The following is a 56,541-nucleotide window of genomic DNA, read 5'->3' on the forward strand; positions in this document are numbered from 1 at the left end:
CCGCGCGGCGATCAGCTGCCCGCCCGTCTGGCTGATCCCGGAAGCCAGGGCTCCGAGCACGAAGATGGCGAGGGAGGCCTGGAGAAGTGCCTTCTTGCTGAAGAGGTCGGCGAGCTTGCCCCAGAGCGGGGTTGTCGCCGTCGTGGTGAGGAGGGTCGCGGTGACGACCCAGGTGTACTGGGTCTGCGTCCCGTTGACGGCTCCGATGATCTTCGGCAGCCCGCTGGAGACCACCGTGCTGCTGAGGGTCGAGACGAAGAGGGCAAGGAGCAGGCCGCTGAGCGGCTTCAGTAGCTGCCGACGGGAGGTGGGGGGCGTCTCTATGAGGGTCGACTCGTTCACTGTGCTCCTCGACGGGTTTCAGGTCACGGGTTCGCTATACGTGATGTATAGCGAGATCATTTCACCATACACGGCGTATAGTGAAGTCATGCAGCGCTCAGTAGAAGAGACTGGGCGGATGGAGCCGACACCCCGCAGGAACCTGCGCGAAGAGCAGAAGGTCCTCACGCATCGCCGACTGCTCGACGCGGCCGTCACGGTGTTCGCCGAGAAGTCCTTTCTCGACGCGCGTATGGAGGACATCGCCCAGGCCGCGGGGGTGACACGGGCCACGGTCTACGCCCACTTCCCTGGCAAGGCCGAGATTGTGGACGCGCTCGTGGACCGGGTGTATGGCCTGATGGGAGAGGCGTATGCCGACCTTGCCGCACTTCCGCGGTGGACCCGCGTCAGCATCCGGACCTGGCTCGACGGCGCCGAAGTTCGCTGGCGTGAGATGGCACCCATCCGCCGCGTCACCAATGCGGCAGCCCCGGGGGCCTTCCGAAGCCTCAGCGAGGGCCGCGAGCAGTACCTCAAGGCGCATGAGTACTACGTCGGCCTCCTGGTCGGGCATTCCGAGCGCTGGCGGGGTACCGACCCTGCGGAGGCCCGTCAGCGGGCGCTGATGGCGGTGCTCCAGACCGAGTCGTTCTTCTCCATCTGGATTGCCGCCGGTTGGCCGCTGGAGACCACCGACCCCCTGCACCTGCTGGCCGATACCCTCTGTCATCTCCTCGCACCCGCGTTGCAGGACGACGGTTCACCTGAAGCCGGGTGACACCGGAGGCGTGCGCAGCTCTGCGGGATGACGGCGGGCTCGGTGCGGCGAGAGGGGTGCGCAAAAGTCAGGATGGACTCTGGTCTTCGCGCACCCCTGCGTCAGCAGCCGGGGGCCATCAGCGTGCGGACTGTGCGTTCCCGATCAGCGGGCGGTCCAGCATGTCCGCCTTGCGGCCGAGGAGTTGCAGGTTGCGGGCCCCGAAGTCGACCAGGAGCGGCTGCCCGGAGATGTACCGCGCCGCATGCGAGTTGAGGAACACGAGGGGGTCCGCCATCTCCTCCGGTGTGGCCAGGCCCTTGTGCAGGCCGGCGTTCGCCTCAAGCTGGTCGCGTCCGCCGCGCATCACGGCGAAGTCCGACGTCAGACCGGTCTCGGTGTTCGTGGGGAGCAGGGCGTTCACCCGGATGCCACGGCTGGCGAGTTCGGTGGCGCTGTGCGCCGTGAACAGGTTGAGCACCCGCTTCGAGAGTGCGTAGGCGGCCGGGCCGGGCTGGTCCTGGAGACCGAGTCCTTCGATCGTCGCGACGATGGCGTCCCACCCGTCGGCCTGGATCAGCCCTTCGAGTTCCTCCTGGTAGCGCTCCCAGTTGATACCGCCCAGGGAGGACACATAGGCGATGGCGCCGCCGTCACCCATCCGGGCCTCCAGGTACGTCTTCGAGATGTACTTGTAGGAGCCGTAGTTGATGAGCACGGTCGTGTTGTAGTCGTGCTGCATACCAGAGACCCCGGCCACCCCGAAGAACGCGTCGATGTGCTCGGGGAGCGACGCGAAAGCCCGGTCGATGTCCTCCCGCACTCCCAGATTCGCCTGGATCGCGGAGGCGAGACCCGACAGCTCGGTCGGCGCGTAGTCGATGACGTGGACCTCCGCGCCCAACTCGACGAGCCGCTGTGCCGTTGCCCTGCCAATACCAGAGGCGGCGCCGGTCACGACCGCGGTCTTGCCCGTGTACTGCAGGTAGTCGTTCATGTGCCCAGTTCCTCTCATCCGCGCCGGTGCCGGGCGCAGTGCTGTGTGTGGGGGGGATTGCGTCAGGAGAGCGGGAGCGAGAGCGCGGACCCGATGGTCTTGGTCTCGGTGAAGATCTCGAAGCCTTCGCGGCCGCCCTCGCGGCCCATGCCGCTGGCCTTGTATCCGCCGAACGGGGCGTCCCCGCCGGAGTACGAGCCACCGTTGACCATGAGGCTGCCGGCTCGGATGGCGCGCGCGATGCGCAGAGCGCGCTCCGTCGAGCCCGACGCGACATATCCGGCGAGTCCATACCGGCTGGCATTGGCCAGCTGAATCGCCTCTTCGTCGGTGTCGAACGGTGTCACGGTGAGCACCGGCCCGAAGATCTCCTCCTGCGCGATGGTGGAGTCGTTGTCGACGTCGACGAAGAGTGTCGGCTCCACCCAGAAGCCCGGGCGGTCGGGGACGCCGCCGCCGACGGCGAGCCTCGCGCCCTCTTCCTGACCGGTGCGGATGTACTCGGCGACGCGGTCACGCTGCCGGGCCGAGATGAGCGGGCCGGCCAGCATGCCCTGCTCCTGCGGGTCTCCCCAGGGCACCTGCTTGAACGCCTGCGTAAGACCGGCGACGACCTGGTCGTAGACCTTGCGGTGCACGAGCAGCCGGGTCGGCAGCGCACAGCCCTGGCCCGAGTGGGCGAGCGCGCCGAGCGCCTGCGGGATGGCCTGCGTGAGGTCCGCGTCGTCGAGGATGATCGACGCGCTCTTGCCACCGAGCTCCAGCATGGTGCGCTTGAAGGTCGGCGCGGCGCACTCGAGGATGCGCTGCCCCGTGACCGTGGAGCCCGTGAACGACACCATGTCGACGCGGGGGTCGGTCACAAGGAGTTCGGCCACGTCACGGCCACTGGTCGTCACCATGTTGACCACGCCGGCCGGGATGTCGGTGCGCTCTGCGATGAGCCGACCGATGCGGGTGGCGTTCCACGGTGTCTCGGGCGCCGGCTTCGCGACGACGGTGTTGCCGGTGGCGAGTGCGCCGGCGAGCTTGACGAGCATCAACCCGAAGGGGAAGTTCCAGGGGGTGATGGCGCCGACGACGCCGATGGGTTCCTTGACCACCCACCGCTCGGTGGGCTCGTTGGTGGCTCGGTTGACGGCGTCGTCGAGTCGGCGCACCCACTCGAACCGGTCGATGTGGTCGATGTGCCATTGGAACTTCTTCAGGGGATCCTCCAGCTGAGGACCATGGGTGAGCATGCGCGGGGCACCGACCTCCGCGATGAGTTCCTCGCGCAGCTCGTCCTTCTCCTCGACCAGGGCGTCGAGGAGCTGGGTCATGGCACGCTTGCGGAACTGGTGGTCGACCGCCCAGTCCGTCTCCTCGAAAGCACGCCGGGCCGCGGCGATCGCGTCGAGCATGTCCGCCCGGCCTGCGTCGGCAACCTTGCCCAGAACGGTGCCGTCCGCCGGGTTGACCACCTCGAACGTTCCGCCGTCCGCGGCGTGGCGGAGCTTTCCGTCGATCAGGAGGCGCTCCTCGGGCCGGAATGCGGCCGACGGCGGACCTGATGGAGTGGTGGACATCGTCTGTCTCCTCTGCGGGTGGGGGGATGAAATCGCTAAGGTGCGCCACGGGGCGGCTTGGGAGGCCGGACGCCTTGGAGAAGTGCATGGGCAAGGCGCCGACGTCGAGCCCGGCGTATGTGCTCCGGTCAGCCACAGAGCGTCCCGCGGCAGCGGTGTTCGTACGGCTGGAGGTCAGGACTCCACTGCGGGGGCGGTGGTACGCACGGTCTCGTCCCACCGAGCGCCCGTCGCGATCGCCTGCCGCCACTGCCGAATCGCCTTGGGAGGCATACCGACCGCGAGAGCGCCGCCGACCCGGTCACCGGTGCGGTACGCGACGACGAACCGACGCTCGGCCATATCGCCGTCCACGACGGCGACTTCGTCGTGGCCGCGCAGGTAGCCGTACGCCTGGATCTTCATGTCGTACTGGTCGGACCAGAAGTACGGCACCGGCGCGAACGGCTTGCCCGCCTCGGGATGGAGCAGGTTGCGAGCGGCCGCCATGCCCTGTTCGGCGGCGTTGGTGCGGTGCTCGATTCGCATCGAGGTGCCGAAGAGCGGGTTGTACCAACGGGCGACGTCACCGGCGGCGTACACGTTCGGCGCGGCCTGGCAGTACTCGTCGCAGACCACACCGTCGCCGACGGTGAGGCCGCTGCCGTCGAGCCACTCGGTGTTGGGCAGCGAGCCGACGGCGACCAGCACCTCGTCTGCCTCGACCAGTTCGCCGTCGGCGAGGCGGACGCCGTTCTCGGTCACCTCGGCCACGCTCACACCGCACCGCAGTTCCACGCCCCGTTCGAGGTGGGCCCGCGTCAGCATCTGGCCGACCTCCGTGCCGACAGCGTGGGCCAGCGGTACGGGGGCGGGTTCGAGCAGGGTGACGTGGACTCCGAGCTGCCAGGCCACGGCGGCGGCCTCCGCGCCGAGGAAACCGGCTCCCACCACGACCAGGCGCCGCCCCGGCGTGAGCCGCTCCCGCAGCATCAGGACGTCGCCGAGGGTGCGCAGGACGTGCGCGCTCTTGCCCGGCAGCCGGCGCGGCCGGACCCCGGTGGCCACGATCAGCCCGTCGTAGGGCAGAGCGGTCCCGTCGGCCAACTTGACGGTGCGGTCGGTGAGTTCGAGGCCGGTGGCGGCCACGCCGAGACGCAGGTCGAGGTCGAGCCCGGCCAGGTCTTCGGCATTGCGCAGGGCGAGTCGCTCGGACTCCCACTCCCCGGCCAGGACCTGCTTGGACAGCGGCGGGCGATCGTACGGCGCCAGCGGTTCGTCGCCGACGAGAGTGAGGGTGCCGTCGTAGCCCTCCCGGCGGAGGGTCTCGGCCGCCGCGAGTCCGGCGGCCGAGGCTCCGACAACGACGATGCGCCTCACTGCTCGACCAGCCGGATGGCGGCGGCCGGGCAGACCGCGATGGCTTCCTTGACGTTGTCGAGTTGGTCGTCGCCGACCTGCTCCTCCAGGAGGATCGCGATGCCGTCGTCGTCCTGGTCGAAGACCTCCATCGCGGCGAGCACGCACTGCCCCGAGGCGACGCACTTGTCGGCTTCCAGCTCCACCTTCATGGGATTCCCCTTTACTTCACACGTGGTTCTTGGTCGATTGCGGGACGGAAGACCCGTCACCAGGAGACGGGCAGCTCGTGGACGCCGTAAATGAACGCGTCGTGCTTGAACTTCACGTCGTTCAGCGCGCAGGCGAGCTTCAGCGTTGGGATGCGCTTGTAGAGGGTGCTGTAGACGACCTGGAGCTCCATGCGGGCCAGCGGCTGGCCGAGGCACTGGTGGACGCCGAAGCCGAAGGCGACGTGCCGGCGGGCGTCGCGGGTGATGTCGAGGCGGTCGGGGTCCTCGAAGACCTCGGGGTCGCGGTTGCCGATCTCGTTGACCATGATGACGCCCTCGCCGGCTTTGATGACCTGCCCGGCGATCTCGATGTCCTCGGTGACTGCGCGGCGCCGGCCGAGGTGGGTGATGTGCAGGTAGCGCAGGAGTTCCTCGACCGCGGAGGCGACGAGTTTCGGGTCGTCCGTCTCCCGCAGCAGCTTGAGCTGGTCGGGGTGCTGGAGCAGGGCGAGAGTGCCGAGCGCGATCATGTTCGCGGTGGTCTCGTGGCCCGCGATCAGCAGGAGCAGGGCCATCTCCGTGGCCTGCGCATCCGTCAGCTCTCCCTCGGTGACCCGTCCGGCGATGCTGGAGAGCAGGTCGTCCTGCGGCTCGGCGAGCCGCTTGGCGATCTGGGCGGCCAGGTACCCCGCGATCTCCCGGGTCGCCGCACCCCGCTCCTCGGGGGTCGCGGTCGTGCGGACCATCGTCTTGGTGTTCTCCTGGAACATCGCGTGGTCGTCGTAGGGGACGCCGAGCAGCTCGCAGATGACCAGCGACGGGATCGGCAGGGCGAACGCCTCCACGAGGTCGACCGGCTGGGGGCCGGCCAGCATGTCGTCGATCAGACCGTCCACGATCCGCTGCACGGCGGGCCTGAGGGCCTCCACCTTCTTGATGGCGAAGGGCGCCGTCACCATCCGGCGCAGCCGGGCGTGTTCGGGGTCGTCCATCATGATGAAGCTGAGCTTGCCCTCACCTGCTTCAGCGGTGGCTTTGGTGGGATAGCCGGGCTGGTCGGTGTCGGCGCTGACCCGGTGATCGCCCAGGACCGCCCGCTGTTCGGCGTAGCGGGTCACGAGCCACGGCTCACTGCCGTCCCACAGACGCACCTTCTTCAGCGGCCCCTGTTCCTGAAGCTCTTTGAGGCCGGGCGGAGGGTCGAAGGGGCATCGGGAGTCACGAGACATGGGGAACTCTGGAGCAGCGTCGGCGCCGTCGTGTGCGGGACTGATCAGGGGGGCGGCCATGGTTCTCCTTGGTTAGTGGGGGGCGGAGCGCTGGGTGGGCCGAAGGAGGAGCTCACGCGCCTGTCCCTCCATCTCGGATGGCCGGCGAGGAGCGTCCCTTCGGTGAACTTCACGATTCCGTGCGGCGATCTCTGCCGCGAGGGAGAGCGCTCCCCAGTCAGTGGTGTAGCCAGCTACACCATTGATGCCAACGGGTGTTGCGGCACCACTGAGCCACAGAGCGCCGGTGGCCGGAACTTCAACCACGGAGTCCGACCTTGGGAACTTCCTCCCCGCAAAGGAGCGCCCTGGCGGTCGGGTCCGGAACAGCCGCATCTCCGCATGAGGGCCGATCGCACGCCACCGCCGTCGCGATGGGGAACACCACGGCCAGGCCGCGGTGTTACAGAGAGGGCTCATTGCGCGTGCTCCTCGCTCGACGACCAGGAACGTTTCGCCGAGGTGATCCCGGACACAGTCGTCGGCATGAACATCGGAGAGCTGCGGGTCTCTCGCGTGGCGGGGCCCGGGACAAGCCCGACGTCTTCGACGACCCTTTCGGCCGGATCAGGGCCGAGGCGGCACAGTGCGGGGGCGGGCGTTCCTCCGCAGTGTCGAGACGCCGCTGCACCTGACACTGCGCGGCATCGTCGATGCGTGGTGCAATTCCGGTCGTGGCGCAGCACTTCCTCCCAGTAGACCTCCTGTCCGCCACCGCCCCGCGTGACTTACGAGGGGCTCTCGTACTCCTCGGTCACGCGATTCGCGACCGTCGGGTCGTCGATGGGGGCATGTCTGATCTCGCAACCGGCCTTTGGGTAGCGCGGTTCGGGTGGTTTAGTCGGATTCGTCCATGTGGTGATGCAGCAGTACGCGGTCCCAGGGTGTAGCGGACTACACCATCGGTTCGGGAGGCCGGTCCCTCGCGGCGACGAGCGGGCGACGGAATCGTGGTCCCCAGAGATCGCAACAGACCCGCACCTCTCAGTGCACCCTCCGTCTCCTTCTCCCGAAGGGCATTCCCGTGAAGTCGCCGCTTGCCGCCGTCCGATCGATCGTCGCCAACCTGCTGCTCTGGTCGTTCTTCGTTGTCGGCATAGCCGCGAGTTCCGCGTCCGGTGTCGTGCTCGACGGCACAGCGAAGAACGTGGCCACCTACGCCGGTATCGCCGTATCGCTCGTGGCGGGCTCGCGCATCGCGAAGAAGCCGAAGATCAAGGCGTTCTTGTCCACGCCACCGGTGCTGTGGTTCCTGTTCCTGTTCAACGGTGGTGTGGCCGCGGTGTGCTACTTCACGCTGGACGGAGCGAACCGGATCATGGCCGTCGCCGGGATTAGCTTGGTCTCACTGGGCGCGGCGGGCGGCCTCGTTGCCAACCGCCGGAAGCGGGCCGGCGCCGCGGCCCGACACGAGATGTGACCACAGGTCGATGACTTGCTCTCCCGTCCGTATCGTCCCGTCTCTCCCTCCAGCATCACGCCGGGACCCAGTTATGAGCCCGCACCTGAAAGGCAGGGCCCTTCCATGACCGTCAACCGATTCGTGCGTCGTACCACCGCCGTCGCCACGGCCGTAGCCGCATGCATACTCACCGCAGGACTCGCCACCGGCTGCGACGGAGTGGACGGCTCGAAAGCAGACAGTTCGCTGGACTGCCTCCAGAACACCGACACGATCACCGACAGCCTCAGGGATATCCATGAGGCCGGCTTGGGAGCGGCGAAGAATCCCGCACGGACCGAGGAGTCCATCGACACCATCAAGAGGAATCTCGACAAGATCGACAAGCTCAACGACGGAACGGACGACGTCAAGATCGACAAGGCGGTCGGCGACCTCAAGGATGCGATCGCGGACTACAACAAGGCCGTCCTGAACGGTGACACCAATCCTGACTCCGGCCAGATCGATGCCGCGGCCGACGCACTGAAGAACATTTGCACGCCGTAGCGAAACAGTTCACATCACGTGCCGCCCTCGCGTCTGTTGCCCCGCCTCGCACCTGTCCCCTCGTCCAGCGCAGCCGTCCCCCCAACGGGCCCGTACGGCCACCCCTCTGCGGCTCGAGGCTCACTGGTACGCGCGAGCCGTTGTTGAAGGAGTTCACGCCGCCATGAAACCGGCACGTAGGCATTCAGCCATCCCCCGCACGATCATGTCTCTTCCCCCAGCCCGTAGTCTTGCCGCCATGGGCAGAACGATCCGGCAGGCAGCCCGGGCCACCCTCCATCTGGTCATCGCCGCGGCTATGGCCTTCGGCCTGTATCTGTTCATCACGGTGCTGCTGATCACGGCTGTCCTCACGATCGTGGTGGTGGGTGCGTGGCAGCTGCCTGAGACGGTGCTGTTGCTCCGCCGGACAGCAGGAGCCAAACGCGGTCAAACGGCAGCCTGGACCGGACGGCAGATCCCTGAGGCCTACCAGCCGATCACCGGTACCCTGCGCGAGCGGCTGCGTATCTCCGTCCGTGACCCGGGCACCCTCATCGACGTGCGCTGGATGGCAGCCTCCTACCTCTACGGCGCATTGCTGTTTCCGGCGCTGTTGCTTTGGCCGCCGGGCCTGGTCGTCGACGGTGTGTGGTGCGGGCTGCTGCGCCGCGATCCGGTCGTCCTACCGCTCATCGTGCGCATCGCTGACTTGGAGGCCCGCTGGTCGGAGGCTCTGCTCAAGCCCTCGCCGCAGGCGCTGCTGGCCGCCCGCGTCGAGGCGCTGGCCGCCACCCGGGCCGACGCGATCGCCGCGCACGGCGCCGAACTGCGCCGCATCGAACGGGACCTGCACGACGGCGCACAGGCACGGCTGGTGGCGCTGTCCATGCGGATCGGGCTGGCGCAACGGGCGTACGACCGTGACCCTGATGCCGCGCGCAAGCTGCTGGCCGACGCCCAGGATCAGGCCCAGGAGGCGCTGACCGAGCTGCGGCAGGTCGTGCGCGGCATCCATCCGCCGATCCTGACCGATCGAGGGCTTGTCGGCGCCGTACGGGCGCTGGCGTCAGGCAGCGGCCTGGAGGTGACCGTGGGGGTGGATGGTCTGGAGGACGACGGGGTGCGGGCTCCGGCCGCGGTGGAAGCGGCGGCGTACTTCACCGTTGCTGAAGCGCTCACCAACGCCGCCAAGCACAGCGGTTCGAAGCGTGCGACCGTGCAACTGGAGCGCCTCCCCAGAGGGCTGCGGGCTGTCGTCCGCGACGAGGGTCTGGGCGGCGCCGACGAGACGGGCGGCTCCGGGCTGCTCGGTATCCGGCGACGCGTCGCCGCGCTGGACGGTGAGGTGACCATGACCAGTCCCATGGGGGGACCGACGACGATTGCTGTGGAGCTGCCGTGCGTGTGGTGATCGCTGAGGACAACGCCCTGCTCAGGGAAGGGATCGTACTGCTGCTGACCTCGTCCGGGCACGAGGTAGTGGCAGTGGCCGGCAGCGGCCCGGAGGTCCTGCCCACGCTGCTCCGGCACCGTCCGGACGTGGCCGTGCTGGATGTTCGGATGCCGCCGGCCTTCCGCGACGAGGGCTTGCGGGCCGCCCTGGAGGCCCGCAAGGAGATCCCCGGGCTGCCGGTCCTGGTGCTGTCCCAGTACGTCGAGCAGTCGTACGCCGCCGAGCTGCTGGTCGGCGGGGCCAGCGGCGTCGGCTACCTGCTCAAGGACCGGGTGGGCCGGGTCGACGAGTTCCTGGACGCGCTGGAGCGGGTCGCCTCCGGCGGTACCGCGCTGGATCCCGAGGTCGTGACCGAGCTGCTCACGCGCCGCCGGGACTCACCACTTGACTCCCTCACTCCGCGCGAGCGCGAGGTGCTGAAAATGATGGCAGAGGGGCATGACAACGCCACCATCGGCAAGACGCTCGTCATCACTGAGCGGTCGGTCAGCAAGCACATCGGCAACGTCTTCGTGAAGCTGCGGCTGCCACCGAGTGACAGCGGGCACCGTAGGGTTCTCGCCGTGCTGGCGTACCTCAACCACCCTTGGACGGCTGGCTGTTGACTGATCGCCGGAGGGGATCCGGCGTGCCGTCCGCCCCCCGATTCACCATGCGCGTTGGGGTGGACGGCCGCGGCGTGCCCTGGGGACAGGGGCTGCGATCCACCGGGCGGCCACGCCTGAGTAGGCGTCGTCTCTCTCCGGTGGCCCGTACGTGTAGACGCATGCTGCTCCGGAAGCCAGAGGCGTGGGGTCTGGTGATGCCGCTTCGTCTGAGATTGCGCAAGCCGGCGTCCTTCACCGCCGAGCCAGAGGCGACCAGCGACGGAGTAACTGTGGTCTGAGCCGTCGCAGCCGACCGGGGTGCCGGTCTGTCCGGTGATGGGATCTTCGGTCTGACAGTGCAGGAGTGACCGAGGCGGCGTACGAAGCTTTCACACCATGGCGGCCTGGGCCTGGTCGTGCTGGCTCCGGGGAACGCCGACCACGGCAGCCGGGGTGTCATGGGCGACGAAGACGCCAACGAGCACGGTCCGGAGGTCGTGGGCGATTTCGTCATCAAAGGGCCCTACCTTCCAGTTCGGTCACTCCCGAGAGGTGCGGGTGTCGATGGAACGCTGCTGTGGGGCGCGGGGTCGGCGCAGTGCAGACGAGGCCATGAGCCGCAGGGGTATCGGCGTTGTCCGTGGCGGGGAAGCTGGTGCTGGGGCGGGCGAGGAGGAGGATCCCGCGGGCCGCTAGCGCTGTGCCGGTGAGGGCCAGGGCAGTGCCGGGGAGGCCGCCGTGGATGCGCTCGCCGAGGAGGGTAAGCCCGATGGCCGATGCTGCCAGAGGGTTGGCGATCGTGAGGGTGGCAAGGGGGGCGCCGAGGCCTCCGGTGTAGGCGGTCTGGGACAGCAGCAGTCCGATCACGGCCAGGGCGACGGCCGGGGCCGCCACCAGCGCGGTCTGCCAGGTCAGCAGGCTGTCGGCGTGAAGGACCGTCTGGGTGAGGGCGGAGCCGGTGCCGGAGACGACCCCGGAGGCCGCCGCCAGGGCCAGGGTGTGCCCGGTACTCGTGCGGATCGACAGGGCGAGCGGGACGACGAGGGAGGCGGTGACCGCGACGGCCAGGGCGGCCGGGGTTGTGAGGACGCCGCTGGAATCGTCGCCGCTCGTGGTGAGCGGGAGCAGGGCCGCGAAACCGGCGAGGGTGAGGGCGATGCCGTGCCATTCGCCGCGGCCGACCCGGCGTCCGGCGCCGCGGGCGGCGAGCGGGACGGCGGCCACGACGGTCAGCGCGCCGAGGCACTGGACCAGGGTGAGCGGGCCGTACTTGAGGGCGGCGACGTGCAGCGCGGCGCCCGTGGCATTGGCTGCGTTCGACGCCCACCAGGCAGAGTTGGTCAACAGGCGTCGCAGCCCAAGCCCGTTGGCGGAAGCGACGCGGTGCTGCGTTGCCGCCGCCACGGCGTAGGCCGCGATGGAGACGAGCGCCAGTACCACGGCGACCGTGATGTTCATCGCGGGGCTCCAGTCGAAGGACGTTGAGGCCGGTGAAGTCCGGCCTGCTCAGCGGGGTTTGAGAGGGGTCCCGCTGTGCTGTCCACAATTCCGTGGACCGTCGGCCGGAACGAGGGAGCACCCTCCCGATGTGGGGGTGTAGCGGGCTACACCCCGGGCCTCGGCCAAGGCCACGGGCCCGGCGGCGGAGCCTGGGGGAAGGCTCCTGCCACCGGGCCCGGGACCGCGCCGCCCCCGTCCCCACAGGGGCGGCGCGTCGGGGCCGTCGCCGCTTCGGCGGCCCCGGTCGGGAGGCGGCCGCCCCAAGGTAGGCGGCCGCGTCGTCATCGCTAGGAGCGGATGGGGACGGGCTCTGCGAGCGGCCGGTCGTCCGGGTCCGGGTCCGGACCCGTCGGTGCGGGAATCTTGCGGCTCAGCTTCTCGCCCTCGACGTCGATGTCGGGCAGCAGCCGGTTGAGCCAGCGGGGGAGGTACCAGGCCTTGTCACCGAGGAGGGACAGGACCGCGGGAACGATCGCCATACGGACGACGAAGGCGTCGAACAGGACCGCTATGGCCAGCCCGAACCCGATCATCTTGATCAACGACTCGCTGGCCCCGATGAAGCCGGAGAAGACGGCCATCATGATCAGTGCGGCGGCTACGACCACCCGAGCGCTGTGCCGGAAACCGGACACCACCGCCTGCTTGGCCGCGTCACCGTGGACGTACGACTCGCGCACCCGGGAGACCAGGAACACCTCGTAGTCCATGGCGAGACCGAAGACGATGCCCACCAGGAAGATCGGCATCATGCTCATGATCGGGCCGGTGGACTCCACGCCCAGCAGGTCGGCGCCGTGCCCCTGCTGGAAGACCAGCACCACCGACCCCAGCGCAGCCAGCACGGACAGCAGGAACCCGAACGCGGCCTTGACCGGCACCAGCAGGGAGCGGAACACCAGCAGAAGGAGCACGATGGCGAGTCCGACCACGACCGCCAGATACGGCACCAGAGCGGCCTGCACCTTCTCGGCGACGTCGATGTCCAGCGCGGTCTTGCCGGTGACCTCGAAGGAGGCGCCGGCCTTCGACTCGATGCCCGGACGTTCGCCGCGGATGGCGGTGACGAGATCCTTGGTCTTCTCGTCCGTCGGTGCGGTGGACGGGGTGACGGAGAACACCGCGGTGTCACCGGCGGAGTTGAAGCGGGCCGGCGAGACGGACACCACCCCGTCCGTGGCCTTGATGTCCTTCGCGACCGTCGCCACGGCAGCCTTCGGGGCCGCAGAACCCTTGCCGTCCACGACGACCGTCAAGGGGCCGTTGAAGCCGGGACCGAAGCCCTTGGCGAGCGCGTCGTAGGCACGGCGCTCAGTGGTGGACGTGGGCTTGGCCTCATCGCCGGGCATGCCGAGCTGGAGGTCCATGACGGGCATGGCGACTGCACCCAGCCCCACGACGCCGAGCAACAGGACCGGCAGCGGGCGGCGTACGACGATGCGAGCCCAGCGGGAGCCACCGTTGTCGTCCTTGCGCTGCTTCCTGCGGTAGCGCCGGGAGTTGCGGCGGGCGCCGCGCGAGAGGACAGCGTTCGGCCAGAAGCCGAGGACGGCCGGGACCAGCGTCAGGCACACCAGCACCGAGACCAGGACCGCTGCAGCTGCTGCCAGCCCCATCTTGGTGAGCATCGGAATGCCTACGACGGACAGTCCGGCGAGCGCGATGACGACGGTCAGGCCGGCGAAGACGACCGCCGAACCGGCCGTACCGGCGGCTAGACCGGCCGCCTGCGCAGGCGCATGTCCCTTGCCCCGCTCCTCCCGGTACCGGGAGACGACGAACAGGGCGTAGTCGATGCCACAGGCCAGGCCCAGCATCGTGGCCAGGGTGCCGGTGCTCTCGGACAGGTTGAACGCCTCGGACAGGGCCATGATCCCAGCCATGCTGACGCCGACACCGAGGATCGCGGTCAGCAGCGGCAGCCCGGCGGCGGCCAGCGATCCGAAGGTGATCAGCAGGACCATGGCAGCCACCGCGATGCCGACCACCTCGGCCGCGCCGCCTGCGGAGGGCGGTGAGGCCAGGGCGTCGCCGCCGACCTCGACGGTCAGGCCCGCGTCCCGGGCGCCGTCGATGGCGTGGGTCAGGTGCTGCTTGCTGGTGTCGGTGAGGTCGTCGGCCTTGGCCTTGAAGATGACGGTGGCGTACGCCGTCGTACCGTCCCTGCTCACCGCCTTCGCCTGGAAGGGGTCGACGGCACTGGCGACCTGGTTGCCGTCGGCGGCCTCGTCGACGAGATGCTCGATGGCCTTCTTGTTCTCGGCGGCGGTGACCTTCTCACCGCTGGGCGCGACGAACACGATCCGGGCGCTGGCCCCGTCGGCCGCCGAGCCGGGGAAGCGATGCTCCAGCAGGTCGAACGCCTTCTGCGACTCAATGCCGGGCATGGTGAAGCCCTCGTCGGCGGTGGCGGGGGCCTTTGAAGCGGCGAAACCGGCGGCGCCGAGCACCGCCACCCACAACAAGGTGACGAACCAGCGCCACCGGAAGGCCACACGGCCCAAGTGATAAAGGACAGTTGCCATGGCGAGGCAGCCTCCACATCAGCGGTTGAGGAACGGCGAAAGGTCGGAGAACCGCCTCTGTGGGGGATGCACGTCCAGTTCGACTGGAGCTGGGAGGGGCCCTTCCGTCGACCTCCACGATTCCGCCGACGGCGTGACATCACGAGGGAGCACAGTCCCGAATCGGAGGTGTAGCCCGCTACACCAGTCGAGGCGGACCCGAGCACGAAACCGTGCGCGAAGGCGCCTCCGGCCGACGGTGACGACGACCTCCTCAGCAGGCACAGAAAGGGCCACCGCCGGCGCCCGGCTTCACGCCGTGCGGGGCTCGGCCCGGGGCCGTTGCCATACGACGCGGATTTCGGCGAGTTGCAGACGGTAGCGGGTGGCTTCGTCGGCGGCGGACTTACCGAGCTTGGTGGCTGTCAGGCGCAGGTAGTGGACGTTGGCGGAGGTGAGGGTGTAGGTCTGGGCGGCTCCGTTGGGGTTGGGCTCACCGGTGACGGTGCGGGCGGTGGTGTAGGTGGTCCCGCCGTCGGTACGGGTCTGGAGGGTGAAGTCGACCGGGAAGCCCGCCGTGCCACCGCCTTCGGCTGGGGTGTCGGTGCGAGGAAAGAGGTGTGCGGCGTCGAGGTCGGTGTCAGCGCCCAGGTCGATCTCCACCCACATCGGGTTGGTGCTGACATCGGCGGAGGAGAAGTCGGTGCTGGTGTAACCCTTGGCGCCGGTCACACTGGTGAGCCTGCCGTCGGTCAGCCGGTTCCTGCCCAGTCGCCGTTCTCCAGGCTGTTGTTGCTGGTGACCGGTCGGCCGAGGGCGAGGTTGTCGAGACGGCCCGTGCCGGTGGCCGTGAACGTCCAACTGCCCGGCTGCACGGTGAAGTAGACGTAGCAGGAGTCCTTGCCGCTGTACGCCAGCCCGGTGACGCTGCCGGTGGATGAGCCGTTCGAGTAGACGGTCGTACCGTTTGCCGTGATGACCGGCTGGAAGCCGCCGTAGGTGGGCACGCCGACGCGGGCCGCCGTCCCGCCCTGCGAAGTGAGCGTCAGCGTCACCTTGGTTCCGTCGCGGGTGATACCGAAGCGGATGTCGCCTTTGACCATGGGCGTGACGGTGTCGATCTTCGTGAGGGTGCCGGTCTGCGGGATGACCTCGTACGTCTCCCAGCCGGGCTTGGTCGGCCGGATGGATGCTGCCCGCGTAGGCGGACAGGGCGTACAGCGGGCCACCGTTCCATGCATGGCTGTCGGTGCCGGCGGACTTGGTCCACACCTCCCACAGCGTGTAGCAGGCGGGATCGGCAACCTGCGCGGCAAAGCGGTTGCGGATTCGCTCCTCGGCGACGGTGGGCGCCCTCATGAGGTACAGCGCCTCGGGGACGTAGAACTCCAAGTAGGGGCTGGCGTTGAAGTGGGCGCGCAACACCTCGGTGACCGCCCGGTAGCGGGAGCGGTACTCGTTCCTCGAGGAGTTCCACAGCACTCGGTCGCACTCGACGGGACATCATCCGGCGGCGCGACCGCCATTCACCGGGGGACGGCGGCCGTGCACCGACGTATTTGCTCCGGCGTGGCGTCGGGGCGCGCTTCGCCGGTGCACAGCCGATGCCTTGCGTGCGGTCCAACCCTCACCCCCGCCGCCCCGAGCTGGGTGTGAAGCGCCAGAGCGCGCCGTCGGTTCGTAGGCACCTCACGCACACCGGTGTTCACCGCCTCCCAGTGAGTGGGCTGAGAAGGCGCCGGCTCTCGGGGAGCGCGATGCCGCCGTGCGGGACACCGCCTCCGCACATCCACGCGTGTGCTCGGTGCGTACGCGGGCTCGGCGGGGTTCCTTCCATTCCCGCTGGCTGCCCTCCGGAACACTCCGTGTCCTTAGGGGCGCCGAGCAGGACACGGCGGGTCGTCTCGCACACGGCCGGCTTTGCCTGGATGCGGGCGGTGATGGTAGTCGCATCACACAATCGACGCCGCGGCGACACGTGGTGGTAGATCGCGTATCGGCCGCCGAGGTCGTTCATCCAGCGAACGACCTGCGCAGACGTGTGAGCGGCGTGTGCCGCTGCCAGGCGCAGACCGTTGCGAATCAAGGGGCCGGGCAGTGACATGGGGATCGAACGGGGCCGCCCCATGTCTCGGGTAGGTCTATGGGGTGGGTACCTGGTTTGCGGCCCACCAGGCGGCGATCTGGGCACGGCAGGAGAAGTCGAGCTTGGTCAGGATGTGGTCCACATGGCCGTCGACGGTGCGCGGCGACAGCACGAGTTCGGCGGCGATGCGTCGGTTGGTCATGCCGCGGGCGACCAGCGCGGCGACCTGCTGCTCCCGGCGAGTCAGCGGGCTAGCAACCGGCGGTGGAGCAGCCGGCTCGGTGCCGGTGCGTGTGTCGGCATCGGTCTCGGTGTCCAGGGCGTATGCGATGGCCTGGGCGGGGCCGGATACTGCGGCGCCGTCCGCCAGTGCCTGTTCGTAGCCGGCGGAGCCGAGCGACTGGAGGATCTCGGCCTCGCAGCGGGCGTGGTACTCCTCGATCTGCGGGTCGCCCGCGGCGATGGTGGTGCCTGCGTCGTGCAGCAGCGACCCGGCTGCGCCCAGCAGGCGTCCTGCCCGTCGGTGGTCGCCCTCGGAGGCGGTGATCCAGGCGAGCTGCTCGACCATCTTGGCGACGCCGATGGGGTCGCTGAAGCCCCGTAGCATGCTGAGCGCGGACAGGGTCAGATCCTTGGCTTCCGTGTGCCGGCCGAGTGCCCAGGCGTGGCGGCCCAGCACCATGAGCAGGTGGGCGCGGGCGTAGCGCTCTCCGTGGGCCTCCTGGTCCGCCAGTGCCTGCCTGCTGGTCTCCGGCGCGCGTGGGTCCCCGAAGAGGGTCTGGGCGATGGCCAGCGCTCCCCGCCAGCTGACCACTCCGAGCTGGTCACCGAGTGCGGTGTGGGTGGCCACTGCCTGCTCAAGGTGGAGGAAGGCTTCTTCGCGCTGCCCCCGGTACAGCGCCGACACACCGCAGTGACCCCGCACGTGCGCGCTCGCCACGCGGTCGCCCAGCCGCTCAGTGAGTTCCTGGGCCTCCTCCAGCCACCGGTCCGCCACCGCCAGGTCGTACTGCAGCTGGGCCACGTAGGCAGCGGTCGCCAGGGCACGTGCCCGGACCAGGGTGGGTTCGGGGGCCGCCGCGAGCGCCCGTTCCAGCTGCCGCCGCCCCTCGCCGAGGAATCCGCCCGCGACCCAGTGGTACATCAGTGCAGCGGCCAGCGCGAGCGCGGCCTGCGGGTCACCGGGCCTGGAACCGCTGCGCTCCGTTGTCCCGGGTTGAGGTCCTGGGCCCGCCGCCGTGCGGGGGGCCGAGACCGGCGCCCGGGTCCCGCTCCGGTACTCCAGGGCTGCCAGCAGGTTGCCGTGCTCGGCCCGGAACCGGGCCAGGATCTCGGCCTGACGCGGACCGAACCAGTCTTGATGGAGGCTCCCGGCCAGAGCGAGGAAGAAGTCGCGGTGCCCTCGCAGCAGCCGCTCGTCCTCGCCGGAGTCGACCAGCCGCTCCCGCCCGTAGTGCCGAATGCTCTCCAGCAGCCGGAAGCGGGGCACGTCCCCGGCGTCGGCATGCTCCACCAGGGACTGTGCGACCAGCCGGTCCAGCAGGTCCATCACCTCGCCCGCCACGATCCCGTCGCCCGCGCACACGTCCTCCACCGCATCCAGGGTGAAAGTTCCGGCGAACACCGACAGTCGGCCCCACAGCAGCCGCTCCGCCGGACTGCACAGCTCCCAGCTCCAGTCGATCGCCGCACGCAGTGTGCGTTGATGCGGCCGTGCCGTCCGGCTGCCGGCCGTCAGGAGCGTGAACCGGTCCTCCAGCCGCTCCGCAACCTGCTCCACCGAAAAAGTACGCAGCCGGGAGGCGGCCAGTTCGATCGCCAGTGGCAGCCCGTCCAGCCCCTCGCACAACCGGCGTACGGCCGCCCGGTTCGCATCGTTGACCTCAAAGCCGGGCCGCACCCCAGCGGTCCGGTCCCGCAGCAGCTCCGCCGCGTCCGCCTGATCCAGGGGCGGAACGGGGAAGACGTGCTCACCCGTCAGCCCCAGCGGCTCCCGGCTGGTGGCCAGGATCCGCAGCTCGGCCGCGGACGAAAGCAAACGCTGTGCCAACTGTGCGCAGGCATCCACCAGGTGCTCGCAGTTGTCCAGCACCAGCAGGACCCGACGCGAGGACAGGTACACGACGAGCTGCTCCAGAACCGGCCGGGGGCCTTGGTCCGGCATGCCCAGCGCGGCCGCGACCGCACCCGGCACCGCCACCGGGTCCTGTACCGGGGCCAGGTCCACCAGCCACACCCCACCCGGGAACTCCTTGACCGACGCGGCGGCCGCCTCAAGCGCCAGCCGCGTCTTGCCCACCCCGCCCGCGCCGCTCAGCGTCACCAGCCGCGCCGCACCGACCAGACGGCGCAGCTCGGCCATCTCCGTTCGCCGCCCCACGAAGCTGGTGAACGGAGTCGGCAGGCCACTCGTCATTCCCGTTGCCCTCGTCACATTTCACCCCACTCGGGTCGCCGACGCTCAGCGAGGAAGGCACGCCGGACCCGCCCAGGTCCGACCACTGTCCCGCCATAAGACAAGTCTCGGAGTTACCGGCAGGTACACAAAAGCGTGCTCCTGGCCGGGCCCTCGTGCTGATCGAGCAGCTCAGCGACGTGCCCACGCCCGTATACGACATCCATGGCGGACCGTGGACTGCGGCGTGGGCGTGGCCAGTCGAACGGTCCGGCGCCATCGCCCACATCCCCGCAGCGCCCGGGGCCGCCGGACTGCGGATGGCACAGGCCCAGAAGTGAACATCCCCCCATCCGCCGTGGTCGACTGGTTGTTCCGGTAGGCGGGCCTGGCGAACATCTTCCCGCTCGGCCTCGCCCTCACCGCACGAAGCCCGCTTCGCGAGGGGATCGGCGGCCGGGCGCCGCGGCCTCCGGCCCCGCTCAGGCCATCGCCTACGCACTGGACACCCGTACCGGCACCGAACCGGCCGCTCCGCCGGCGGCTGCGTGCCCGTTGCCCTGTCCGGAATGGCAGATCGCCGCACTGATCGCCGGCGGGCAGGCGAACCGGTGGATCTCCGCCGACCTCGTGCCGTCGCCGCGCATCGTTTGACGGTCGTCGACCGCATCCTGACCAGGCTCGGCCTCTCCTCACGTGCCCGGACCGGCGCCCGGCGGGCCGCGAATCAGGTACCTACCCCGTAGAACTACCCAAGCCCGACGCCTGGCCCCCGGCCGAACCTTGTGTCACGCCGTGTCCCGGCGGGACGGAGCCCGGCGCGGAAGCGTCGTGGGCCCGCCACGTGGGGCCACACCCGCGGCGTCAGTACCAACGCGAGTCCAGGACCGCCTGACACCGCTGACGCGGCCTGTCCGTCACACACCGCACAGAGGAGCACACCCATGCCCTTCAAGACCAAGCGAGCCCTCGCTGACACCTCACCAACAGACGGAGCCGCCGTCTCCACCCGTGCCTTCCGCCGCCTGGGCGTTTCGGTGGTCATATCCGCCGCACTGGCCGGCGCGGTCGCGCTGAACGGCGTACACCTGACTCCCGACGCCCTCCACTCCTCCGCATCGACGTCGAACGTGCGGCTCAACTCCCAGGACCTGGAGACCGTCAGTTTCGCGGAGCGGCAGATCCACTGGAACGTTGAGGACGGACCCGATGGCGCGAAGAACTTCGCGAACATGATCAATGAGCTGCGGACGGCCGCCAGCGCCATCGCGGGCGCGTCACGGCGGTCGATCGTCGACGCCGACGGCGTGACGCGGCAGGTCGACACCACCGACTCGTCCCAGAGTGACCGGTTCGCCGACATCATCGCCACGCTGCCGGCGTCGACGTCCCACAACAGCGCCACGGTGCACATCAGGGTCAGGCTCAACGACTTCTACGTCGTCCAGTTCTTCACCGTCAACCCCGTAGGGGGGACGTCTGGATACACCCTGGGCTCGGGCGTGCCCACGCTCAGCGAGGACGACCGTTCATTTCCCGAGCAGTACGACGAGCTGTCCAACAGGTCCAACGCGAACAGGCCCCTTGTCGGCCTGCGTCTCGGTCACCAGGAATTCCACAACGCGGTCACCGTACTGGCCGGCACCAACAGCAACCATCAAGCCATTGCGAGGGCCATACAGACCTTCATCGTCGGCATCGCTGAAGCCGCGCGTTTCCGACCGATCGCCACCGGCATCGCTGCGAGGATGAAGAAGTTCGACTCCTACGTCCTGGGGCAGACGGACGTCCAGGCGATGCACAACTGGTCCAGGGCGAGCCAGATCTACCGCAACAACGGGGGCGCCAGCATCAGCCTCTACGGCCGTGCGGTCAACACCGCGGCGAGCGCGGCGGTCCTTCTGATGACCGCCCTGGGCGCCAAGGGGCTCAGCAAGGTTCCGAAGAGCGAACTGTAAACCCGTCCAACCCAGCACGGCGGTATGCGCGCTGCGGCCGCTCTCCCCGGACCAGCCAGGGCCCGTGCGACGAGGGGCGTCCGGTCTTCACGGACCGGCGCGCCCCGCAGCGGCTCCGGGACTTGTCCGGCCACCCGTCTGCCCGGGGGAAGGCCGCGGTGCTCTGCATTCCGATGCCACATTTTCGTCATTTCTTGTCTCAGTCCCTGCCGCCTGAAAGCCGAATCCCGCCATGAGCAACATGACTACCGAAGCGCCCGTGAATACCTTCCTTCCGGGGGGCCGGCGCCGACATCGCAAGCCCAGACAGAACGGCACGGGCAATGGTCTGCGCCGGGCTCTTGTTCTCGCCATGGCTGTGCCGGTGGCTTCCACCGCGCTGGCCGCGCCGTCCGCCTTCGCTGCGGACAAGACCGTCGGCGCGGCGGCCAAGACCGACGACCTGGACGCCACTGACCAGCGGATGGCCTCCAACCTCGAAACGCGCGTGCTCGACCAACGGCTGGGCTTGAACGTGAGCGGTGTGGTCGTCGACGCGGACTCGGACACCACTGTCTGGGGCCACAACGCGTCCACGGCGCTCATGCCGGCGTCCAACGCCAAGCTCGCCACCTCGACGGCCGCCCTGACCGTGCTCGGCCCGCACCACCGGTTCACCACGAAGGTCGTCTACGGCCACGGCGCCCTGACACTCGTCGGTGGCGGCGACCGCACCCTCACCACCGCCGATCTCGCCGAGCTGGCGAAGACGGCGGTCGCCGGACTCAAGGCCGCGGGGCTGACCAGCGTGAAGGTCGCAGTCGACGACAGCCTCTTCCCCGAGCCGACCCTGGCAGCCGGCTGGAACGACGGCTACTACCCCGACACCGTCGCCCCGGTCCGCGCCCTTGTCGTCGACGGGCACGGCGTACAGGACACGTCCATCGACGCCGGGCAGGTCTTCGCCAAGCAGCTCGCTGCGGAGGGCGTCACCGTCGACGGTGACGTGACCCGGGCCACTGTGGGCCCGGGCGACGTACCGGTCGCACGCCACCGTTCGGCGCCGCTGAAGGAGATCGTCCACACGATGCTCAAGCACAGCGACAACAACATCGCCGAGACCCTGCTGCGGATGACCGCCCTGGCCGCGGGCCGCCCGGCCACCTTCGAGGGCGGCACCGAGGTCGTACGCCAGGTGCTGACCCGGGTGTACGGCGTGTCGCTCGACAACTTCGAGCTCTACGACGGTAGCGGCCTGTCCCGCGCCGACCGCATCCCGGCCGCCACCCTCGCCCAGATCCTCGAACTGCTGACCCAGCACCGCTATGCCCACACGCTGGGCTCCATCCTCGACGGGCTTCCCGTGGCCGGCGAGGCTGGCAGCACCCTCGGGCCGGAGTACGGCCGCTTCGACGACGCGAACTCCAAGTGCGCCGTCGGTAAGGTGCATGCCAAGACCGGCACTCTCACCGGCGCGGTCGCGCTCAGTGGTCTGACGCAGGGCAAGGACGGCAGGTGGAAGGTGTTCTCCTTCGTCGAGAACGGCTCCACCGTCGACCCGAACGCCATCAAGGACGCCATGGACGACCTCGCCGCGACCGTCAACGGCTGCTACGCGTAAAAACTTCACGGCATTCGCCTGACGCACGACCGCTGTCGGAAACGGGGTCGTCGACATGACAGCTCGGAAGCCGGGGACCCGTGCGCGGCTGGGCCGTCGCCCTGTCCGCCGCTGAGGTGGAGCGGATCGCCGAGAGCGCCGAGCGGCCGGTCCCCCGGGACGTCATCGTCGTCGCCAATGACGGCGGCACCGACGTCTCTTCCTGGGGCGGAGGTGCGAGCCGCGGCATCACGTCGCTGTCGACGCCGATCCCGGCCACATCGGTCCTTGTGCGGCGGTCAGCCGTGTCGCGAGCTCCGTGAGGCGCTCGGTCAGTGCCCCTGGTGCTGATCTCGTCATGGCGGTGAGCTCGATGGTCGCCGCTCCGTGACGTAGCGGTCTGAACCTGACGGTTGGGCGCGCCGCGGACGCCGCGGCGGGGACGACGGTGACGCCGAGACCGCACTCGACCATGGCGATCTGCGAGGTCACCGACCTCGCCCAGTGCGTGGGGACGGGGCTGAATCCGGCCGTGCGGCACATGGCGGCCATGGCGTCGTGGTAGTCGGGTGAGATGTGGCGGTTCAGCCACACCCAGGTGTCGGCCGCGAGGTCCGCCAGGTCCAGTGGGCCGTCGTCGGCGGCACCGGGATGGCCGACGGGGAGGGCTGCGACGAAGCGGTCGACGAAGAGTGAGGTTGCCGTGGTGCCGCGTACCGGGGCGGTCTGGCGCACGATGGCCCAGTCGAGTGTGCGGTCGAGGAGTCCTGCCGCGGCTTCGTGCGTGTCGATCTCCTGGGTGCGGATCTCGATGTCCGGTGCATCCTCGTGGAATTGCTCGAGCACCAGCGGCAGCGGCCAGGAGAAGGCCGAGGCGACCGCGCCCAGGCTCAGCCGCCCGCCACGTCCGGTGGCCGCGTGCCGGGCGGCGATCTCGGCGTCCTCGGCCTGGCGGATCAGCGCTCGGCAGTGCTCCAGGAACACGGCCCCGGCCTCGCTGAGGGCGACCGATCGCTGGGTGCGGTGCAACAGCTCGAAACCCAGCTGTCGTTCGAGCTGCTTGATCGCCTGGGACAGTGGCGGCTGGGACATCTGGAGCCGCTCCGCCGCCCGGCCGAAGTGGAGTTCCTCGGCCACGGCGACGAAGTAGCGGGCTTGGCGGATCTCGACCACGATTCGCAGATCCTCTTACTGAGATAGGGAATCAGACCTTCCGAATATATCCGGACGCTGTTGAAGTGGAGGCATGAGTAACTCATCCCTCCTCGATCGCTACGCGGCGCTCGACTCCGCCGCGGTCAGCGATGCGCTCGACCAGCTGGGACTGCCCGCCGGCGTCGGCGGCATCCGTCCGGTGTGGGGCCCCTCGGCCGTCGTCGGGTTCGCCGTCACCGTCGGCCTGGAGCCGCGTTCCGACCGTCCGGCCGGAGCCCACATCGCCACGACAGCCATTGAGACCGCGGGCGAGCAGAGCGTGATCGTCGTCGACAACCAGGGCCGCACCGACGTGTCCTGCTGGGGAGGCATCCTGAGCCTGGGCGCGGCCCGGCGCGGGGTGCGTGGTGTCGTCGCGGACGGTGTCTGCCGCGATGTGGCGGAGGCCCGCGAGCTGGGCTTCCCGGTGTTCTCACGCGGTGCGATCCCCGCGACGGCGCGGGGCAGGCTGCGGCAGCGTGCCACCGGCGAGCCGGTCGAGATCGCCGGGCTCAGGGTCGAGCAGGGCGATGTCGTGGTCGCCGACGAGACCGGCCTCGCCGTCGTCCCTCGGGAGCGGGCCGAGGAGGTGGCCGAGATCGCCACCGCGATCGTGGCGAGGGAGCGCGCGATCGCGGACGAGGTCCGCGCGGGGGCCCGCCTGTCCCACGCCATGCACGACGACCGCCTCGCCGGAGAGCAGGAGACCGCCCGATGACCATCCCTTCCTCCCCCGCGCTCCTGGCCACCCATCTGTCCACCGCGTCCGTCTCCGACGCCCTCGACTCGCTCGGGCTGCCCGGCTCTCTCCATGGCATCGGCGCCCTGCGCCAGGGCCAGCGCATCGTGGGGCCGGTCTTCACCGTGACCTACGAACCGGTCGATGAGACCGGCGGCACCGTCGGTGACTTCCTCGACGACGTCCCATCCGGCTCCGTGATCCTGATCGACAACGCGGGCCGCACGGACTGCACGGTATGGGGCGGCATCATGAGCGAGACCGCCCACGAGCGGGGCATCGCGGGCACGGTCATCAACGGCACCTGCCGCGATGTCGCTGTGGCGACCGGCGTCGGTTACCCGATCTGGTCGGTCTCCCGGTTCATGCGGACCGGCAAGGACCGGGTCCGGGTGGCCGCGGTCCAGACGGCTGTGACCATCGACCAGGTCCTCATCCACCCCGGCGACATCCTCGTCGCCGACGACGACGGCGCCGTGGTCGTCCCGGCCGCCCGCTGGGACGAGGTCGCCGAGCTCGCACGGCTCATCGACCGGGTCGAGGAGGCCGTCGTCGAGGCCGTTCGCGGCGGTGCGACGCTCGCCGAGGCGCGCGCCCGGCACGGCTACCACTCCCTGCAGACCCGGAAGGACCCGTCATGAACGACAGAGTTACGGACGACCCCGCCCGCGGGCACTCAAGCGCGACGCTGCTGGAGGCGTCCCGACTCGGCATCGCGCTCACCCCGGATCTGCGGCCGCTGTGGGCCGGCGCCCGGCTGTGCGGCCCGGCGTTCACCGTCCAGGGAGCGGGAGGCGACAACCTCGCCCTGCACCACGCCGTCCTCCAGGCCCCGCCCCGATCCGTACTGGTGGCCGACCTCGGTGGCGCCCGCTTCGGCCATTGGGGCGAGGTCCTCACGGTGGCCGCCCTGCACCGGGGGATCGCCGGTCTGCTCATCGACGGCGGCGTCCGGGACGCGGCGGAGATCGAGGCGCTCGGCTTCCCGGTGTTCTCGCGCAACAACGCCATTCTCGGCACCCGCAAGGACTTCCGGGGAGTGTTCGGGCACCCCGTCACGGTCGGCGGCATCACGGTCGACACCGGCGACCTCGTCGTCGGCGATGCCGACGGCGTCGTCGCCCTTCCCTCGGGCGGGGCCGAGAGAATCCTCGACGCCGCCGACGCCCGGGTGGCGCACGAAACGGAGCTGATGGCGCGGCTGCGGGAAGGCCGCAGCACGCTCGAACTGTACGACTTCGAAGCCGGCGGACGGTGACGCGGATGACGGACAACCCGATCTTCGCCGTGGCCGCGAGGGCCGAAACCCTGCGGGCCCGAGGCGCGGATGTCATCACGCTCGCCGCCGGGGAGCCCCAGGCGGCCACCAGTGCCGTGGTCGTGGAGGCCGCCGTGGCCGCGGTCCGCGACCCCGTCGCCCACCATTACGGACCCGCGCAGGGAGATCCCGACCTTCGCGAGCTCGTCGCCGCGAATGTCACCCGTGACACCGGACCGGCCTGGACCGCGGACGACGTCCAGATCGCCCTCGGCGCGAAGCACGCCCTCTTCCTAGCCCTCCAGGCTCTCGTCGGCGCCGGCGACGAGGTCCTGGTCGCGGGGCCCGGCTGGCCCGGGCACGCGGAGGTCGTCGCCGCGGCCGGTGGCGTCGCCGTGCCGGTCACCGCCGACAAGGAGTTCCGCGTCTCGGTCGACGCACTCGACCGCTGCCGCACTTCCCGCACCCGAGCACTCATTCTCTCCAGCCCGGGCAACCCCACCGGCGCCGTTCACCCCGAGTCCCGGCTGCGGGACATCGCGGACTGGGCTCAGCGCCACGGCATGTGGGTCATCAGCGACGACATCTACCGGGCGTTCGACTACACCGGGACGTATCAGTCGATCCTGCGCGTGGCTCCGCAACTGCGCTGCCGTAGCGTCGTCGTCGGCGGCGTGTCCAAGGAACACGCCATGACGGGCTGGCGCGTCGGCTGGCTCGCGGCACCCCGGGAGATCATCGCCTCCGCGCGCCTCCATGTCTCCCGCACCATCACCCACGTCCCGACCGTCAACCAGAGGGCCGCACTCGCCGCACTGGACGACCACGACACCCCAGCCAGGGCCGCCCGCGACTACGCGCGCCGGCGCACGATGCTGGTCGAGGCGCTCAACCAGATCGACGGCATCGACTGCCCGCTGCCCGACGGCGGCATGTTCGCCTTCCCCGACGTCAGCGGGCTCCTCCACGACCGGGGCTGGAGCAGCAGCGCCGACCTCGCCGCGTGGCTCCTCGACACCGCCCACGTCGCGGTCGTACCCGGCGAGGCGTTCAACGCACCCGGCCGGATCCGCGTGTGCTTCGCCATTGACGACGAGACCCTGATCACCGCGATCGACCGCCTGAAAGCCGCGCTGGGACCCGTGCCCGAGGCCGACACCCGGCAACTGGAGGAGGCCCGTTGAGCCCCGTCACCAAGCTCGAACCCTTCACGCTCCCCCTCACCGTCGACGGGACCCGCCTCGAAGTGGCCGGCCTGCGCCGCGACGGCGTCGGCACGCCCCTGGTGTTCCTCCACGGCTTCGGCTCGACCAAGGAGGACTACGCGGACGTCATCCAGCAGGAACAACTCGCCGACCGCCCGGTCCTCGCCTACGACGCCCCCGGCTGCGGCCGCACCACCTGCTCGGACCTCGACGCCGTGTCTGTCCCATTCCTGGTCTCGGTCGCCGAGCAGGTCCTGCGAGCCCGGCAGATCGACCGGTTCCATCTCGTCGGACACTCGATGGGCGGCCTGACCGCACTCCTGCTCGCGGACAGCGACCCCGGCAGGGTCGCGAGCTTCGTCAGCATCGAGGGCAACGTCGCACCCGAGGACTGCTTCCTCAGCCGGCAGATCGTCACCCACGCCGACGACGACCCCGACACGTTCCTGACCCGGTTCGCCGAGCGCGTCGCCGGGTCACGCTTCCACGCCGGCCGCCTGTACGCCGCGAGCCTTCCGTACAAGGTCCGGGCCGGAGCGGTCCGAGCGATCTTCGAGTCCATGGTCGACCTCTCCGACCACGGCAAACTGCTCGACCGGTTTCTCGGACTCCCCATGCCGAGGATGTTCATGTACGGAGAGCAGAACGACTCGCTGTCGTACCTGGCGAAGCTGGCCGAAGGTGGTGTGGAGCTCGCCGAGATCAGCCACTGCGCCCACTTCCCCATGTACTCCAACCCGCCGCAGATGTGGGCCCGCATCGCCGGCCTCGTCGCACGGGCCGAGGCCGGCTGCTGACCGTCGTGTACGGCGAGCCGCGCGCGGCGCAGGCCCACTTGCAGGGCAGGAGCGAGCCGGTGCCGAGGGCTGATGTGACGAACCGTGATCAGGATGTCGCCCCGACCGCCCAGGGGGTGGGGCGGCCGGGGCTGTTTCGCTCGGGCAACGGCGCGTCTGAACCGAGCGGGGCCGGCGGCGCGGGAGCGCCGGTTCGGCCACCGCGACGGTGACAGTCGCGTGATCTCCTGGGTGACCTGCAGGAAGTGCTCGGCTTCCTGGGGTTCGCTGCGATGCGATGCCGAACAGGGTGAGGGCCGGGAGCCAGCTGGAGAAGTCAATGATCCGACGGCCTACGTTAAGATTTTTGAATGCAGGTGGACCCGACGCAGCTGGTGATGCTCGCTCTGATCCGGCGGCACGGCTCCCTGGCGGGGGCGGCACGCGAGCTGGGGCTCACCCCGGCTGCGGTGACCGGTCAGGTGGCCCGAGCGGAGCGCGACTGGAAGGTGGCGCTGGTGGTGCGCGGGCCACGCGGCGCCCGGCTGACCCCGCCGGCCGAGGCACTGGCCGACGCGGGGGACGCCATCGGCGAACAGTGCGCACGTGCCGCGGACAGCGTCTTCTCGCTTCTTGGCGTACTGGCGCGCCGGTTGCGCGTCGGAGCCTTCCAGGCCGCGGCCCAGCACCTGCTTCCCCCCGCGCTGACCGCGCTGCGCCATCAGCAGACCGACGCGGACCTGAACATCTCCGAGATCACCTCTCCGCAGGGACCCGAACTCGTCGCCTCGGGAGAACTCGATGTGGCGATCGTCGCCTGTTACCAGCCCGAACTCGCCCTGCCTCCCGCCCTGCGGTCGCACTGGCTGCTGGCCGACCCGATGGTCCTGTGCCTCCCGGACGACCACCCTGTGACACGCGGCTCGGCCGAGCCCGGCGGTCTGCGCCTGAAGCAACTCGGCGACCAGTCCTGGATCGTCATCACCACGGGGCTGGCGGCCAGACGCCAGTTCGACGAGGCGTCGGAGGGAGCCGGCTTCGCGCCGCGAGTCGTCTTCGAGACGGAGAACTACCACGTGGCCCAGTCCCTGGTGGGCACCGGCATCGGCGTGGCGATGCTCTCGCGACTCACGGTCGCGCCCACCCAGGGCGCGGTCCACAGGCACATGGTCGAGCCACGCCTGGAACGGCAGATCTACGCCGTCACACCGGCAGACACCACGTTGTTCCCGCTGGCCGACGTCCTGGTCGGTTTGCTGAAAGAGGTCGGGGACGACATCCGCGAGACGTGGGAGGCACAGCCGCTCGGGGCCTCCTGAGGGATGGTGTGCTCTCGCCGCAGGCCGGTGGATCGAGGAAAACGCCCGCCGCCGCGCAGCTCTGAGCGAGAACGATCCTCCCTGCTGGGAAGGCGGCGGTCACATAGCCGTGCCGCGCGCCCGGGGCGCTCAGGGCGCACTCGGAGCGCCGCGGCGGCCTGGCCAAGGGGATGGTGCAGCCGTACGCGTCGGCCGTGAGAACGGCCCCGGAGGGGGTGGCTCCGTCCGGCGGTCCTTCGCGCCAGACCTCGACGCGGTGGACAGGGGGCATCCGGGCGGCATGGCGCGGGGCGGGGCGACGGCGAGGACCGCTGACATGATGTCGTATTGCCTTTGTCGGCACACAGCCGGAGGCAGGAGGCGCCCTCAATCGCCGGCTGCCTCCGGCTGGGCCGTGTCAGGGCGCGGTGTGCGGTTCGCGGGCGAGGGCCAGGAGGCGTCGTGCGCGTTCCAGGACCGGTCTGTCGACCATCCGGCCGCCGACGGTGGTGACGGAGTCACCGGCCTGGAGCACGGTACAGGCCCAGTGCAGTTCGTCCGCGGTGGGGGCGAACCCGTCTGCCACGTACGAGAGTTGGTACGGGTGGACGCACAGCTTGCCGGTGAAGCCCAGGCGTCGGGCGTGGGCGATGTCGGCGGTGAGCGCGTCGGTGTCCCGTACGGCGGTGGTGACGCCGTCGATCGGCGGGCTGATGCCGGCGGCGGCCGAGGCGAGGACCAGCCTGGAGCGGGCGTGGGCCAGTGCCGTGTGGTCGTCGTGGGCGACGCCGAGCTGGGTGGCGAGGTCGACGTTGCCGAAGGCCGCCCGGACGACACCGGGTGTGGCGCACACCTCGCGGGCCTGTTCGACGCCGAGGGCCGTCTCGATGAGTGGGACGAGGGTGCACCGTCCGGCCGTACGGGCGGCGAGTTCCGCCAGTACCGCCGGATCCTCGGCCTTGGGCACCATGACCGGGCAGCCGTGGTCGGCGGCCATGGCGAGGTCGCGTTCGGACCAGGGGGTGCCGGGTGCGTTGATCCGTACGACCGCCTGGTTGCCGAGGGCGAGCCAGGCGGCGGCGTTGTCCCGGGCGCGGTCCTTGTCCTCGGGGGCGACGGCGTCCTCCAGGTCGATGATGACCAGATCGGCACCGGAGGAGGCCGCCTTGTCGAAGCGATCGGGCCGGTGCCCTGGGACGAACAGCAGGCTGGTCGCGGCCGCGATCCGGTCGTGGGGTGCGGTCATGCGAAGCTCACCTCGGCGGTGGCGTGCCGGTCTTCCCGGTGGGTGGCGATGTGCAGTTCGGCGCAGTCGTCCGCGGGGCTGCCGCAGGCGACGAGGTGTTCGCCGGCGAACACCGGCCGCCGCAGCCGGTAGGACAGGGAGCGCACGGGCCGGTCGGGGGCGTGGCGCCGTGGCAGTTCGAGCATGAGCAGGGCGAGCAGGGGGCCGTGGACGACGACTTGGGGGTAGCCCTCCTCGTCGCGGCAGTACGGGGCGTCGTAGTGGATGCGGTGGGCGTTCGCGGTCAGGGCGCTGAACCGGAACAGCAGGGCGGGATCCGGGCGCAGGGGAAGCTGCCACGGGCTGTCGGGGTGGGGGAACGCGGACTCGTCGAGGGCGGCCGGGTGCTGTCCCGCCGTGCGCCCGGACCGGTAGACGATGTCCTGTTCCTCCACCAGGCAGAGGTGGCCGTGCTGGCGGAACTCACGGCGTTCGGTGACGAACAGCATCTCTCCGGTGCGGCCCTGCTTGGCAGTCACGGCGGCGAGGCTGCTGATGCGCTCGGCCGGTTCGCCCAGGCGCAGTGGCCGGGTGATCTCGCAGCGGCCGCCCGCCCACATGCGCTGCCGCTGCGGGACGGGCGGCAGGAAGTGGCCGTCGCGGGGGTGTCCGTCGGCGCCGAGATCCTGCCCGGCGGGCCAGCTGAGGAAGTACAGCCAGTGCCACAGCGGGGGCAGGAGATCCCCGGCCTTCGCGACCGGGTCGGGCAGGTTCAGGACGGCCGACAGGGCGGCCACCGGCCCGGTGGGCAGGGGGTCTTCGTCGGTGACCGGCCCGGGAGTCCAGGACTCCACGTAGGAGTTGAGCGGGGGCGGGACTGGCTGCGTCATTCGGCTGTCCTTGTGTGTCCTTGTATACGGGGCCGGCCTGGGGTCAGGTGAGCGGTGCCGCCTTCGTCGGGGCCGGGGTGCCCGGGGCCTCGTCGGTCTCCAGTAGGGAGGTCCGGGACGGTTCGCGTACGAGGAGGGTCGCCAGGAAGGTCAGGGCGATGCACGCGGTGACGTACCAGAAGAAGACCACCTCGTGACTGCCCTTCTTCAGGGCCAGCGCGACGGGTTCGGTCAGGCCGCCGAAGGTGGCGGTGACCAGGGCGTGCGGCAGGCCCACGCCGAGCGCCCGGACCTTGGTGGGGAACATCTCCGCCTTGATGATCGCGGCCAGCGCCGAGTACCCGCTGAGGAAGGCCAGCGCGACGGTCATCAGGAGGAACGCGACCCACGGACTGCTCGTGCGGCCGAGGACGGTCATGATCGGGACGGTCAGGAGCATGCCGCTGACGGAGAAGACGAACATCACGGGGCGGCGGCCGAACCGGTCCGACAGGGCGCCCGCGACGGGCTGCAGCAGCATGTAGACGAACAGGGCGGCGAAGCCGATGACGGAGACCGTCGACTTCGGGATGCCGGCGGTGTTCACCAGGTATTTCTGCAGGTACGTGGTGTACGTGTAGAAGGCGACGGTGCCGCCGATGGCCAGCCCGAAGACCGCGAGGACCTGGCGCGGATACTCGGTGAACAGGGAACAGAGGCCCGTGCGTTCGTGCGCTGCGGCTGCTTTCGCTTTCTCCTGCTGGAAGTGGAGCGACTCCTCCATGGTGCGGCGCAGGTACATCACGACCAGACCGGCCGCCGCGCCGATCACGAAGGGGACGCGCCAGCCCCAGCTCTGCAACTGGCCCTCGCTGAGCGTGTTCTGCAGGACGATGGCCACCACCAGGGCGGCGAGCTGGCCGAGCACGATGGAGACGTACTGGAAGCTGGAGTAGAAGCCGCGCCGGCCCGGCGGGGCGACCTCGGCGAGGTAGGAGGCGCTGGAGCCGAACTCGCCGCCCACGGAGAGCCCTTGGAGCAGGCGGGCCAGGACCAGCAGGACGGGGGCCCACAGCCCGATGACGTCGTGGCCGGGGGCGAGGGCGATGGTGAGCGATCCGGCGCTCATCAGCGTGACCGACAGGGTCAGGGCGCGGCGGCGGCCGTAACGGTCGGCGTAGGCCCCCAGCAGCCAGCCGCCGAGGGGGCGCATGAGGAAGCCGACGGCGAACACGACCGAGGTGGACAGGAGTTGGGCCGTGGCATTGCCCTCGGGGAAGAACGCGGCGGCGAAGTAGATGCTGAAGGTGGCGTAGGCGAACCAGTCGTACCACTCGATGAGGTTGCCCAGGCAGCCGCGTATGACGTTGGCGGTGACTCCGGGGCGTGCGGGGGTGGTGGTGCGGCTCTGCGACATGGGAAGCTCCGTTGCTCTTGTCGCGGCGGGGACGGCTCGTGCGGGTTCTCTCAGCGCAGGACGAAGGGATTGCCGGTGGGGGCGCCGGTGTTGATCCAGACCGTCTTGTCCTCCAGATAGGAGGTGAGGGCGGCGATGCCGTTCTCGCGGCCGAGGCCGGAGTCCTTGAAGCCGCCGAAGGGCGCCAGATAGCTGACCGCGCGGTAGGTGTTGACCCAGACGGTGCCGGAGCGGATGCGGTCGGCCATGCGGAAGGCCCGGCCGATGTCGCCGGTCCACACGCCGGCGCCGAGGCCGTAGCGGCTGTCGTTGGCGATCTCGACGGCCTCGTCCTCGTCCGTGAAGGGGATGACGGACAGGACGGGGCCGAAGACCTCCTCCTGGGCGATGCGCATGCTGTTGCGTACGCCGGTGAAGACGGTCGGTTCGACGAACCAGCCGCCGCGGTCGGCTGGCTTGCCGCCGAGGACGAGCCGGGCGCCCTCCTGCCGGGCGATGCCGATGTAGTCGAGGACCTTGGCGTACTGGGCGGGTGTGGTGATCGGCCCTACCTGGGTGCTCTCGTCCATCGGGTCGCCCATGCGGGCCGTGCGGGCGAGATCCACCAGGCGGTCCACGACCTCGTCGTGCACGTCCTGTTGCACCAGCAGCCGGGAGCCGGCGATGCAGGTCTGCCCGGTGGCGGCGAAGATGCCGGAGACGGCGCCGTTGACGGCTGCCTCCAGATCGGCGTCGGCGAGGACGATGTTGGGTGACTTGCCACCGAGTTCGAGGCTGACGTGCTTGAAGTCGCGGGCGGCGGCCTCGTTGATACGGCGGCCCGTGGCGTCCGAGCCGGTGAAGCTGACCTTGCGGACCAGCGGGTGTTCGACGAGTGCGGCGCCGACGTCCTGGCCGAACCCGGTGACGACGTTGAACACGCCGGGCGGCAGCCCCGCCTCGTGGAAGAGCCGGGCCAGTTCCAGGGTGGAGGCGGAGGTGAACTCCGACGGCTTCACCACCACCGTGCAGCCCGCGGCCAGGGCCGGAGCGATCTTCCAGGCCAGCAACAGCAACGGGGAGTTCCACGGTGTGATGACCGCGACCACCCCGACGGGCTCCTTCCTCGTGTAGGCGAAGTAGCCCTTCTTGTCCAGTGGCGGGACGGTGCCCTCGATCTTGTCGGCGAGGCCGCCGTAGTAGTGGAACCACTGGGGGACGTAGGCGACCTGGCCGTGCATCTCCGTGAACAGCTTGCCGTTGTCGCGGACTTCGGTCTCGGCGAGCCGGCGGGCGTTCGCGGCGATCGTGTCGCCGAGCCGCCGCAGCAGGGCTCCGCGTGCGCTGGCGGTCAGCTCGGCCCAGGGCCCGGTGTGCAGGGCGCGGTGCGCGGCGCGGACCGCGTTGTCGACGTCCTGGGGTGTGCCCTTGGCGATCTCGGCCCATGGGGTGCCCAGGTAGGGGTTGTCGGTGGGGAACCATTCACCGCCGGCGGCCTTGCGGCTCTCCCCGTCGACGAACAACTCGTAGCGCTGCATGGAAGGCGATCCCGTCGGCTAGAAGGTGGCCAGGCCGAGTGCGGCGCGGAGGGAGTTCTTGTTGGCCACGCCGTCGCGGGGCGGCAGGGCCCGCGGTGGCTCGGTGGTGTCGATCAGGACATGGGCGTACGTCGTCGCCGAGCGCGCACGGATACGGGCGGCAAGGCCCTCGGTCTGGGCGAGGTCCGTGACGCGCACCGTGTTCTGGATGCCGAAGCCCTGCGCGACGGCGACCAGGTCGGTGCCGAGCTGGGTGTGGCTGGGCTGCATGCCGGTTTCGCCGAAGTGGGCGTTGTCCAGGACGACCAGGGTGAGATTGGGCGGGAGTTGGGCGCCGATGGTGGCCAGTGTGCCGATGCCCATGAGGTGTTCACCGTCTCCGGTGACGGCGACGACCGGGCGGTCCGGCTGGGCGAGGGCGAGGCCGAGGGCGAGCGGGGCGGCGGCACCCATCGCGCCCCACAGGTAGAAGGTGCCGGGGCGGTCACCGGCGGCGAACACGTCGTAGCTGGGCGAGCCGAGGCCGGTCACCAGCAGGGTGTCCTCGGGAAGCCGGGAGACCAGGTCGGCGACGAAGCGGCGGCGGTCGAGACGGGGCAGGGTGTCGGTGGCGGTCATCAGTCGCGCTCCCACTTCTTGCGGCCGATCAGTTTCTGTCCGAGCAGCACCGCGACGCGCTCGCCGGCTTCGAACACGGAGTCCAGGGCCGCCTCGACGGTCTCCTCGACGTCCTCGGGGCGGTCGGCGCGCAGGACGGTGATGCCCATGAGTTCCAGGGCCTGCTGGGTGGTGCGGCCCATGGGGCTCTGCCAGGGATTGAACTCGGCGTACTCGCCCCGCATGGTCACCAGCGTGAGGAAGGGGAACTGGCCCATCTGCAGCAGGGAGAACATGTTGACGCAGTTGCCGACGCCACTGCTCTGCATCAGCAGCACGGCCTTCTGACCGCCCAGCCAGGCCCCGCTGACCACGGCGACGCCTTCCTCCTCGGTGGTGAGCACCACGTCGTGGATGGCGGGGTCGCGCTGTGCCTCGCGGATGGTGTGGGAGTGACCGGAGTCCGGGACGTAGGCGATCTGCTGGACGCCGCGTTTCTTCAACGCGGCGAACACGTCCTCCTGCCAGGAAGGGGCCGGGGCATGTGTCTGACTCATCCGTAGCGACTCCGTAATCGGTCGACTCAAGGTACGGAGCATCATGAATGCTGATGGATGAGTTTGGACAATAGAAAACAGTGATGCCTATATGCGATGCGCGCATGCCGGGCGGCCGCAGTCCTGTGACCTGGGGCCGGTCAGGAGCCCTCGTTGAGGAAGGCCGTGACGAGAGCTCCGGCCTCGGCGCGGCATTCCTCGAAGTACGCGTGCCGGGCACCCGGGAACACGTGTGTCCGGGCGTCGGGGATGCGGGCGGCGAGCAGCGGGAGGTTGTCGGGCGGGGTGAGCCGGTCCTGGTTGCCGTGCAGGATCAGGGTAGGGGCGGTGATCAGGGGCAGGGCGTCCCAGGCGTCGTGACCGTTGCTGGCGAGCAGGTGACCGCGGCGGGCGTGCGGGGGCATGTCGGGGTCGCCGAGGGTGGTGTAGGGGCCGGGGTGGGCCGCGCGCCACGCGGGGCTGTACATCAGGTCGGTCAGGGCGTCGCGGGCGGCCTCCGGGTCGGCCTGAGCCAGCGCGCGCCGTACCGAGGTGTCGCGTTCGACGGCGTGCGGGCCGCCGGGGGAGGTGCAGCCCAGGATGAGGTGCTGCACCCGCTGCGGGTGGCGGGCGGCGACCCACTGGGCGACCCGCCCGCCCATGGAGGTCCCGTAGACGTCGGCCCGCTGGATGCCGAGGCCGTCGAGGACGGCCATCACGTCGTCCGCGAACTGCCATGTCGAATAAGGCCCTTGGGGTTTGTCGCTGGTGCCGGTGCCGCGCATGTCCATGGTGATTGTGCTGTGCGTGGCGTGGAAGTCCTCGCGTACGCCGTCCCACCAGTGGTGGTTGTTCGCCTGTCCGGCGAGGAGGACTAGCGGATGGCCGTCTCCCCGCTGCTGGCAGGCCAGTGCCGTGCCGTCCTGGGCGCGGACGACGGCGTCGAGTCGGTGACTGGTGTCAGTCATGGTGTTTCCTGCAGGCTTCCGGGTCGGTGGTCTCGGTCGTTTGCGGGGTGCGGGTCATTCGTCCTCGGCGGGGCTGCCGTCTCCCTGGATCCGTGCGGAGGGCCATCTGCCCTGCGCCACCATGGAGTTGATCTGGCGGACCAGTTCGCGTGCCACGACCTCCACGGCGGGCGGTGTGCGCCCGGACCGGGGTGTACCGAGGACGATCGAGCGCCACACGTCGGGTTCGCACAGCGGCGCGGCGCTCAGGGCGCCGCGCGCCACGTCGTCGGCGATGCCCACGCCCGGCAGGACGGTCCAGCCGTGCCCCGCCTGGACGAGCTGCTTCTGCACCCGCATTGAGTTGGTCTGCACGACGACGTCCATGGCGGCCCCGGACCGCCCTGCCGCCGCGTCGATCAGCCTGCGCAGAGCATGGCCGGAGGCAGGCATGACCAGTGGGTGCGCGGCGGCCTCCGTGAAGGGAACGGGACGGTCGGCGTGGAGGCCGGCCGACGGCGGAGCGACCGCCCACAGTCGCTCCCGCACCAGCGGGTGGGCGTTGAGCGAGGGCGTGCTGTCCAGGTTGTACAGGAGCGTCAGGTCCAGGTCGCCGTCGTCGAGCCACTGCTGCAGATGGCCCGAGTAGGCGGTCATGAGGCGAAGTTCGACGCCGGGATGGTCGTGGGCGAGGGTCGTCACCAGTGGCTCGGCCAGCAGGTCGCTGGTGCTCTCCAGTAGTCCGACGGTGACGATGCCGGTCACCTCGCCGGGGGCGGGCTGCACCTCGGCGCGGGCCCGCTCCAGCTCGTTCAGGGCGCGCCGCGCCCGGTCGACCATGATCGCTCCGGCCTCCGTGGGCCGCATGCCCTGCCCGGTGCGCTCGAAGAGGTCGACGCCGAGCTCCTGTTCCAGGGTGCGGATCTGCCGGGTGACCGCGGGCTGCACCAGGTGCAGCAGCTCTGCGGCGCGCGTGACGCTGCCCACCTCGGCGACCGTGACGATCGCCTTGAGCTGCTTGATGTCCAAGGCGCGCCCTCCTTCCCGTGCCATCCCCAGCACGCATGGGGGTATTACGTATTGCTATTTTCCTTAGTTCGTCATGACTGCTCATGATGGTACTCCTGCACGGGACCCGCACCCTCCTGGAGATCACCCCATGACCGAGCTCCCCGCAGCGCCACCGCTCTCCGGTGTCACCGTCGTCAGCATCGAGCAGGCCGTGGCCGCTCCTTTCGCCACCCGTCAGCTTGCCGACCTCGGCGCGCGGGTGATCAAGGTGGAGCGGCCCGGTGGGGGCGACTTCGCCCGGCGGTACGACACCACGGTGCACGGCGAGTCCAGCTACTTCGTGTGGCTCAACCGCTCCAAGGAATCGGTGACGCTGGACCTGAAGGCGGACGCCGGTCGCGCGATCCTGGAGCAACTGCTGGCCGATGCCGATGTGTTCGTGCAGAACCTCGCCCCGGGCGCGGCCGCCAGGATGGGCCTGGGCGCCGAGGCCCTTGCCGAGCGCTTCCCCTCCCTCGTCCCGTGCTCGATCTCCGGCTACGGCTCCACCGGACCGTGGGCCGACCGCAAGGCGTACGACCTGCTGGTGCAGTGCCAGACCGGCCTGGTCTCGCTCACCGGCGACGAGCACGGCGGGGCCCGGGTCGGGGTGTCGATCGCCGACATCGCGGCCGGCATGTACGCCTACTCGGGCATCCTCACCGCCCTGTTCACCCGGGCCACCACCGGCGTCGCCCGTGCCGTGGAGGTCTCGCTGTTCGAGGCGCTGGCCGAGTGGGTGAGCCAACCCGCCTACTACACCCGCTACGGCGGCACCCAGCCCCCACGGCTGGGCACGCAGCACGCCACCATCGCCCCGTATGGCGCCTACACCGCGGCCGACGGCAAGGACGTCCTGTTCTCCATCCAGAACGAGCGCGAATGGGCGGCCCTGTGCGAGCAGTTCCTGGGCCGACCCGGGCTCGTCACGGATCCGCGCTTCGCCACCGGCTCGGCCCGAGTGGCCCACCGCTCAGAGCTCAACGCGATCGTGGCCGAACGCATCGGTGAGCTGGACAGCCATGAGGTGACGAAGCTGCTGGACGCGGCGGGCATCGCCAACGCCGGCGTGAACGACATGAACGAGTTCCTGGCCCACCCCGTGCTCAGCGGCCGAGACCGCTGGCGGGACGTACGGATCCCCGGCGGAGCCGCGGTGTCCGCGCTGCTGCCGCCGGTGGATCTGGCCGGCACGGCCCCGCGCATGGACGCCGTCCCCGCCGCGGGGGAACACACCGCCACCATCCTGGCCGACCTGGGATACGGCCCGGCCGACATCGACGGGCTGAAGGCGCGGCGCGTCGTCTGAACCGCCGCTCGCCACCCCTTACTTCTCACTTCAGCAAGGAGCTTTACCGCATGGGCACCCTCGACGTCCTGTCCGAGGACGAGCAGTTCATCGTCCGGACCGTGCACGACTTCGTCGACAAGGAAGTGAAGCCCGTCGTCCAGGAGTTGGAGCACGCGGGCACCTACCCCGAGGCCCTGATCGAGCAGATGAAGCAGCTCGGCATCTTCGGCCTCGCTGTCCCCGAGGAGTACGGCGGTACCCCGGTCTCGACCCCCTGCTATGTGCTGATCACCGAGGAGCTGGCCCGCGGTTGGATGAGCCTGGCCGGGGCGATGGGCGGCCACACCGTGGTCGCCAAGCTGCTGCTGCACTTCGGCACGGAGGAGCAGAAGCGCCGGTACCTGCCGAAGATGGCCACCGGTGAGATCCGCGCGACCATGGCCCTGACCGAACCGGGTGGCGGCTCGGACCTGCAGGCCATGCGCACCGTCGCCCGCAAGGACGGCGCCGGCGGATACGTGGTGAACGGCACGAAGACCTGGATCACCAACTCCCGCCGCTCCGGCCTGATCGCGCTGCTGTGCAAGACCGACCCGGATGCCGCCCCCGCCCACCAGGGCATCTCGATCCTGCTCGCGGAGCACGGCCCCGGGCTGACCGTCTCCCGCGACCTGCCCAAGCTCGGCTACAAGGGCGTGGAGAGCTGCGAGCTGTCCTTCGAGGACTACCGAGCCCCGGCCGACGCCCTCCTCGGCGGAGTGGAGGGCAAGGGCTTCGCCCAGATGATGAAGGGCCTGGAGACCGGACGCCTCCAGGTCGCCGCCCGCGCCCTCGGGGTGGGCCGGGCGGCCCTGGAGGACGCCCTCGCCTACGCCCAGGAACGCGAGTCCTTCGGCAAGCCGATCTGGAAGCACCAGTCGATCGGCAACTACTTGGCAGACATGGCGACTTCGCTCACCGCGGCCCGGCAGCTCACCCTCTACGCCGCCCGGGAGGCCGACGCGGGCCGCCGCGTGGACATGGAGGCCGGCATGGCGAAGCTGTTCGCCTCCGAGACCGCCATGCAGATCGCCCTCAACGCCCTCCGCATCCACGGCGGTTACGGCTACTCCACCGAGTTCGACGTCGAACGCTACTTCCGCGACGCTCCGCTGATGATCGTGGGCGAAGGCACCAACGAGATCCAGCGCAACGTCATCGCGAGCCAGCTCGTCAAGCGCGGAAGGCTGGACGTATGAGGATCGTCGTCATTGTGAAGTATGTGCCCGACGCCACTGGCGACCGGCACTTCGCCGATGACCTGACCGTCGACCGGGACGACGTGGACGGTCTGCTCTGCGAGCTGGACGAGTACGCGGTCGAGCAGGCGCTGCAGATCTCCGAGAACTCCGACGACGACGTGGAGATCACCGTCCTGACGGTGGGTCCGGAGGACGCCAAGGACGCGCTGCGCAAGGCGCTGTCCATGGGCGCGGACAAGGCCATCCACGTGGAGGACGACGACCTGCACGGCACGGATGCGATCGGTACCTCGCTGGTGCTGGCGAAGGCGATCGAGAAGGCCGGCTTCGACCTGGTGGTCTCCGGCATGGCGTCCACCGACGGCACCGCCGGCATCGTCCCGGCCCTGGTCGCCGAGCGGCTGGGCGTCCCGCAGGTGACCCTGCTGTCCGAGGTGAGCGTCGAGGACGGCACCGTCAAGGGCCGCCGTGACGGCGACGCCGCGTCCGAGCAGCTTCAGGCGTCCCTGCCCGCGGTCGTGTCGGTCACCGACCAGTCGGGCGAGGCGCGTTACCCGTCCTTCAAGGGCATCATGGCGGCGAAGAAGAAGCCGGTCGAGTCGTGGGACCTGTCCGACCTGGAGATCGACGCCGAAGAGGTCGGTCTGGCGGGTGCGTGGACGAAGGTCGAGTCGGCGGCCGAGCGTCCGGCCCGCACCGCGGGCACGATCGTCAAGGACGAGGGCGAGGGCGGCAAGCAGCTCGCCGCCTTCCTCGCGAGCCAGAAGTTCATCTAAGGGGCCCGTGGCCCCATCGAGGGCCCGTAGTCCCTTCGAGGCTCAACTCCCTTACCGCCCCTCAGACTTCGCAATCCGCAGGAGAGCAATCCCATGGCTGAAGTTCTCGTCTACGTCGACCACGTGGACGGTGCCGTCCGCAAGCCCACCCTGGAGCTGCTGACCCTGGCCCGCCGCATCGGCGAGCCGGTCGCCGTCGCGCTGGGCAACGGTGCGGCCGACACCGCCGCCGCGCTGGCCGAGCACGGCGCCGTCAAGGTGCTGACGCACGAGGCGTCCGAGTACGCCGACTACCTGGTCGTCCCCAAGGTCGACGCCCTGCAGGCCGCCGTCGCCGCCGTCTCCCCGGCCGCGGTGCTGGTCCCCTCCTCCGCCGAGGGCAAGGAGATCGCCGCCCGTCTGGCGCTGCGCATCGGCTCCGGCATCATCACCGACGCCGTCGACCTGGAGGCCGGCGACGAGGGCCCGGTGGCCACCCAGTCGGTGTTCGCCGCCTCCTTCACCACCAAGTCCCGTATCAGCAGGGGCACCCCGGTCATCACCGTCAAGCCCAACTCCGCCGCGGTGGAGGCCGCCCCGGCCGCAGGCAGCGTCGAGGACCTCGCCGTCACCTTCTCCGAGGCGGCGACCGGCACCAAGGTCACCGGTCGCACCCCCCGCGAGTCGACCGGGCGTCCGGAGCTGACCGAGGCCGCGATCGTGGTCTCCGGCGGCCGCGGCGTCAACGGCGCCGAGAACTTCGCCATCATCGAGGCCCTCGCCGACTCCCTCGGCGCGGCCGTCGGCGCCTCCCGCGCCGCCGTGGACGCCGGCTGGTACCCGCACACCAACCAGGTCGGCCAGACCGGCAAGTCCGTGTCGCCGCAGCTGTACATCGCCAACGGCATCTCCGGCGCCATCCAGCACCGGGCCGGCATGCAGACCTCGAAGACCATCGTGGCGGTCAACAAGGACGCCGAGGCCCCGATCTTCGACCTGGTCGACTACGGCGTGGTCGGCGACCTCTTCGACGTCGTCCCCCAGCTCACCCAGGAGATCAACGCCATCAACGGCTGAGCGGCCACCCGCAGAGCAGGGCGGCCCGGAGGCACGCCGGATGCAGCTGCCCCGGCGTACCTCCTCTCAGCCTGCCGTGCGGTCAGGCCCAGGGTGTGACGGGTTGGAAGCTGCGGTCCGCGCGGAAGAGGTCGGTGGCTGCGTATCGGTCGACCCAGAGCTCGCCGTTGCGGTGGCGGATGTAGTAGCCGGGGAAGTTGTACGACTCCAGGGCGACCGAACCGGCGGCGGTGCCGGGGTGGGCGTTGAACGTCGCGTCTTTGGCGAAGGCCGCCGTGCCGTCGTTGCCGTCGACCCGGATCCGGAACGAGGAGTGCCGCGCGTAGAGGCCGCTCGCCGTGCGCAGGGAGTAGCAGTTGGGGTCGGCGAGGCCCGGGACGACGGTGAAGGTGGCGTCCTGCTTCGTCAGCGCCGTGCTGTCGGCGGTCACGGGGTCGGTGTAGCCGAGGAAGTCGCGATGGCGCATGTACCGGTCGGGGTAGTTCACCGACTGGAAGGACCGGGTGGTGTTGAGCGGGAGCGTCACGCCTCCGGTGACGGTCTCCTTGACCACGGTGAGGTGCTTGACGGTCCCCGACAGGCCGGGCAGTTCGGCGGGTGTGGTCCAGGTCTTGAAGGTGTCGTAGCTGTCTGCGTAGTAGAACCTGCGCCGGTTGTAGTCCTCGAAGAAGATGCGCCATCCGCCGTTGTCCAGCTCCACCAGGACGGGGCCTTCACCGTCGAGATCGACCCAGTTCCCGGTCTTGGTGATCGTCCAGGGGCCGGTCAGGGTGCCAGCGGTGGCGAAGTCGATGGACTTGGTCGAGGTGCTCTTGAGGAACGCGTGGTAGGTCGAGCCGATCTTCACAACGGTGGTGTCGATGTAGCCCGGTCCGTGGACGGCCCCCGTCAGGGGAGTCGGGGTGCTCCAGGCCGTCAGTGTGCTGTTGGTCGCGGTGACGACGTAGGGGTTGAAGGCGCCCGTCGCCTCGCCGTTCAGGTGCAGGGAAACGATGATGTTGACGCTGCCGTTGCCCGGGTCGATGAACCACTCCGGGGCCCAGGCGTTCCCGACGCCGGGGAGGGCGAGGGTGATGTTGCCGAGGAAGGTCCAGCTCTGCCGGTCCGAACTGCGGGCGAAGCCGATGGTGTTGCCCGTCCAACCGCTGGTGTAGGTGACGTAGTACAGGCCGTCTGTGTGCCGGAAGACGCTGGGGTCGCGTACCAGCCCGGAGGGTGGTGTGTAGGCCGGTCCCTTCACCAGGTTGAAGCCTGTGGCGTCCGCGGAGTCGTACACGTACATGTTGCGCTCACTGGAGTACGTGAATGCGGTCATCGTGTACCGCGACGTCCGGCCGGCGGGCGGGGCCGCGGCGTATGCCGCACCGCTGAGCAGGGGAGAGGCCAGAACCGCGGGGGTCGCGCCGAGGGCAAGGAGCGCTCTCACGGCGCTTCTTCGACTGGGGCCCGGCAACGTCATGATTCCTCCTGGAAGGTGTGCGGGTTTGCCTACGCCGAGGGCTGGGCGGGGCATGGGTAACTGTCACTGGTGCGACATTTCGAACGAGGTTCGTAGTGTCGGCCAGAAGATAAGTAAGCGCGGAGAGTCCGTCAACGGAACTGACAGGTACGGTTCCGTGAATCGTTGGTCGGGGGGCGGCATGCGGTCTGCCGGAGGCCGCGCTTCCGGCAGACCGAGCCGCTCAGCGTTCCAATTGGGCGAACCCCGGCCTCACTTGCCGTAGTACGCGTTGTGGATCGTGATCACCGACGTATTGCCCTTCTTGTCGGTGATCTTGGCGTGGAGGGAGATGCTCTTCTCCTTCGCCGGGTTCTTGATGGTGACCTTTCCGTTCCTGACGTCGGCCTTCTTCCAGGTCCTGCCGTCGTCGTACGACACGTACACCGACAGCGACTTGAGGCCCAGGCCCTTGGCCGCGCCTTCGACGGTGACCGGGAAGGTGACCGTCCGTCCGGCCTCGACCATGCTGTCGAGACCCGTCTTCGCTTCGAAGCGGACTGTAGAGACCGGCAGTTCGGTCGGCAGGCCGGAGGACGGCCTCTTGGAGTGGAACGTCCAGCTCGCGTCGATCCGCGTGGTGGCGGCCTGAACTTTGGCGCTCCGCTTGACCGTGGTGGTGAGCGTGTACTCGGCGTCACCGGCCGGGACTTTGAACACCTCGTTCCCGGTGAGCGGGTCGGCGTTCGAGCCGACCTTCCTGCCGTTCCGGTACAGCGTCGTGCGCGCCGAAATGATGTCCGTGTACGTCTCGTGGCCGGCACTGTCGGCGAAGAGCGGGATATTGCCGGAGATCCCGTCGGTGCTGTGGAAGACGCCGTACTCCCCGGGGATCACGCGGGGCGCGAACACCGCCGTGTTGAACGTCTTCCGGTAGGTCCTGCCGCCCTTGAGTTCCTCGTAGGAGCCGGTGTTGGCGGAGGCGTCGGAGATCGGGTCGTCCTCGTCCTTCTTCCCCGAGTACTGCCGGAAGTCGAAGTACCACTCGGCCCCTTCCCCGGTCGAGAGGTGCAGCGTGCGGGTGGCGGGCAGCTTCTGCTCGACCGGGGTGTGGAGGCCGTAGCCGGAGGGTATGGCGGCGGTCAGCGCGATCGCGCCGGTTTTTCCGGGCGACGAGGCGCCCAGGCCGGCCTTCACTGTGGCGAGCTCACTGGCCTTGTAGTGGTGGACGCGGTCGCCGACGACCTTCTTGACCTCGCCTCCGCCGACGATGTCGTACTCGGTGCCGTTGCCCTTGGTCCACTGCCCCGACCAGGTCTGGACGAGACCGGAGGGCTGCGCCGGGCCGACGTGCGCGATACGGATGTCGGAGAAGGATGGAAGTGTCAGGGAGTTCCAGATGTCCGCGGGCTGGTACTCGTACGACACCAGGGCCTGCAGCGGCTTGGCGCCGGCGTCCGGCACCGTGATGTCGGCCGCCCGGGTCTTGTTCAGGTCGAACGTGACCATCGTGTCCTTGTCGACCTTCAGCACGGGCTGGGCCAGCCAGTCGGCGCCGCCCTCGGCCGAGTCGACGGCCTTCTGGCTGAACGAGTCGAGCATGTAACTGCCCTTGGGGACGCGGAAGGTGACCGCGTTGTCGCCGGAGACGTTCGTGTAGCCCCCGGCACCGCGGAGGGCCGGGGTGAGGGTGGTGAAGTGGACCGGGGTCCGTCCTGGGCGGTTGACGAACTTCACGGTGACGTCGTACGCCTCCGTCTCCCGTTCGACACCCACCATGCTGCGGACGGTCTGGCCGCCGCCCGTGGCGGTCACCGCCGCCGAGTAGGCGCCGTCCAGCTTGCCGCCCGGCCTGGTGTTCACGGTGACGTCGACGGACGCCGTGCCGCCGGCCGGGACGGTGACCTTGTCAGCGCCGAGAGCGAAGAAGCCCGTCGGGGCCGCCTTGCCGTTGGGACCGAGGGCCTTGGCCGACAGGGCCAGCGTGATGGCCTTCTTCCCGAGGTTGCGGTACGTCAGCTTCTTGGTGGCGGGGGTGTCGTCGTTGTGCGGATACCGCTGGAGGGGGAAGCTCACCGAGGACGGATCGGCGACCACCGACTGGGGGAGCGCCTTGTCGACCCGGATACGGCCCGAGCCCTCCGCGATCCCCTGATAGGCGCCGCCCTTGGCCGAGGCCACCAGGGCTCCCTTCAGCTCACGGAACGTCCAGTGCGGGTGCTGCTGCTTCAGGAGGGCGGCGGCGCCTGCGACATGCGGGGTCGCCATCGACGTACCGGACAGCGTCACGTACCCGGGCGGCTTCTCCTGGTACTCCCGGGACACGACGCTGCCCGGTGCCAGGGCCGCGGTGATGTCGACGCCGGGTGCGGTCACGTCCGGCTTGAGGGCGCTGTCGGCGGTCGGGCCGAGGCTGGAGAACTCCGCCACCTCGTCCTTGCCGTTCACGGCTCCGACGGTGAGCGCGTCGGCCGCGCTGCCCGGGGAGTCGACGGAGTAGGGGCCGGCCTCGCCCTCGTTGCCGGCGGCGATGGCGAAGAGGATGCCCTTCTCCTCCGACAGCCTGTTGACCTCGGCCTCCATCGGGTCGACGCCCGGGGTGTCGGCGATGCCGAGGCTGAGGTTGACGATGTCGGCGCCCTGCTCGGCTGCCCAGTCGATGCCCGCGATGATGGCGGAGTCGTCGCCGTCGCCCTTGTCGTTCAGGACCTTGCCGTTGAGGATCCTCGCGCCGGGCGCCACGCCCCTGTACTTGCCGCCGGACTTCGCGCCGGTGCCCGCCACGATGGAGGCGACGTGCGTGCCGTGGCCGAAGTGGTCGTCGGTGTCGGGCGACGACGTGAAGTTCTTGGCGGCGATCACCTGGCCCTTGAGATCCGGGTGGTTCGCGTCCACACCCGTGTCCAGGACGGCGACCTTGACGCCCTTGCCGTCGTAGCCCTTCGCCCAGGCTGCGGGCGCGCCGATCTGCGGCACGGACTTGTCGAGGCTGGCCTTGCGGATGCCGTCGAGCCAGACGTGGGAGACGCCCGAGGCCATGCCGTCCCCGTGGGTGACGGCGTCCCACAGCCGGGGCACGTCCGCGCTCGGCGTCCGGACGGAATCCATGTTCAGGTTCCGGAAGGTCCGGCGCAGCACGCTCGTGTCCCGGACGTCGGCCCGGGCCGCCTTCACCATGCCGACTGTGCCGTTGTAGCCGACGATGACCTTCAGACCGTCGCCCTGGTTCCTGCGGATGGCAGCCTTGTTGAGCTCGGTGATGTCGAACAGCCGCTGGTCGAGCCTGCCGCTCGCGATCATCTGGGCCGCGTCCGTCGGTATGACCAGGGTGTGGCCGTCGACCCGGCGCATCTGCACGGGGACCCGCTCGCGCCCCTTGGCCCGCTCCATCCCGACGACCTGTCCCTTGGCGCCGACGACGACCCGGTCGCCGGTGATGAGGGTGACGCGATGTCCGCCGAAGGCTTCCGCGCTCCTGACGGCAGTCGGCACGGTGGTCGGGGCGGGCGTCGCCTCTGCTGTGCTGGTCAGTCCTGCGGCGAGGGCTGTTATCGCCGTCGTCGCGGCCGCGGCCGCAGATGCTGTTTTCAGTTTTCTGCGCAAGGGTTCCCCTGTGCTGTTCCGTCGGGTGTCGCCGCTCGGCGGCGCAGTGTCCGCAGTGACGGTAGGAACGCGGATGCACAACAGTTCGTCGGTTGTGCGGCGACGACGTATCGATGTCGATGAAGGATCGATGGGCGGCTGTTACAAGCGCAGGTCATCCTCGATGCCACTGTCGGCCCACGCGGAACACGCTGTTTACACTCCCCGTTCGACAGTCGGACGTCGGCGGAAGGAGCAAAGGATGCGGCTTCGTCGACATCTGCTGCCATGCGTCGCGCTGGTCGCCTGCCTGGCCGGGTGCGGCGCGGTGGACGGCGGCGTCCAGGTCGAGGGCCCGCCGGTGACACCAAAACCCTGGTCGGGGCCGGTGTATATGACGGACTGGTTCGGGCGGTCCTGGCTGCACCCCAAGGAAGTCGCCCCGACCGGGCGCATTTACCTTGACCGGCTGACGTGGCGTGACTGGGGCTCGGCCCGGCCGCGGGCCACCGGCGTCGCATCGGACACGACCTGTCTGTCCGGCTGCCCCAACGGAGATCCCCCGAGCTACCGGGTCAAGGTCGTCCTGAGCGGGCTGGTCAAGCGCGGGGACGTCGCGTACTACAGTCACGTGCGGCTCATCCCCCTGCATCCCCCCGCGCCGTTCTGGGCGTATGGCCAGGACAGTGCGGACCTGGAGGTACCGGATGCCTGAGAACGGCAGAGCAGAAGACCGTGGGAGAGGGAGCGCCATGCACGACGTTCTGCTGGTCGAGGACGACGAGCTGATCCGGGAGACCACGCAGCTCATCCTGGAGCAGCGCGGCTACCGGGTGCGGACCGCGGCCGACGGGCTGACCGGGCTCGCGCTGTTCCGGGAACGCCATCCGGACGTGGCCGTGCTCGACATCATGCTGCCCGGCCTGAACGGGGTGAGCCTGGCCGGCCGTATCCGCGAGGAGTCGCGTGTGCCGGTGCTGCTGATCTCGGCCCGCAACGACCCGGTGGACGTGGTGATGGGCCTGGAGGCCGGTGCCGACGACTACGTCACCAAGCCCTTCGACGGCCCCGTCCTCGTGGCCCGCATCCGCTCCCTGCTGCGTCGCGTGACCCCCGCCGAGCAGCCGACTCAGGGCCCGCGCCTGCGCTTCGGGGACCTGGTCTTCTGCCCGGATTCCCTGGCCGTGGAGCGGGACGGAAAGCCGCTCACACTGACGGCGACCGAGCTGAAACTGCTGAGCGAGTTCGCCGCCGCGCCGGGGACCGTGCTCTCCCGGGATCTGCTCCTGGAGCGGGTCTGGGACTACGCCTGGTCCGGTGACACCCGGGTGGTGGACGTCCATGTGCAGCGACTGCGCGCCAAGATCGGCCGAGTGCGGATCGAGACAGTCCGCGGCTTCGGCTACAAGCTGCGCCCGTGAGACCGCCCGCCCTGAATGTGGGCACGAAGGTCGCCCTGGCCGTCGCTGTCGCGGCCGTGTGCGTGGCGGGTGCGATCGGGGTGCTGGTGCACCGGATCACCGCCGCCGACCAGCTGGCCGCCGCCCGCGCGGGCCTGGACCTGGAACTGGTGAGCGCGGCCCAGGACCACGCCGCCGGACGCGAGTCGCCTGCCCGGATCGACCCGCCCGATCTGCCCGGCCCGGTCACGCGGGCGGTACACACAGGAGTCCGCGTGACCTATCTGCAGGATACCGGTCAGCGTCGGGTGCTGTGGGCGGTGACTCCGGTCTCGGGCCGCAAGATGCTCGCGCTCTCCCGTTCGTACGCCCCCGAGGAACGGTCCCTCGCATCGCTCGACCGGGCGCTGCTGGCCACGGGCGCGACCGCCGGTGTGCTGGTGTCGCTGGTGGGACTGGTGCTGGGGGTGCGGATAGGCCGCCGGGCCACGGCCGCAGCGCGTACCGCGGAACGCATCGCCGACGGCGACCTGGACGCCCGTGTCCGGCCCCACGGCCATGACGAGATCGCCCGGCTCGCCGCCTCCGTCAACGCCATGGCGGACGCGCTCGGTGCCCGCCTGGAAGCGGAGCGCCGGGTGACCGCCGACATCGCGCACGAACTGCGCACTCCGGTCGCGGGCTTGTCGACAGCGGTCAGTGTGCTGCCGCCCGGCCGGGCATCGGAGCTGGTGGCGGGTGGTGTACAGAAGTTGCGCGGCTTGGTGGAGGACGTGCTGGAGGTGGCCCGGCTGGACTCTGAGGCGACGGCGGAGGACATCGAGCGGCGCGAGGTGAGCGCGATGGCCCGGCGTGCGGTCGCCGGACTCGACGGCGTGGATATACGGGTCACGGCGGACGCGGTCGTGGACACCGACCCCCGCCGCGTCGAACGCATCTTGGCCAATCTGGCCGCCAACGCCCTGCGGCACGGCGCCCCACCCGTGGTAATGGAGGTCGACGGCCCCGTCGTCCGGGTCTGCGACCACGGCCCCGGTTTCCCGCCCGATCTGCTCGCGGTACTGCACACCTCCGGTCCCCAGCGGTTCCGCACGGGCTCCCGGACCGGCGGCACCGGCCTGGGCTTGACCATCGCGACCGGCCAGGCCCGCCTGCTCGGCGCCCGCCTGACCTTCCGAAACCGTCCGGGCGGGGGCGCGGAGACGGAACTGCGGTTGCCGACCGGGTGATACGCATGCCCGCGACGCCTCGCTGGACGAACGACGGGGAGGGCCGGGGGGCCGGACACATGGCCGGTCAGCGGGATCAGCGGGCGCAGGTCTTCGGATCCAGCTTCTGGTGGATGCTCTGCCGCCGGGCGATCTTCCATTCCGCCCCGCTCGGAGACCCGCGCGGCCGGTGACATCGGAGCCGCATCCCCCTTGAGACCCGTGGTCCACGCCGTGGGCTGCTCAATCGTCCAAACCAGGTCCCCGATCAATCCGCGGGGTGCTCGAAGGATTGATTGCGCTGGTGGAAGGGGGGTGCCGACCAACTTTCCGGCTGCCAGCGTCGACCACAGTAAGCGCTGAACCCCGTCCTCGGATGCCGACGCCGACTGACCGGCAGCCGACAGCACGAAAGATCGAACACCATGACGTATCGCATCATGTCCACCAGAAAATTGCAGATCACCGCCGCCGCCGCGCTGGCGGGCGCCCTGTTCGTGGGCGCCGCCGCCCCCGCGGACCACCTCGCGGGGCCCACGCACTCGGCCCGCACGGTCGCGATCAACGGCACCGGCGCGCAGGACGTGGAGCTCGCCGCCTCCAGCTCCAATTCGAAGCCCATTTTCTACGACGTGGTCTGGGACCTGGACCGGGGCCAGGCGGGGTACGTGACCTTCATCAAGCAGCTCCGCGCGCAGGTCATCCTGGCGGCTTCGGGTCACCGTCGGGAGCACCCCGTGGGCAGGAACAAGCAGCTTGCCATCGACACCCTCAACAACCGGGCGTCCAATCGCTTCACGGATATCGAGGTGCAGACCGCCGGCCGCAGCATCCACCTGGTGGTCAGACTCAGTGATCTCTACGTCATGGGGTTCCACACCAGGGTCGACAATCCGAGCGACTACCACGGCTTCCAGTACGTGTACGTCCCCATCGCACACGACTCTCCGGAGCTGAACAACGCCCTGGTGACCGGCAACCCCAACGGGTCGTACACGAACCTGGTGGACTGGCAGGGCAACGAGAACTACAACGACATCACGCGTCTGGGGCAAACCCGGCTGACCGACACCACTGTCGGGCACGCGTCCCTAATACAGGCCGTCCGCGACATGCAGAATCCGCACCGGAGGAACCAGCAGCAGTGGATGCGCGGTCTGCTCCGCATGATCATGGCCGTGTCGGAGGCCGCCCGGTTCCGCCCCCTGGGTACGAGCGTGGGTCTCGCCTTCGACCACGGCGGCCACAAGATCACCAACAGCGACGTGGCCCTGATCCGCAACTGGCAGGGGCTGAGCAGCGTGTACCACCACTACGAGGGCGATGAACCCGGCACCTCCACGAGGGCAAGCATCGACATCCCGGGGCACGGCCACATCGCCGCTCTCGACGCGGTGATCAAGTTGCTCCAGATCGCCATGGACCTCACCAAGAAATCGTCCTGAACACCGGCGAGAACCCGAAACCCGAAGAACGAGCCCTGACCCCTCACGCGATGGCCGCGGCGGTTCCCGGCACCGTTTCATACGGATGCCGGGAACCGCCGTTCTGACGTCGGGCGCGGCGGGCACAGTCGGGGCCTCCCGGTCAGCCGGGCTCCTTGCCCGCACTGACCGGGCCTTCGGCGACCTGTCGCGCCGGGCCGCCCAAGGCGCGGCCTCGGCCTCGGCGCCGTTCGCTCAGGCGGAGGGAACAGCGTCGGCCGACGAGGGACGCACCGACGAGCCGATGGCTCAGCGCCCGGCTGCGGTGACGAGCGGAAGTCACAGGCGAGGGTGTCGTACCCGGCCTTCCCGAGCGCGGCGGGCCCTGCTCGATGTGCTCAAACCGGCCTTGTCGGCGCCGGCGTTTTGCAACCGGAGGGGTGACGGGGCCGTCTCCTTTGTCAGGACAATTAAGGGAGTCGAGTAGCGGCTGATTGTCCTGTGTCACCTCCTGTTCACCTGTGGTTCATGTATCCGTCGCGGTGTGACTCGTATGGTCGTCGCTCCCGATGTCCCTTTCGTCAGGTGTACGGAGGTACGCGCCATGGGCCGTCCCGAGAGACCCGTGGACCCGGAGGCCGGTCCCATCCAGTGCCTCGCTCATGAGCTGAGGGAGTTGCGCCGTTCCGCAGGCAATCCCTCCTACCGGACGATGGCCAAGGCGGCCGGGTTCTCCGCGACAACGCTGTCGACGGCGGCTGCTGGCGAGCGGCTGCCGGCGCTCGCCGTTGTCCAGGGGTACGTGCGGGCCTGCGGCGGCGACCCGGGCGAGTGGGAGCCGCGGTGGAAGGCGGCGGAGGCGCAGGCCGCGGGAACGGCGCGTGAGGAGGATGGGGACGCGTCGCCGCCGTACCGGGGGCTGACCCGCTTCGAGCCGGACGACCGGGATCTGTTCTTCGGCCGGGACCGGCTGGTGGAGGACCTGCAGGAGCTTGTGTGCGAGCACCGGTTCGCCGCGGTGTTCGGTGCCTCCGGCAGCGGCAAATCCTCGCTGCTGCGGGCCGGGCTGATTCCCCGTCTCCAGCACGAGATCGCGGCCCGAGGGCGGTCGGCGGTACTGCGGGTGCTGACGCCCGGCGACCACCCCGCGACCACCCACGGGCGCCTGCTCGCCCCGGCGGCGGACGAGCCGGAGAGCTGGGTGGTGGTGGATCAGTTCGAGGAGGTCTTCACTCTGTGCCGGGACCGGGCCGAGCGGGCTCGGTTCATCGACCTGCTGCTGACGGCCCGGGACGCGGACAGCCGACTGCGCGTGCTGATCGCCGTACGCGCCGACTTCTACGCCCGCTGTGCCGAACACCGCGGCCTCGCGGACGCCCTGCGCGGCGCCGGGCTGCTGGTCGGCCCGATGACCGCGGACGAGCTGCGGGAGGCGGTGATCAAACCGGCACAAGCGGTCGGGCTCCAGGTGGAGAGGGAGCTGACCGCGCGAATCGTGGAGGAGGTCCTCGACCAGGCAGGCGGGCTGCCGATGCTCTCGCATGCCCTGCTGGAGACCTGGCGACGGCGCAGGGGCCGCACGCTCACGCCGGCCATGTACGAAGCGGCGGGCGGGGTGCGCGGTGCGATCGCGGCCAGCGCCGAGGAGGCGTACGGGCAGCTGACCGCGGCCCAGCGGTGTGCTGCACGGCACCTGCTGCTGCGGATGATCGAGCCGGGCCGGGGCACCTCCGACACCGCGCGCCCACTCACCAGGGCCGAGCTGGACGGCTGCACCGGCCCCGACGTCCCGGTGGTGGTGGAACGCCTGGCCCGCGCCCGCCTGCTAACCGTCGACGGGAACGGCGTCCACCTCGCCCACGAGGCGCTGATCACTTGCTGGCCCCGGCTGCACGACTGGGTCGACCAGGACCGCGAACGACTGCGCCACCACCGGGCCCTGAGCGAGGCCGCCCGCACCTGGCTGGAGCACGACCGCGACTCCGGCACCCTGTACCGGGGCACCCGGCTGGCCCGCGCGGAGGAGTTCTTCCCGGAACACGAGCGGGGCCCCGCCCTGACCACGGCGGAACGGGAGTTCCTCACCGCGGCGGTCGACGCCCGCGAGGCCGAACGACGGGCGGCCGCCCGCTCCACGCGCCGGGCCCGGACCGGGATCGGCGTGCTGGCGGCCGTGGTCGTGGTGGCGCTGGTCGCCGGTCTGTCCGCCTGGACGCAGAGCCGGAACAACGAGCGCCGGAGCACCGAGGACGCGGCCCGCCGCATCGCCTCCGTCGCGGACGCACTGCGTACGACCGACCCGCGCACCGCGCAGCTGCTGGGCGTCGCGGCCTGGCGCGTGGCCCAACTGCCGGAGTCCCGCCGGGCGCTGCTGGGCTCGCTCGGCCAGCCGGAACTCGACACCTTCAGCGATCCGGCTCCTGGAGAGGGGCTTTCGCGCTTCCTGACCGACTCGGGCCGTACGCTGCTCAGCGCCGAGGGGCGCACCTGGCGGACCTGGGACGTGGCCGGGCACCGGCGGACCGGCTCGGGACGGCTGCCCGAGGACGGAAAGGTAGTGGGGGCCAGTCCGGACGGCCGGCTGTTGGCAGTCCACGGGAACGACGCAGTACGGCTGTGGGACACCGCCGCACGGCGGTGGAGCGGGCAGCGGTTGCCGGCCTCGTCCCTCGTGGGGTTCACCGGGCACAGTTACGTCGTGGGTGACGGGGACAGTCTCCAGGTGCAGGCGCGTTCGGCCGCGGACGGACGGCTGCTCCTCAGGACGGAGGCGGAGAGCGGGGCGGTGGTGGCGCCGAGCGCGGACGGCCGGCTGGTCGCCTTCTGCCCTCTCGACGGCGGGCTGCAGGTGCGGGACACGAATAGCGGACGCACGGTGCACGGGGCCTGGGAACGGGCACCCGGTGTCTGCGGTGAGGAACGGTCGCGCCTGACGCTCGGCGGTGGGGAGCGGCTCGCGGCGGTGACCGGGAGCGGCGTGAGCGTCTTCGACGTCGGGTCGGGGGAGCAGCTGGCAGACCTCGCGGATGCGGGCGCGCAGTACGCAACCTTCAGCAAGGACGGAGACTTCCTGGCGACCGCCGACGGGAAGGAGGTCAGAATCTGGCGGCTGGGCGTCGACGCCCCCGTGTTCCGGCACCCCCTCAACGGTCAGCAGCTGCACGGCGGCCCGGTCTGGGACTCCGAGCGGCCGGTGCTGCGATATCTGGAGGGCGGCACCGTGCACTCGCTGGACGTCGTGACGGCCGTGACGTCTGCTTGGCAGGACCAGCCGCTGGACAAGGTGCTGCTCAGCCCGGACGGCCGTACCCTCGCCACCGCCCGGCGCGTCGGCGATGGCTACCGCGTCGAATTGCGTGAGATCCTGCCCCACTCTCGGCCTCGCTCAAGCGGGGGCACTCCCATCGGGCGGCTGCTGAGGGCTCTGCCTCCCCCGCCGCTCCCTGTCGCCCGCGACCGCTTCGCACCCGTACTCCCGGAGAACTGCTCTGTGCTGCTGACGTTCGGCCCCGACGGCAAGACGCTCGCGTACGGCATATCGGCGCCCGGCAACGACGCGTCCGCGCAACGTGTCACGCTCTGGGACGTCGCCCGGGGCCGGGCCCGCACGACGCTGGACCTGGTGACAAAGACGCCGGCCGGGGCGGTCACCACGATCGCACTGGGCCCGGACGCCCGTACGCTCTACGCCACCCGCACACTGGCCGACGGCAAGCTGAGCAATGAGACCTGGGACACCGCCCACCACCGGCGGACGGCGGCCCTGACGGCCCTGACCAGCAGCCATCTGGCCGTCCGTCCCGACGGCCGGCTCCTGGTCGGGGACAATCGCACGGCGGCCCTGCCCGGTGGCCAGGTCACCGGCCGCCATCTCGTCCAGGGCGACGAGATCGGAGCCCTTGCCTTCGCCGCCGACGGCTCGCGACTGGTGGCAGGGGACCGGACGGGCCGGGTGGCACTGTGGGACGGGAAGCTGCGAGCACAGGCAGGGGTGCTGCGGAACGTCTTCCCCGAGCTCGCGGACGGCACGTCCGACGCGCGCTTCGGCGACTCCTCGGAGGCCATCAGCGCCCTCGCGGTCAGCCCTGACGGGCGCACGCTGGCGGTGGGCGGCGAGGCGGGATCCCTGCAACTGTGGGACATCGCCACGCAGCAGCCCCTGGGTGCACCCGTGACGACGCCCGGCGAGGCGATCGACACCCTGGCGTTCAGCGCCGACAGCGACACGGTGTACGCGGGGAGCGCACACGTGCCACTGCAGCGGTACTCGATCGATCCGACCCGAGCTGCCAAGTCGGTGTGCGCGAGGACGGGCAACGCCGGCCTGACGCGGGCGCAGTGGCGGACGTACGTGCCCGGGGTGTCGTACCGGAAGGTGTGCGGAGACTGAAGGAGCCGGATTGATTGCCCTGGTGGCAGGCGTAGTCGATCAACCCGGTGCCCTCCACGATCTCTCCCATCGCTGCACTGAACCGATGGGAGAACGACCCATGCGTCTCAAGAAGCCCGGCCGCGGAAGGCCGGCCGTCCTGATCCCCGCGCTCGCCCTGCTCCTGATCCCCTTCTCAGCGGGGACGGCCAGCGCGAACACCAGCCCCGGCTGGGGCGACGACAAGCCGGACGTCATCGCTGACTGCAACGCCGGCAAGCCAGACCTGTGCCAGTACCACCAGGTGAACGCGTGGACCGCGAGGGGCAAGCGGCACCAAGCCACCAATGTCGTGTCGAACTGCGCGAGCACCAGGGACCTCACCGACACGCTCACCGCCAGCTACACCACCGGCACCTCGTACTCGTACGAGCAGTCGCGGTCGCTCGAGATCAGCGCCGGGTTCGCCTCGAACGGCATCTCGTCCGGCATCACCGCCAGCAACTCGTCCACCGAGACGTGGGGTGTCAACAGCACCAACACCATCACCCAGACCTTCACCGCCACCATCCCGGCCGGCATGAAGGGCGCCTACTGGTTCCAGCCGTACGTCCGGCACTCCCAGGGCTGGATCGAGGTCCACTACCACAAGAAGCAGCATGGCCACTGGATCTGGTACTACAACGGCAAGGACACCGGCCACGTGCACATCGACACCCCCGTCCTGTGGAAGGACGGCGCCCTGAGGGGCCAGATCAAGGGTGAATGGTTCTGGGCCACCTGGAAGTGCTGACGCTTGCCGCAAAGGGGGGCCAGGGCTCAGGTCGCCATGAGCACCGGCCCTCCCGACGGAGCCATCTTACGGGCGCGATCCGCTAGGTGTATGAGGCCAGGACGTTGGTGACGGTCTGCCCGAGTGTTGCTGCGGGTGGTAGTCCGTCGAGGGCGGTGTGGAGTCGGTGGTAGTTGTAGTGGATGTTCCACACCGCCAGCGCCTGGGCTCGCTGTGTTTCGGAGGTCTAGGTGCGCGCGTACAGGAACTCTTCTGCCAGGATCCGGCTGTACCGTTCCACTTTCCCGTTGCGCCGGGGTGTGTACGGTCGGATCCGTTGGTGCCGTGAGCCGAGTAGGGCGCGGGTGAACGCGTCGGCCCGGTAGCAGGCACCATTGTCGGTGACGAGCAGTTCGATGCGGGTGATGCCGTGTGCGGCAAACCACGCCCTGGCTCGGTGCAGGAACGCGATCGCCGTCGAGGCTTTCTCATCCGGCAAGGGTTCGGTGTAGGCGAGGCGGGTGTGCCCGTCGATGGCGGAGTGTAGGTACACGTACCCTCCGCGGCCGGTCTTCTTCTTGTTCCGGCTGGCTGCCCGGGAGTGGTCGCTGTCTCAGCCGTGGGCTTGCCATCCGCCGCCGTCAGGTATCCGTCCGGCCTTCTTCACGTCGATGTGCACCATGTGTCCCGGCCGGCGAGCGGTGATGGTGCGTGGTTTCCGCGTGGTGTGGCCGTCGGGGTCGATGAATCGTCGTCTACTCAGACCGAGATGGGGGTCGTGTCCCTCGTCGTGGTGTTGGGGATCAACTGGAGGGCGTGTTCGGGGTGTTGGGTAGTGCGGGGGTGCTTTCGGGGAGTTCGCGGTAGATCTCGCCCATGCTGCCTTCGGGGAGGTAG

Annotated in this window: 46 protein-coding genes and 1 pseudogene (1 of these 47 cut by a window edge); 24 read left to right on the plus strand and 23 right to left on the minus strand. The window is 69.9% G+C overall.

The features are described from left to right. Positions 1 to 342: the 5' end (the start) of an MFS transporter gene (locus LJ657_RS40265; RefSeq protein ID WP_232654648.1), read on the minus strand. The gene continues 1,242 nt to the left of window position 1, outside the view; only the first 342 of its 1,584 coding nucleotides appear in the window; its start codon is at positions 340 to 342; its stop codon lies off the left edge, out of view. Here LJ657_RS40265 and LJ657_RS40270 point away from each other — a divergent pair. After that, complete coding sequence (locus LJ657_RS40270; protein WP_232654649.1) at positions 323 to 1,102, plus strand: TetR/AcrR family transcriptional regulator; 780 nt, start codon at positions 323 to 325, stop codon at positions 1,100 to 1,102. The two genes, LJ657_RS40265 and LJ657_RS40270, sit on opposite strands and share 20 nt — an antisense overlap. Positions 1,103 to 1,220: 118 nt before the next feature. On the opposite strand, the gene LJ657_RS40275 is transcribed toward LJ657_RS40270, so the two are convergent. The 5 genes from LJ657_RS40275 to LJ657_RS40295 form a co-directional block, all read right to left on the minus strand. Then, on the minus strand, positions 1,221 to 2,078 hold the full coding sequence (locus LJ657_RS40275; protein WP_232654650.1) for an SDR family oxidoreductase: 858 nt from the start codon (positions 2,076 to 2,078) through the stop codon (positions 1,221 to 1,223). A 62-nt stretch (positions 2,079 to 2,140) separates the two neighbouring features. After that, on the minus strand, positions 2,141 to 3,646 hold the full coding sequence (locus LJ657_RS40280; RefSeq protein WP_232654651.1) for an aldehyde dehydrogenase family protein: 1,506 nt from the start codon (positions 3,644 to 3,646) through the stop codon (positions 2,141 to 2,143). A 174-nt stretch (positions 3,647 to 3,820) separates the two neighbouring features. Beyond that, positions 3,821 to 5,005 carry an NAD(P)/FAD-dependent oxidoreductase gene (locus tag LJ657_RS40285; protein WP_232654652.1) on the minus strand — a complete coding sequence of 395 codons (1,185 nt, stop codon included), beginning with the start codon at positions 5,003 to 5,005 and terminating at the stop codon, positions 3,821 to 3,823. Continuing rightward, positions 5,002 to 5,196: a ferredoxin gene (locus LJ657_RS40290; RefSeq protein ID WP_232654653.1), complete on the minus strand. Its 195-nt coding sequence runs from the start codon at positions 5,194 to 5,196 to the stop codon at positions 5,002 to 5,004. The genes LJ657_RS40285 and LJ657_RS40290 overlap by 4 nt, the downstream gene beginning before the upstream one ends. A 56-nt stretch (positions 5,197 to 5,252) precedes the next feature. Beyond that, positions 5,253 to 6,485, minus strand: coding sequence for a cytochrome P450 (locus LJ657_RS40295; RefSeq protein WP_232654654.1), 1,233 nt, complete (start codon positions 6,483 to 6,485; stop codon positions 5,253 to 5,255). A gap of 1,003 nt (positions 6,486 to 7,488) precedes the next feature. On the opposite strand from LJ657_RS40295, the gene LJ657_RS40300 reads away from it, so the two are divergent. From LJ657_RS40300 to LJ657_RS40315, 4 genes are all read left to right on the plus strand, one after another. Continuing rightward, on the plus strand, positions 7,489 to 7,884 hold the full coding sequence (locus LJ657_RS40300) for a hypothetical protein (protein WP_232654655.1): 396 nt from the start codon (positions 7,489 to 7,491) through the stop codon (positions 7,882 to 7,884). 105 nt (positions 7,885 to 7,989) lie between these two features. Then, a complete protein-coding gene (locus LJ657_RS40305) occupies positions 7,990 to 8,415 on the plus strand; it encodes a hypothetical protein (RefSeq protein WP_232654656.1) in 426 nt (141 codons plus the stop codon). Between the two features lie 238 nt (positions 8,416 to 8,653). Then, complete coding sequence (locus LJ657_RS40310) at positions 8,654 to 9,808, plus strand: sensor histidine kinase (RefSeq protein WP_232654657.1); 1,155 nt, start codon at positions 8,654 to 8,656, stop codon at positions 9,806 to 9,808. Beyond that, on the plus strand, positions 9,796 to 10,455 hold the full coding sequence (locus LJ657_RS40315) for a response regulator transcription factor (RefSeq protein ID WP_232654658.1): 660 nt from the start codon (positions 9,796 to 9,798) through the stop codon (positions 10,453 to 10,455). The genes LJ657_RS40310 and LJ657_RS40315 overlap by 13 nt, the downstream gene beginning before the upstream one ends. 495 nt (positions 10,456 to 10,950) lie before the next feature. Here the strand turns inward: LJ657_RS40315 and LJ657_RS40320 are convergent, their stop codons facing one another. The 5 genes from LJ657_RS40320 to LJ657_RS40340 all read right to left on the minus strand — a co-directional run bounded on the left by LJ657_RS40320 (position 10,951) and on the right by LJ657_RS40340 (position 18,943). Continuing rightward, positions 10,951 to 11,895, minus strand: coding sequence for a DMT family transporter (locus LJ657_RS40320; RefSeq protein WP_232654659.1), 945 nt, complete (start codon positions 11,893 to 11,895; stop codon positions 10,951 to 10,953). A 329-nt stretch (positions 11,896 to 12,224) separates the two neighbouring features. Beyond that, positions 12,225 to 14,462, minus strand: a complete 2,238-nt coding sequence (locus LJ657_RS40325; protein ID WP_232654660.1) for an MMPL family transporter — start codon at positions 14,460 to 14,462, stop codon at positions 12,225 to 12,227. A 291-nt stretch (positions 14,463 to 14,753) separates the two neighbouring features. After that, on the minus strand, positions 14,754 to 15,173 hold the full coding sequence (locus LJ657_RS40330) for a discoidin domain-containing protein (RefSeq protein ID WP_232654661.1): 420 nt from the start codon (positions 15,171 to 15,173) through the stop codon (positions 14,754 to 14,756). Positions 15,174 to 15,193: 20 nt separating this feature from the next. After that, positions 15,194 to 15,670, minus strand: coding sequence for a hypothetical protein (locus LJ657_RS40335; protein ID WP_232654662.1), 477 nt, complete (start codon positions 15,668 to 15,670; stop codon positions 15,194 to 15,196). A 912-nt stretch (positions 15,671 to 16,582) separates the two neighbouring features. Next, complete coding sequence (locus LJ657_RS40340) at positions 16,583 to 18,943, minus strand: LuxR C-terminal-related transcriptional regulator (RefSeq protein WP_232654663.1); 2,361 nt, start codon at positions 18,941 to 18,943, stop codon at positions 16,583 to 16,585. Between the two features lie 923 nt (positions 18,944 to 19,866). On the opposite strand from LJ657_RS40340, the gene LJ657_RS40345 reads away from it, so the two are divergent. Next, complete coding sequence (locus LJ657_RS40345) at positions 19,867 to 20,880, plus strand: ribosome-inactivating family protein (RefSeq protein ID WP_232654664.1); 1,014 nt, start codon at positions 19,867 to 19,869, stop codon at positions 20,878 to 20,880. A 232-nt stretch (positions 20,881 to 21,112) separates the two neighbouring features. Continuing rightward, on the plus strand, positions 21,113 to 22,480 hold the full coding sequence (dacB, locus tag LJ657_RS40350; protein WP_232654665.1) for a D-alanyl-D-alanine carboxypeptidase/D-alanyl-D-alanine endopeptidase: 1,368 nt from the start codon (positions 21,113 to 21,115) through the stop codon (positions 22,478 to 22,480). Positions 22,481 to 22,708: 228 nt separating this feature from the next. Here the strand turns inward: dacB and LJ657_RS40355 are convergent, their stop codons facing one another. Further along, the gene (locus LJ657_RS40355; protein WP_232654666.1) at positions 22,709 to 23,632 is read right to left on the minus strand and encodes a LysR substrate-binding domain-containing protein; all 924 of its coding nucleotides are present in this window, start codon (positions 23,630 to 23,632) and stop codon (positions 22,709 to 22,711) included. A 73-nt stretch (positions 23,633 to 23,705) separates the two neighbouring features. Here LJ657_RS40355 and LJ657_RS40360 point away from each other — a divergent pair, with 73 nt between their 5' ends. The 6 genes from LJ657_RS40360 to LJ657_RS40385 all read left to right on the plus strand — a co-directional run bounded on the left by LJ657_RS40360 (position 23,706) and on the right by LJ657_RS40385 (position 28,950). Further along, positions 23,706 to 24,371, plus strand: coding sequence for an RraA family protein (locus LJ657_RS40360; protein ID WP_232654667.1), 666 nt, complete (start codon positions 23,706 to 23,708; stop codon positions 24,369 to 24,371). Beyond that, a complete protein-coding gene (locus tag LJ657_RS40365) occupies positions 24,368 to 25,033 on the plus strand; it encodes an RraA family protein (protein ID WP_232654668.1) in 666 nt (221 codons plus the stop codon). Before LJ657_RS40360 ends, LJ657_RS40365 begins: the two co-directional genes overlap by 4 nt. After that, the gene (locus LJ657_RS40370) at positions 25,030 to 25,650 is read left to right on the plus strand and encodes an RraA family protein (protein ID WP_232654669.1); all 621 of its coding nucleotides are present in this window, start codon (positions 25,030 to 25,032) and stop codon (positions 25,648 to 25,650) included. Before LJ657_RS40365 ends, LJ657_RS40370 begins: the two co-directional genes overlap by 4 nt. A gap of 5 nt (positions 25,651 to 25,655) precedes the next feature. Continuing rightward, complete coding sequence (locus LJ657_RS40375) at positions 25,656 to 26,834, plus strand: aminotransferase class I/II-fold pyridoxal phosphate-dependent enzyme (RefSeq protein WP_232654670.1); 1,179 nt, start codon at positions 25,656 to 25,658, stop codon at positions 26,832 to 26,834. After that, entirely contained in the window at positions 26,831 to 27,652 is an 822-nt protein-coding gene (locus LJ657_RS40380) for an alpha/beta fold hydrolase (RefSeq protein WP_232654671.1), read from the plus strand. The genes LJ657_RS40375 and LJ657_RS40380 overlap by 4 nt, the downstream gene beginning before the upstream one ends. 350 nt (positions 27,653 to 28,002) lie before the next feature. Beyond that, entirely contained in the window at positions 28,003 to 28,950 is a 948-nt protein-coding gene (locus LJ657_RS40385) for a LysR family transcriptional regulator (RefSeq protein WP_232654672.1), read from the plus strand. Between the two features lie 397 nt (positions 28,951 to 29,347). On the opposite strand, the gene LJ657_RS40390 is transcribed toward LJ657_RS40385, so the two are convergent. From LJ657_RS40390 to LJ657_RS40425, 8 genes are all read right to left on the minus strand, one after another. Then, positions 29,348 to 30,175, minus strand: a complete 828-nt coding sequence (locus LJ657_RS40390) for an HpcH/HpaI aldolase/citrate lyase family protein (protein ID WP_232654673.1) — start codon at positions 30,173 to 30,175, stop codon at positions 29,348 to 29,350. Continuing rightward, positions 30,172 to 31,044, minus strand: a complete 873-nt coding sequence (locus LJ657_RS40395) for an HTD2 family dehydratase (RefSeq protein ID WP_232654674.1) — start codon at positions 31,042 to 31,044, stop codon at positions 30,172 to 30,174. Before LJ657_RS40395 ends, LJ657_RS40390 begins: the two co-directional genes overlap by 4 nt. A gap of 43 nt (positions 31,045 to 31,087) precedes the next feature. Further along, positions 31,088 to 32,440, minus strand: coding sequence for an MFS transporter (locus LJ657_RS40400; protein WP_232654675.1), 1,353 nt, complete (start codon positions 32,438 to 32,440; stop codon positions 31,088 to 31,090). A gap of 50 nt (positions 32,441 to 32,490) precedes the next feature. After that, entirely contained in the window at positions 32,491 to 33,957 is a 1,467-nt protein-coding gene (locus LJ657_RS40405) for an aldehyde dehydrogenase (protein ID WP_232654676.1), read from the minus strand. An 18-nt stretch (positions 33,958 to 33,975) separates the two neighbouring features. Continuing rightward, entirely contained in the window at positions 33,976 to 34,575 is a 600-nt protein-coding gene (locus tag LJ657_RS40410) for a thiamine pyrophosphate-dependent enzyme (RefSeq protein ID WP_232654677.1), read from the minus strand. Next, positions 34,575 to 35,111, minus strand: a complete 537-nt coding sequence (locus tag LJ657_RS40415; RefSeq protein WP_232654678.1) for a thiamine pyrophosphate-binding protein — start codon at positions 35,109 to 35,111, stop codon at positions 34,575 to 34,577. The genes LJ657_RS40410 and LJ657_RS40415 overlap by 1 nt, the downstream gene beginning before the upstream one ends. 140 nt (positions 35,112 to 35,251) lie before the next feature. Continuing rightward, on the minus strand, positions 35,252 to 36,058 hold the full coding sequence (locus LJ657_RS40420; RefSeq protein WP_232654679.1) for an alpha/beta fold hydrolase: 807 nt from the start codon (positions 36,056 to 36,058) through the stop codon (positions 35,252 to 35,254). A 54-nt stretch (positions 36,059 to 36,112) separates the two neighbouring features. Beyond that, positions 36,113 to 37,066, minus strand: a complete 954-nt coding sequence (locus tag LJ657_RS40425) for a LysR family transcriptional regulator (RefSeq protein ID WP_232654680.1) — start codon at positions 37,064 to 37,066, stop codon at positions 36,113 to 36,115. Positions 37,067 to 37,196: 130 nt separating this feature from the next. Here LJ657_RS40425 and LJ657_RS40430 point away from each other — a divergent pair, with 130 nt between their 5' ends. The 4 genes from LJ657_RS40430 to LJ657_RS40445 all read left to right on the plus strand — a co-directional run bounded on the left by LJ657_RS40430 (position 37,197) and on the right by LJ657_RS40445 (position 41,451). Next, a complete protein-coding gene (locus LJ657_RS40430; RefSeq protein WP_232654681.1) occupies positions 37,197 to 38,396 on the plus strand; it encodes a CaiB/BaiF CoA transferase family protein in 1,200 nt (399 codons plus the stop codon). A 50-nt stretch (positions 38,397 to 38,446) separates the two neighbouring features. Continuing rightward, positions 38,447 to 39,616: an acyl-CoA dehydrogenase family protein gene (locus LJ657_RS40435; protein WP_232654682.1), complete on the plus strand. Its 1,170-nt coding sequence runs from the start codon at positions 38,447 to 38,449 to the stop codon at positions 39,614 to 39,616. Beyond that, the gene (locus tag LJ657_RS40440) at positions 39,613 to 40,395 is read left to right on the plus strand and encodes an electron transfer flavoprotein subunit beta/FixA family protein (RefSeq protein WP_232654683.1); all 783 of its coding nucleotides are present in this window, start codon (positions 39,613 to 39,615) and stop codon (positions 40,393 to 40,395) included. Before LJ657_RS40435 ends, LJ657_RS40440 begins: the two co-directional genes overlap by 4 nt. Before the next feature lie 93 nt (positions 40,396 to 40,488). Beyond that, positions 40,489 to 41,451 (plus strand): electron transfer flavoprotein subunit alpha/FixB family protein, encoded by a 963-nt coding sequence (locus LJ657_RS40445; RefSeq protein WP_232654684.1) that lies wholly within the window; start codon positions 40,489 to 40,491, stop codon positions 41,449 to 41,451. Between the two features lie 82 nt (positions 41,452 to 41,533). On the opposite strand, the gene LJ657_RS40450 is transcribed toward LJ657_RS40445, so the two are convergent. Both LJ657_RS40450 and LJ657_RS40455 read right to left on the minus strand, forming a co-directional pair. Then, positions 41,534 to 42,910, minus strand: coding sequence for a glycoside hydrolase family 43 protein (locus LJ657_RS40450; RefSeq protein WP_232654685.1), 1,377 nt, complete (start codon positions 42,908 to 42,910; stop codon positions 41,534 to 41,536). 252 nt (positions 42,911 to 43,162) lie between these two features. Continuing rightward, on the minus strand, positions 43,163 to 46,492 hold the full coding sequence (locus tag LJ657_RS40455; RefSeq protein WP_232654686.1) for a S8 family peptidase: 3,330 nt from the start codon (positions 46,490 to 46,492) through the stop codon (positions 43,163 to 43,165). A gap of 241 nt (positions 46,493 to 46,733) precedes the next feature. Here LJ657_RS40455 and LJ657_RS40460 point away from each other — a divergent pair, with 241 nt between their 5' ends. The 7 genes from LJ657_RS40460 (at position 46,734) to LJ657_RS40490 (ending at position 55,665) form a co-directional block, all read left to right on the plus strand. Next, the gene (locus LJ657_RS40460; RefSeq protein ID WP_232654687.1) at positions 46,734 to 47,186 is read left to right on the plus strand and encodes a hypothetical protein; all 453 of its coding nucleotides are present in this window, start codon (positions 46,734 to 46,736) and stop codon (positions 47,184 to 47,186) included. 37 nt (positions 47,187 to 47,223) lie between these two features. Beyond that, positions 47,224 to 47,892, plus strand: a complete 669-nt coding sequence (gene cseB / locus LJ657_RS40465) for a two-component system response regulator CseB (protein ID WP_232654688.1) — start codon at positions 47,224 to 47,226, stop codon at positions 47,890 to 47,892. After that, complete coding sequence (locus LJ657_RS40470; protein WP_232654689.1) at positions 47,889 to 49,100, plus strand: ATP-binding protein; 1,212 nt, start codon at positions 47,889 to 47,891, stop codon at positions 49,098 to 49,100. The genes cseB and LJ657_RS40470 overlap by 4 nt, the downstream gene beginning before the upstream one ends. Before the next feature lie 5 nt (positions 49,101 to 49,105). Beyond that, positions 49,106 to 49,273 (plus strand): hypothetical protein, encoded by a 168-nt coding sequence (locus LJ657_RS40475; RefSeq protein ID WP_232654690.1) that lies wholly within the window; start codon positions 49,106 to 49,108, stop codon positions 49,271 to 49,273. A 231-nt stretch (positions 49,274 to 49,504) separates the two neighbouring features. Further along, complete coding sequence (locus tag LJ657_RS40480; RefSeq protein ID WP_232654691.1) at positions 49,505 to 50,524, plus strand: ribosome-inactivating family protein; 1,020 nt, start codon at positions 49,505 to 49,507, stop codon at positions 50,522 to 50,524. Between the two features lie 583 nt (positions 50,525 to 51,107). Next, on the plus strand, positions 51,108 to 54,893 hold the full coding sequence (locus LJ657_RS40485) for a WD40 repeat domain-containing protein (protein ID WP_232654692.1): 3,786 nt from the start codon (positions 51,108 to 51,110) through the stop codon (positions 54,891 to 54,893). A gap of 100 nt (positions 54,894 to 54,993) precedes the next feature. Beyond that, positions 54,994 to 55,665 carry a hypothetical protein gene (locus tag LJ657_RS40490; protein ID WP_232654693.1) on the plus strand — a complete coding sequence of 224 codons (672 nt, stop codon included), beginning with the start codon at positions 54,994 to 54,996 and terminating at the stop codon, positions 55,663 to 55,665. An 82-nt stretch (positions 55,666 to 55,747) separates the two neighbouring features. Here the strand turns inward: LJ657_RS40490 and LJ657_RS40495 are convergent. Then, a pseudogene (locus LJ657_RS40495) lies at positions 55,748 to 56,413 on the minus strand (integrase core domain-containing protein); the annotation flags it as partial. Positions 56,414 to 56,541: the final 128 nt, after the last annotated feature.

The sequence above is a fragment of the Streptomyces guryensis genome, from assembly GCF_021261325.1.
Classification (GTDB): domain Bacteria; phylum Actinomycetota; class Actinomycetes; order Streptomycetales; family Streptomycetaceae; genus Streptomyces; species Streptomyces guryensis.

Excerpts from the sequence above, each read along its gene's own strand:
- LJ657_RS40270 (WP_232654649.1), top strand. The coding sequence starts at position 323 with ATGAGGGTCGACTCGTTCACTGTGCTCCTCGACGGGTTTCAGGTCACG.
- LJ657_RS40275 (WP_232654650.1), bottom strand. The coding sequence starts at position 2,078 with ATGAACGACTACCTGCAGTACACGGGCAAGACCGCGGTCGTGACCGGC.
- LJ657_RS40280 (WP_232654651.1), bottom strand. The coding sequence starts at position 3,646 with ATGTCCACCACTCCATCAGGTCCGCCGTCGGCCGCATTCCGGCCCGAG.
- LJ657_RS40290 (WP_232654653.1), bottom strand. The coding sequence starts at position 5,196 with ATGAAGGTGGAGCTGGAAGCCGACAAGTGCGTCGCCTCGGGGCAGTGC.
- LJ657_RS40295 (WP_232654654.1), bottom strand. The coding sequence starts at position 6,485 with ATGGCCGCCCCCCTGATCAGTCCCGCACACGACGGCGCCGACGCTGCT.
- LJ657_RS40305 (WP_232654656.1), top strand. The coding sequence starts at position 7,990 with ATGACCGTCAACCGATTCGTGCGTCGTACCACCGCCGTCGCCACGGCC.
- LJ657_RS40310 (WP_232654657.1), top strand. The coding sequence starts at position 8,654 with ATGGGCAGAACGATCCGGCAGGCAGCCCGGGCCACCCTCCATCTGGTC.
- LJ657_RS40320 (WP_232654659.1), bottom strand. The coding sequence starts at position 11,895 with ATGAACATCACGGTCGCCGTGGTACTGGCGCTCGTCTCCATCGCGGCC.
- LJ657_RS40325 (WP_232654660.1), bottom strand. The coding sequence starts at position 14,462 with ATGGCAACTGTCCTTTATCACTTGGGCCGTGTGGCCTTCCGGTGGCGC.
- LJ657_RS40340 (WP_232654663.1), bottom strand. The coding sequence starts at position 18,943 with ATGACGAGTGGCCTGCCGACTCCGTTCACCAGCTTCGTGGGGCGGCGA.
- LJ657_RS40345 (WP_232654664.1), top strand. The coding sequence starts at position 19,867 with ATGCCCTTCAAGACCAAGCGAGCCCTCGCTGACACCTCACCAACAGAC.
- dacB (WP_232654665.1), top strand. The coding sequence starts at position 21,113 with ATGAGCAACATGACTACCGAAGCGCCCGTGAATACCTTCCTTCCGGGG.
- LJ657_RS40360 (WP_232654667.1), top strand. The coding sequence starts at position 23,706 with ATGAGTAACTCATCCCTCCTCGATCGCTACGCGGCGCTCGACTCCGCC.
- LJ657_RS40365 (WP_232654668.1), top strand. The coding sequence starts at position 24,368 with ATGACCATCCCTTCCTCCCCCGCGCTCCTGGCCACCCATCTGTCCACC.
- LJ657_RS40370 (WP_232654669.1), top strand. The coding sequence starts at position 25,030 with ATGAACGACAGAGTTACGGACGACCCCGCCCGCGGGCACTCAAGCGCG.
- LJ657_RS40375 (WP_232654670.1), top strand. The coding sequence starts at position 25,656 with ATGACGGACAACCCGATCTTCGCCGTGGCCGCGAGGGCCGAAACCCTG.
- LJ657_RS40385 (WP_232654672.1), top strand. The coding sequence starts at position 28,003 with ATGCAGGTGGACCCGACGCAGCTGGTGATGCTCGCTCTGATCCGGCGG.
- LJ657_RS40390 (WP_232654673.1), bottom strand. The coding sequence starts at position 30,175 with ATGACCGCACCCCACGACCGGATCGCGGCCGCGACCAGCCTGCTGTTC.
- LJ657_RS40395 (WP_232654674.1), bottom strand. The coding sequence starts at position 31,044 with ATGACGCAGCCAGTCCCGCCCCCGCTCAACTCCTACGTGGAGTCCTGG.
- LJ657_RS40400 (WP_232654675.1), bottom strand. The coding sequence starts at position 32,440 with ATGTCGCAGAGCCGCACCACCACCCCCGCACGCCCCGGAGTCACCGCC.
- LJ657_RS40405 (WP_232654676.1), bottom strand. The coding sequence starts at position 33,957 with ATGCAGCGCTACGAGTTGTTCGTCGACGGGGAGAGCCGCAAGGCCGCC.
- LJ657_RS40410 (WP_232654677.1), bottom strand. The coding sequence starts at position 34,575 with ATGACCGCCACCGACACCCTGCCCCGTCTCGACCGCCGCCGCTTCGTC.
- LJ657_RS40415 (WP_232654678.1), bottom strand. The coding sequence starts at position 35,111 with ATGAGTCAGACACATGCCCCGGCCCCTTCCTGGCAGGAGGACGTGTTC.
- LJ657_RS40420 (WP_232654679.1), bottom strand. The coding sequence starts at position 36,058 with ATGACTGACACCAGTCACCGACTCGACGCCGTCGTCCGCGCCCAGGAC.
- LJ657_RS40430 (WP_232654681.1), top strand. The coding sequence starts at position 37,197 with ATGACCGAGCTCCCCGCAGCGCCACCGCTCTCCGGTGTCACCGTCGTC.
- LJ657_RS40435 (WP_232654682.1), top strand. The coding sequence starts at position 38,447 with ATGGGCACCCTCGACGTCCTGTCCGAGGACGAGCAGTTCATCGTCCGG.
- LJ657_RS40440 (WP_232654683.1), top strand. The coding sequence starts at position 39,613 with ATGAGGATCGTCGTCATTGTGAAGTATGTGCCCGACGCCACTGGCGAC.
- LJ657_RS40445 (WP_232654684.1), top strand. The coding sequence starts at position 40,489 with ATGGCTGAAGTTCTCGTCTACGTCGACCACGTGGACGGTGCCGTCCGC.
- LJ657_RS40450 (WP_232654685.1), bottom strand. The coding sequence starts at position 42,910 with ATGACGTTGCCGGGCCCCAGTCGAAGAAGCGCCGTGAGAGCGCTCCTT.
- LJ657_RS40460 (WP_232654687.1), top strand. The coding sequence starts at position 46,734 with ATGCGGCTTCGTCGACATCTGCTGCCATGCGTCGCGCTGGTCGCCTGC.
- cseB (WP_232654688.1), top strand. The coding sequence starts at position 47,224 with ATGCACGACGTTCTGCTGGTCGAGGACGACGAGCTGATCCGGGAGACC.
- LJ657_RS40475 (WP_232654690.1), top strand. The coding sequence starts at position 49,106 with ATGCCCGCGACGCCTCGCTGGACGAACGACGGGGAGGGCCGGGGGGCC.
- LJ657_RS40480 (WP_232654691.1), top strand. The coding sequence starts at position 49,505 with ATGACGTATCGCATCATGTCCACCAGAAAATTGCAGATCACCGCCGCC.
- LJ657_RS40485 (WP_232654692.1), top strand. The coding sequence starts at position 51,108 with ATGGGCCGTCCCGAGAGACCCGTGGACCCGGAGGCCGGTCCCATCCAG.
- LJ657_RS40490 (WP_232654693.1), top strand. The coding sequence starts at position 54,994 with ATGCGTCTCAAGAAGCCCGGCCGCGGAAGGCCGGCCGTCCTGATCCCC.